Annotated in this window: 51 protein-coding genes and 1 pseudogene (2 of these 52 only partly in view); 29 read left to right on the plus strand and 23 right to left on the minus strand. The window is 64.0% G+C overall.

Annotated elements, in window-relative coordinates:
* On the plus strand, window positions 1-420 hold the 3' end of the coding sequence (gene mmsB, locus OLX02_RS13735; protein ID WP_264423709.1) for a 3-hydroxyisobutyrate dehydrogenase. The gene continues 450 nt to the left of window position 1, outside the view; the window shows 420 of its 870 coding nt (coding positions 451-870); the start codon falls outside the window, past its left edge; it ends in the stop codon at window positions 418-420.
* Window positions 421-424: 4 nt separating this feature from the next.
* Here mmsB and OLX02_RS13740 read toward each other — a convergent pair whose 3' ends face one another.
* Window positions 425-1,261, minus strand: a complete 837-nt coding sequence (locus tag OLX02_RS13740; RefSeq protein WP_413630264.1) for a CHAP domain-containing protein — start codon at window positions 1,259-1,261, stop codon at window positions 425-427.
* A gap of 109 nt (window positions 1,262-1,370) precedes the next feature.
* On the opposite strand from OLX02_RS13740, the gene der reads away from it, so the two are divergent.
* The 3 genes from der to OLX02_RS13755 all read left to right on the plus strand — a co-directional run bounded on the left by der (window position 1,371) and on the right by OLX02_RS13755 (window position 4,652).
* Window positions 1,371-2,759: a ribosome biogenesis GTPase Der gene (gene der, locus OLX02_RS13745; RefSeq protein WP_264423711.1), complete on the plus strand. Its 1,389-nt coding sequence runs from the start codon at window positions 1,371-1,373 to the stop codon at window positions 2,757-2,759.
* A 7-nt stretch (window positions 2,760-2,766) separates the two neighbouring features.
* A complete protein-coding gene (locus tag OLX02_RS13750; RefSeq protein WP_264423713.1) occupies window positions 2,767-3,180 on the plus strand; it encodes a DUF983 domain-containing protein in 414 nt (137 codons plus the stop codon).
* Between the two features lie 170 nt (window positions 3,181-3,350).
* Window positions 3,351-4,652 carry a calcium-binding protein gene (locus OLX02_RS13755; protein ID WP_264423715.1) on the plus strand — a complete coding sequence of 434 codons (1,302 nt, stop codon included), beginning with the start codon at window positions 3,351-3,353 and terminating at the stop codon, window positions 4,650-4,652.
* Between the two features lie 101 nt (window positions 4,653-4,753).
* On the opposite strand, the gene OLX02_RS13760 is transcribed toward OLX02_RS13755, so the two are convergent.
* The 9 genes and pseudogenes from OLX02_RS13760 to OLX02_RS13800 form a co-directional block, all read right to left on the minus strand.
* Window positions 4,754-5,929, minus strand: coding sequence for an acetyl-CoA C-acyltransferase (locus OLX02_RS13760; protein ID WP_264423717.1), 1,176 nt, complete (start codon window positions 5,927-5,929; stop codon window positions 4,754-4,756).
* A 51-nt stretch (window positions 5,930-5,980) separates the two neighbouring features.
* Window positions 5,981-7,555, minus strand: coding sequence for a class I adenylate-forming enzyme family protein (locus OLX02_RS13765; protein WP_264423719.1), 1,575 nt, complete (start codon window positions 7,553-7,555; stop codon window positions 5,981-5,983).
* Window positions 7,556-7,569: 14 nt separating this feature from the next.
* Window positions 7,570-8,805, minus strand: a pseudogene (locus OLX02_RS13770) (3-hydroxyacyl-CoA dehydrogenase NAD-binding domain-containing protein); the annotation flags it as partial.
* A 73-nt stretch (window positions 8,806-8,878) separates the two neighbouring features.
* Window positions 8,879-10,111, minus strand: a complete 1,233-nt coding sequence (locus tag OLX02_RS13775; protein WP_413630307.1) for a serine hydrolase domain-containing protein — start codon at window positions 10,109-10,111, stop codon at window positions 8,879-8,881.
* A 23-nt stretch (window positions 10,112-10,134) separates the two neighbouring features.
* Window positions 10,135-10,926 (minus strand): thioesterase family protein, encoded by a 792-nt coding sequence (locus OLX02_RS13780; protein WP_264423723.1) that lies wholly within the window; start codon window positions 10,924-10,926, stop codon window positions 10,135-10,137.
* A gap of 159 nt (window positions 10,927-11,085) precedes the next feature.
* Window positions 11,086-11,733, minus strand: a complete 648-nt coding sequence (locus OLX02_RS13785; protein WP_264423725.1) for a molybdenum ABC transporter ATP-binding protein — start codon at window positions 11,731-11,733, stop codon at window positions 11,086-11,088.
* Window positions 11,723-12,418 carry a molybdate ABC transporter permease subunit gene (modB, locus tag OLX02_RS13790; protein ID WP_264423726.1) on the minus strand — a complete coding sequence of 232 codons (696 nt, stop codon included), beginning with the start codon at window positions 12,416-12,418 and terminating at the stop codon, window positions 11,723-11,725. The genes OLX02_RS13785 and modB overlap by 11 nt, the downstream gene beginning before the upstream one ends.
* A gap of 5 nt (window positions 12,419-12,423) precedes the next feature.
* Entirely contained in the window at window positions 12,424-13,206 is a 783-nt protein-coding gene (gene modA / locus OLX02_RS13795) for a molybdate ABC transporter substrate-binding protein (RefSeq protein ID WP_413630269.1), read from the minus strand.
* Window positions 13,207-13,332: 126 nt separating this feature from the next.
* Entirely contained in the window at window positions 13,333-13,620 is a 288-nt protein-coding gene (locus tag OLX02_RS13800; protein ID WP_264423728.1) for a DUF1330 domain-containing protein, read from the minus strand.
* 192 nt (window positions 13,621-13,812) lie between these two features.
* On the opposite strand from OLX02_RS13800, the gene OLX02_RS13805 reads away from it, so the two are divergent.
* Window positions 13,813-14,460, plus strand: a complete 648-nt coding sequence (locus OLX02_RS13805) for a carboxymuconolactone decarboxylase family protein (RefSeq protein WP_264423730.1) — start codon at window positions 13,813-13,815, stop codon at window positions 14,458-14,460.
* A 13-nt stretch (window positions 14,461-14,473) separates the two neighbouring features.
* Window positions 14,474-15,061: a VOC family protein gene (locus OLX02_RS13810; protein WP_264423732.1), complete on the plus strand. Its 588-nt coding sequence runs from the start codon at window positions 14,474-14,476 to the stop codon at window positions 15,059-15,061.
* A 23-nt stretch (window positions 15,062-15,084) separates the two neighbouring features.
* Here OLX02_RS13810 and OLX02_RS13815 read toward each other — a convergent pair whose 3' ends face one another.
* Window positions 15,085-16,113 (minus strand): oxidoreductase, encoded by a 1,029-nt coding sequence (locus tag OLX02_RS13815; RefSeq protein ID WP_264423733.1) that lies wholly within the window; start codon window positions 16,111-16,113, stop codon window positions 15,085-15,087.
* A 134-nt stretch (window positions 16,114-16,247) separates the two neighbouring features.
* Here OLX02_RS13815 and OLX02_RS13820 point away from each other — a divergent pair, with 134 nt between their 5' ends.
* From OLX02_RS13820 to OLX02_RS13845, 6 genes are all read left to right on the plus strand, one after another.
* Window positions 16,248-16,988 carry an ABC transporter ATP-binding protein gene (locus OLX02_RS13820; protein WP_264423734.1) on the plus strand — a complete coding sequence of 247 codons (741 nt, stop codon included), beginning with the start codon at window positions 16,248-16,250 and terminating at the stop codon, window positions 16,986-16,988.
* Window positions 16,985-19,348 carry an ABC transporter permease gene (locus tag OLX02_RS13825; protein ID WP_264423736.1) on the plus strand — a complete coding sequence of 788 codons (2,364 nt, stop codon included), beginning with the start codon at window positions 16,985-16,987 and terminating at the stop codon, window positions 19,346-19,348. The genes OLX02_RS13820 and OLX02_RS13825 overlap by 4 nt, the downstream gene beginning before the upstream one ends.
* A complete protein-coding gene (locus OLX02_RS13830; RefSeq protein WP_264423738.1) occupies window positions 19,348-20,502 on the plus strand; it encodes an efflux RND transporter periplasmic adaptor subunit in 1,155 nt (384 codons plus the stop codon). Before OLX02_RS13825 ends, OLX02_RS13830 begins: the two co-directional genes overlap by 1 nt.
* Window positions 20,503-20,543: 41 nt before the next feature.
* Complete coding sequence (locus tag OLX02_RS13835) at window positions 20,544-22,139, plus strand: MBL fold metallo-hydrolase (protein ID WP_264423740.1); 1,596 nt, start codon at window positions 20,544-20,546, stop codon at window positions 22,137-22,139.
* A 134-nt stretch (window positions 22,140-22,273) separates the two neighbouring features.
* Window positions 22,274-23,320, plus strand: a complete 1,047-nt coding sequence (rsgA, locus tag OLX02_RS13840; RefSeq protein ID WP_319641251.1) for a ribosome small subunit-dependent GTPase A — start codon at window positions 22,274-22,276, stop codon at window positions 23,318-23,320.
* 3 nt (window positions 23,321-23,323) lie between these two features.
* On the plus strand, window positions 23,324-23,479 hold the full coding sequence (locus tag OLX02_RS13845; protein WP_264423742.1) for a hypothetical protein: 156 nt from the start codon (window positions 23,324-23,326) through the stop codon (window positions 23,477-23,479).
* A gap of 69 nt (window positions 23,480-23,548) precedes the next feature.
* Here the strand turns inward: OLX02_RS13845 and OLX02_RS13850 are convergent, their stop codons facing one another.
* The 4 genes from OLX02_RS13850 to OLX02_RS13865 all read right to left on the minus strand — a co-directional run bounded on the left by OLX02_RS13850 (window position 23,549) and on the right by OLX02_RS13865 (window position 29,419).
* Window positions 23,549-23,812 (minus strand): hypothetical protein, encoded by a 264-nt coding sequence (locus OLX02_RS13850; protein ID WP_264423744.1) that lies wholly within the window; start codon window positions 23,810-23,812, stop codon window positions 23,549-23,551.
* A gap of 117 nt (window positions 23,813-23,929) precedes the next feature.
* Entirely contained in the window at window positions 23,930-27,178 is a 3,249-nt protein-coding gene (locus OLX02_RS13855; protein WP_264423745.1) for an error-prone DNA polymerase, read from the minus strand.
* Window positions 27,175-28,746: a Y-family DNA polymerase gene (locus OLX02_RS13860; RefSeq protein WP_413630308.1), complete on the minus strand. Its 1,572-nt coding sequence runs from the start codon at window positions 28,744-28,746 to the stop codon at window positions 27,175-27,177. The genes OLX02_RS13855 and OLX02_RS13860 overlap by 4 nt, the downstream gene beginning before the upstream one ends.
* On the minus strand, window positions 28,643-29,419 hold the full coding sequence (locus tag OLX02_RS13865; RefSeq protein WP_264423747.1) for an ImuA family protein: 777 nt from the start codon (window positions 29,417-29,419) through the stop codon (window positions 28,643-28,645). Before OLX02_RS13865 ends, OLX02_RS13860 begins: the two co-directional genes overlap by 104 nt.
* Window positions 29,420-29,662: 243 nt before the next feature.
* On the opposite strand from OLX02_RS13865, the gene OLX02_RS13870 reads away from it, so the two are divergent.
* The 14 genes from OLX02_RS13870 (at window position 29,663) to OLX02_RS20205 (ending at window position 40,336) form a co-directional block, all read left to right on the plus strand.
* The gene (locus OLX02_RS13870) at window positions 29,663-30,298 is read left to right on the plus strand and encodes a Dabb family protein (RefSeq protein ID WP_264420245.1); all 636 of its coding nucleotides are present in this window, start codon (window positions 29,663-29,665) and stop codon (window positions 30,296-30,298) included.
* A gap of 100 nt (window positions 30,299-30,398) precedes the next feature.
* Window positions 30,399-31,604: an aromatic ring-hydroxylating oxygenase subunit alpha gene (locus OLX02_RS13875; protein ID WP_264423749.1), complete on the plus strand. Its 1,206-nt coding sequence runs from the start codon at window positions 30,399-30,401 to the stop codon at window positions 31,602-31,604.
* A gap of 90 nt (window positions 31,605-31,694) precedes the next feature.
* Window positions 31,695-32,756 (plus strand): NADP-dependent oxidoreductase, encoded by a 1,062-nt coding sequence (locus OLX02_RS13880; RefSeq protein WP_264423750.1) that lies wholly within the window; start codon window positions 31,695-31,697, stop codon window positions 32,754-32,756.
* Window positions 32,749-33,246, plus strand: a complete 498-nt coding sequence (locus OLX02_RS13885; RefSeq protein WP_264423752.1) for a nuclear transport factor 2 family protein — start codon at window positions 32,749-32,751, stop codon at window positions 33,244-33,246. The genes OLX02_RS13880 and OLX02_RS13885 overlap by 8 nt, the downstream gene beginning before the upstream one ends.
* Before the next feature lie 43 nt (window positions 33,247-33,289).
* Window positions 33,290-34,942 carry an FAD-dependent oxidoreductase gene (locus OLX02_RS13890; protein ID WP_264423754.1) on the plus strand — a complete coding sequence of 551 codons (1,653 nt, stop codon included), beginning with the start codon at window positions 33,290-33,292 and terminating at the stop codon, window positions 34,940-34,942.
* Between the two features lie 495 nt (window positions 34,943-35,437).
* Entirely contained in the window at window positions 35,438-36,682 is a 1,245-nt protein-coding gene (locus OLX02_RS13895) for a tyrosine-type recombinase/integrase (protein ID WP_264423756.1), read from the plus strand.
* On the plus strand, window positions 36,679-36,990 hold the full coding sequence (locus OLX02_RS13900; protein ID WP_264423757.1) for a hypothetical protein: 312 nt from the start codon (window positions 36,679-36,681) through the stop codon (window positions 36,988-36,990). Before OLX02_RS13895 ends, OLX02_RS13900 begins: the two co-directional genes overlap by 4 nt.
* The gene (locus OLX02_RS13905; protein WP_264423759.1) at window positions 36,987-37,733 is read left to right on the plus strand and encodes a hypothetical protein; all 747 of its coding nucleotides are present in this window, start codon (window positions 36,987-36,989) and stop codon (window positions 37,731-37,733) included. Before OLX02_RS13900 ends, OLX02_RS13905 begins: the two co-directional genes overlap by 4 nt.
* Before the next feature lie 114 nt (window positions 37,734-37,847).
* Window positions 37,848-38,033 carry a helix-turn-helix domain-containing protein gene (locus OLX02_RS13910; RefSeq protein ID WP_264423761.1) on the plus strand — a complete coding sequence of 62 codons (186 nt, stop codon included), beginning with the start codon at window positions 37,848-37,850 and terminating at the stop codon, window positions 38,031-38,033.
* A gap of 187 nt (window positions 38,034-38,220) precedes the next feature.
* Window positions 38,221-38,424 (plus strand): hypothetical protein, encoded by a 204-nt coding sequence (locus OLX02_RS13915; RefSeq protein ID WP_264423762.1) that lies wholly within the window; start codon window positions 38,221-38,223, stop codon window positions 38,422-38,424.
* Window positions 38,421-38,711 (plus strand): hypothetical protein, encoded by a 291-nt coding sequence (locus OLX02_RS13920; protein WP_264423764.1) that lies wholly within the window; start codon window positions 38,421-38,423, stop codon window positions 38,709-38,711. The genes OLX02_RS13915 and OLX02_RS13920 overlap by 4 nt, the downstream gene beginning before the upstream one ends.
* Window positions 38,708-39,535, plus strand: coding sequence for a hypothetical protein (locus OLX02_RS13925; RefSeq protein ID WP_264423765.1), 828 nt, complete (start codon window positions 38,708-38,710; stop codon window positions 39,533-39,535). Before OLX02_RS13920 ends, OLX02_RS13925 begins: the two co-directional genes overlap by 4 nt.
* Before the next feature lie 2 nt (window positions 39,536-39,537).
* On the plus strand, window positions 39,538-40,233 hold the full coding sequence (locus OLX02_RS13930) for a hypothetical protein (protein ID WP_264423767.1): 696 nt from the start codon (window positions 39,538-39,540) through the stop codon (window positions 40,231-40,233).
* Window positions 40,178-40,336: a hypothetical protein gene (locus OLX02_RS20205; protein WP_413630279.1), complete on the plus strand. Its 159-nt coding sequence runs from the start codon at window positions 40,178-40,180 to the stop codon at window positions 40,334-40,336. The genes OLX02_RS13930 and OLX02_RS20205 overlap by 56 nt, the downstream gene beginning before the upstream one ends.
* 500 nt (window positions 40,337-40,836) lie before the next feature.
* Here OLX02_RS20205 and OLX02_RS13935 read toward each other — a convergent pair whose 3' ends face one another.
* Together OLX02_RS13935 and OLX02_RS13940 are read right to left on the minus strand one after the other, a co-directional pair.
* Entirely contained in the window at window positions 40,837-42,147 is a 1,311-nt protein-coding gene (locus tag OLX02_RS13935; RefSeq protein WP_264423769.1) for an RES domain-containing protein, read from the minus strand.
* Between the two features lie 43 nt (window positions 42,148-42,190).
* Complete coding sequence (locus tag OLX02_RS13940; protein ID WP_264423772.1) at window positions 42,191-43,738, minus strand: ATP-binding protein; 1,548 nt, start codon at window positions 43,736-43,738, stop codon at window positions 42,191-42,193.
* A 229-nt stretch (window positions 43,739-43,967) separates the two neighbouring features.
* On the opposite strand from OLX02_RS13940, the gene OLX02_RS13945 reads away from it, so the two are divergent.
* Together OLX02_RS13945 and OLX02_RS13950 are read left to right on the plus strand one after the other, a co-directional pair.
* On the plus strand, window positions 43,968-47,249 hold the full coding sequence (locus OLX02_RS13945; protein ID WP_264423773.1) for a site-specific DNA-methyltransferase: 3,282 nt from the start codon (window positions 43,968-43,970) through the stop codon (window positions 47,247-47,249).
* A gap of 5 nt (window positions 47,250-47,254) precedes the next feature.
* Window positions 47,255-50,038, plus strand: a complete 2,784-nt coding sequence (locus OLX02_RS13950) for a BPTD_3080 family restriction endonuclease (RefSeq protein ID WP_264423775.1) — start codon at window positions 47,255-47,257, stop codon at window positions 50,036-50,038.
* A gap of 156 nt (window positions 50,039-50,194) precedes the next feature.
* Here OLX02_RS13950 and OLX02_RS13955 read toward each other — a convergent pair whose 3' ends face one another.
* The 4 genes from OLX02_RS13955 to OLX02_RS13970 form a co-directional block, all read right to left on the minus strand.
* Complete coding sequence (locus OLX02_RS13955) at window positions 50,195-50,764, minus strand: recombinase family protein (protein WP_264423777.1); 570 nt, start codon at window positions 50,762-50,764, stop codon at window positions 50,195-50,197.
* Window positions 50,765-51,442: 678 nt separating this feature from the next.
* Window positions 51,443-53,077 (minus strand): DUF927 domain-containing protein, encoded by a 1,635-nt coding sequence (locus tag OLX02_RS13960; RefSeq protein ID WP_264423779.1) that lies wholly within the window; start codon window positions 53,075-53,077, stop codon window positions 51,443-51,445.
* Between the two features lie 190 nt (window positions 53,078-53,267).
* Window positions 53,268-54,158 (minus strand): hypothetical protein, encoded by an 891-nt coding sequence (locus OLX02_RS13965; protein WP_264423780.1) that lies wholly within the window; start codon window positions 54,156-54,158, stop codon window positions 53,268-53,270.
* Window positions 54,158-54,289, minus strand: coding sequence for a hypothetical protein (locus OLX02_RS13970; protein WP_264423782.1), 132 nt, complete (start codon window positions 54,287-54,289; stop codon window positions 54,158-54,160). The genes OLX02_RS13965 and OLX02_RS13970 overlap by 1 nt, the downstream gene beginning before the upstream one ends.
* Before the next feature lie 256 nt (window positions 54,290-54,545).
* Between OLX02_RS13970 and OLX02_RS13975 the strand changes: the two genes are divergently transcribed.
* Entirely contained in the window at window positions 54,546-55,187 is a 642-nt protein-coding gene (locus OLX02_RS13975; protein WP_264423784.1) for a hypothetical protein, read from the plus strand.
* Between the two features lie 116 nt (window positions 55,188-55,303).
* Here OLX02_RS13975 and OLX02_RS13980 read toward each other — a convergent pair whose 3' ends face one another.
* Entirely contained in the window at window positions 55,304-55,708 is a 405-nt protein-coding gene (locus OLX02_RS13980; protein WP_264423786.1) for a hypothetical protein, read from the minus strand.
* 35 nt (window positions 55,709-55,743) lie between these two features.
* Window positions 55,744-56,244, minus strand: the 3' portion of a protein-coding gene (locus OLX02_RS13985) for a hypothetical protein (protein ID WP_264423788.1). Its footprint extends 711 nt past the window's final position; the window shows 501 of its 1,212 coding nt (coding positions 712-1,212); the start codon falls outside the window, past its right edge; the stop codon is at window positions 55,744-55,746.

A 56,244-nucleotide genomic window follows, 5' to 3' on the forward strand; every position in this document is an offset into this window, starting at 1 on the left:
ATGGCCAAGGCGGTGATCCACGCGGGCGAGATCGGCGCCGGGCAGGTTGCCAAGATGTGCAACAACATGCTGCTCGCGATCCACATGATCGGCACGTGCGAAGCGCTCGCGCTGGCGGAAAAGGCCGGCCTCGATCCGCAGAAGTTCTACGAGATCTCGTCCAAGTCGACGGGCTACTGCTGGTCGCTCAACGATTACACCCCCGCACCGGGGATCGGCGCCGCCAGCCCGGCCGACAACGGCTATGCGGGCGGCTTCGCCTCGGCACTGATGCTCAAGGATCTGCGCCTCGCCATGGAAGGCGCCGCGACCGCAGGGGCCAAGGTGCCGATGGGCGAGCACGCCAAGGCGATCTACGAAGCCTTCGTCGAAGCCGGCGGCGGCAACAAGGATTTCGGAGCGATCTTCACGACGCTCTGAGGCGTCAGCGCATCCGGCTGGCGATGATTCGCCCGATCGGATCGTCACGAAGCGAGCGCGGCTCTCCCATCCGGGCGGGCGCGCTCGTTTTCGTTTGTGGCGATGCATCGGCCACCAGCATCCGCCGCTGCGGCGCGATCTGCGCGCGTGGCCTCGCGGCAGCGGCTGCGGTTTCCGGCACGATCCCGGCCAGGAAGTCTGCACCGATGCGCGAACGGAACGGCGCGCGCGCCAGCGCCGCCGGCATATCCGCCGAAGCCAGCACCACCGGCCGATCGCTTTTGATCTTTTCGTTGTAGATGAAGCCGTTGACCGGCCAGTGCGTGGTGCCCAGGTCGCCCAGCGGGGCATACCACACGCGCACTTCGCTCCAGTCGTTGGCGGGGGACACGTCCACCGCGCGCACGTCGTTCTCGATCTGCCCGCGCCGTCCATCGATGGGCGACCAGTTGGCATGGCGCAGCAGCACCGTGCGCCGGTCGATCACCCGGCTCACCGCGGCGACATGGCCCAGCCGCATTGCGCCGTGCGGCGCGAAGCTCATCACCGCGCCCGCCCGGGGGCGGGTGCCGCGGGCATAGCGCCCCTCGGCCTGGCCCCACCAGGTCAGTGCGTCGCCATAGATCGCGATGCCGGAAACCTGCCGGGCATAAGGCACGCATTCCAGCCCGCCGTCGTCGGCCTCGTTCCGTCCATAGGCGCCGCGCGCATAGGAACCCTGCATGGAAGCGGAAGTCTGCCCGTCCATGGCCGGCAGCAGGTTGACGGGAGCCGCGAACGCCGCCGGAGCCATCAGGCTCACCAGCGCGGATGCAAGGACAAGGCGGTTCCATCCCTTCATGCCGCCTTGATGGCCGCCAGTTGGTTAAAAAGTGGTTTCGGATGCCATGAAACGGCCCGCAGGCCATCCGAACCTTGCGTTCGGCGCGCATTAGGGCCACGGGAAGGCCATGCGACCCCAGGTGATCATCATCGGCCGACCCAATGTCGGCAAGTCTACGCTGTTCAACCGGTTGGTCGGCAAAAAGCTCGCGCTCGTCGACGACCAGCCCGGTGTCACGCGTGACCGCCGCTTCGGCGACGCCAGCCTGCTCGGCCTTGAATTCACCATCGTCGATACGGCGGGCTGGGAGGACACGGATCCCTCGACTCTGCCCGGCCGGATGCGGCAGCAGACCGAAGCCTCGCTGGTGGGCGCGGACATCGCGCTGTTCGTGGTCGATGCGCGTGCGGGGATCACCCCGCTCGACGAGGAAATCGGCCGCTACCTGCGCACCAGTTCGATCCCGGTGATCCTCCTCGCGAACAAGGCCGAGGGCCGCGCCGGCGATCCCGGCCTCTACGATGCCTTCGCGCTGGGCTTTGGCGAACCGATCGCCTTCTCCGCTGAACACGGGCAGGGCCTTGGCGACCTGTTCGAGGCGCTTCTGCCCCACGTGGGCGAAAGCGAGGACGAGGACGAAGCCGAGGCAGGTGAAGCGGGCGAGGATGAGCCGGCTTACGATCCCAAGGCGATTCTCAAGCTGGCCATCGTTGGCCGCCCCAATGCGGGCAAGTCCACGCTGATCAACAAGCTGCTGGGCGAAAATCGCCTGCTGACCGGGCCGGAAGCCGGGATCACGCGCGATTCGATCGCGATCGACTGGCAGTGGTTCGATCCCACGCAGGAAGAATACCGCCCGGTCCGCCTGATCGACACCGCCGGGATGCGCAAGAAGTCGAACGTCATCGAAAAGCTGGAAAAGCTCTCGGTGGCCGATGCGCGCCGCGCCATCGATTTCGCCGAAGTCGTGGTGCTGCTGCTCGATGCCACGCGCGGGCTGGAACATCAGGATCTCAAGATCGCCTCGATGGTGGTCGAGGAAGGCCGCGCGCTGATCATCGCGATCAACAAGTGGGACATTGCCGAGGACAGCAGCGGGTTGTTCAACGGCATCCGCGCCGCGCTCGACGAAGGCCTGGCGCAGGTGCGCGGCGTGCCGCTGGTCGCCGTCTCCGCGCGCACGGGCAAGGGGCTGGACGCGATGCTGACCGCCGCGTTCGACATCCGCGACGCATGGAGCAAGCGCGTGCCCACCGCCGCGCTCAACCGCTGGTTCGACGATGCGCTGGCGGCCAATCCGCCGCCCGCGCCCGGTGGCCGCCGGATCAAGCTGCGCTACATCACCCAGGCCAAGACCCGCCCGCCGGGCTTCGTCCTGTTCGGCACCCGGCTGGACCAGCTGCCTGAAAGCTATCGCCGTTACCTCGTCAACGGCATCCGCCGTGAACTGGGCTTTGAAGCGGTTCCGATCCGGCTGAACTTGCGCAGCCCGAAGAACCCCTTCGCCAAGACCTGACGGCACGATGCCCGGAACCGCGCTCACCACGCTTCCCCGCAGCCTGCCGCAGGCGCTGGGCCGCGGAATGCGCGGTCAGTGCCCGCGCTGCGGCGGTGCGGCGCTGTTCGCCGGCTTCCTCAAGCCGGTGGAGCGCTGCCCTGCCTGCGCGCAGGACTGGACTCTGCACAGCGCAGACGATTTCCCGCCTTACGTCTCGATCCTGCTGACGGGCCATATCATGGCGCCGGTGATCATCGCGCTCGGCCTCCACACCAGCCTGTCCGCGCCCGCGATGATGGCGCTGGTGGCCCTGATGGCGCTGGTCCTGCTGATCGGGCTGCTGCGTCCGGCCAAGGGCGGAATCATCGCCTTCCAGTGGTGGATGGGAATGCACGGTTTCGCGCCCCGTCCGGGCAAGCGCGAGGCGCTGGGCGACTGAAAGAGGGCACCGGAACGGTGCCCGGCGGGTGAACGCCCGATGAACGTCTCCGTCGCGGTTCTGTCGCCCTGTGTCCCTATGCGGGACAGGAGCCTGCCGGGGGACAGGAACGCGGCGGACCGGCCGATTCGCGCGTCCTCGCAGGCTCCTCCGCAAGGAAGGGGACCGCCATGAAGCAGATCTTGAAATTCGTCACCGACGCCAATCCGATCCAGATGTACGAAGTCGATGGCAGCGCGCTGGAACTCCAGGTGCTCCGCCCGAACCAGCAGCTGGCCTATGACGCGGTGAACACCGTCACGCTGACGACCACCACGCCCAGCTACATCAAGGTCCGCACGTTCGTGCAGACGCCCGATCTCACCGACGATGCCTCGTTCTACAACCGCGGCGACGTGGTGTTCACCACGCTCGACGGCAAGGTCATCAACGATCCCGGCAGCGAGCAGGGTGAAGACGGCGTGCCGGGCGACCAGGATGGCGACGGCTCCAATGACGATGTCGTGCGCGGCGATGCCGGCAAGAACACGCTGCACGGCGGCGCGGGCGACGATCACCTTTCGGGCAATGCCGGTGCGGACACGCTGCACGGCGGCAGCGGCAACGACGACCTGTTCGGCGGCGCGGGCAAGGACGTGCTCGACGGCGGTTCCGGCGATGACGTGCTGGTCGGCGATGGCGGCGACGACGTGCTCGACGGCGGCACCGGCACCGACATTCTCGACGGCAACGACGGCGCGGACAAGCTGTTCGGCGGCGACGGTGCAGACGATCTGGCCGGCGGCGCAGGCGGCGACCTGCTCGATGGCGGCAACGGCAACGATCATCTCGTCGGCGGCGCGGGGGCGGACCGGCTGCTCGGGCAGGCAGGCGACGATACGCTTTCGGGCGGGCTCGACGGCGACGCCCTGCGCGGCGGCCTTGGCAACGACGATCTCTCGGGCGATGCGGGCAACGACAAGCTGTTCGGCGAGGAAGGCGATGACCACCTCGCGGGCGGCGAAGGCGACGACGCGCTCAACGGCGGCGCCGGCACCGACGTGCTGCGCGGCGGCGTGGGTAACGATGTCCTCGCCGGCGGTGACGGCGGCGACGACCTGCTCGGCGGCGAGGGCAACGACAGCCTGACCGGCGGTGCCGGAGCGGACACGCTGACCGGCGGCGCCGGCAGCGACACCTTCGCCTATCTGCTGCCCGGCGATTCGCAGCGCGGCAAGGTCGACACGATCACCGACTTCACCGCCGGCGACCGCATCGACCTGTCCGCGATCGACGCGGTGAAGGGCACCCCCGGCAACGAGGCATTCACGTTCTCCGCCACCGCCCCGGTCGATGGCGTGTCGGGCGGCGTGGTGTGGTTCGACGCGGCGAGCCACACGCTCTACGCCAGCATCAATGCCAGCGCGGCGCCCGAACTGGCGATCGTGCTGGCCGGCGTGACCTCGCTGACCGCCGCCGATCTCGTGCTCTGAACGAAGGACGGCCCGGGGGGCGCTTTTGCGCGCTCCCGGGCCGGTTTCGCGCACCGTCGGGTGCGGTCAGGTGTCGTTAGGTGTCGTTCAGGTCATGCGCCTCACAGCACCTCGAACAGGCCCGCGGCGCCCATGCCGCCGCCCACGCACATCGTCACCACGACGTGCTTCGCGCCGCGGCGCTTGCCTTCGATCAGCGCGTGCGCGGTGCAACGCGCGCCGGTCATTCCATAGGGGTGGCCGATCGAGATCGAGCCGCCGTTGACGTTGAGCAAGTCATTGGGAATGCCCAGCTTGTCGCGGCAATAGAGCACCTGCACGGCGAACGCCTCGTTCAGTTCCCACAGCCCGATGTCGTCCATCTTCAGCCCGAAGCGGCCCAGCAGCTTGGGAATCGCGAAGACCGGGCCGATGCCCATTTCGTCAGGCTCGGTGCCGGCCACCGCCATGCCCAGGTAGCGGCCCAGCGGCGCCAGCCCCTTCTTCGCGGCCAGCCCCGCTTCCATCACCACCGCGGCGGCGGAACCGTCCGAAAGCTGGCTGGCGTTGCCGGCGGTGACGATGCCGCCTTCGACCACCGGCTTCAGGCTTTGCAGCCCCTCCAGCGTGGTTTCGGGCCGGTTGCCTTCGTCCTTGGCGAGCGTGATCTCCTTCATGGAGATTTCGCCGGTCGCCTTGTCCTGAACGCCCATCGTGGTGGTGCAGGAGACGATCTCGTCGTCGAACTTGCCCGCAGCCTGCGCGGCGGCGGTGCGCTGCTGCGATTGCAGCGCGTATTCGTCGCAGGCTTCGCGGCTGATGCCATAGCGTTGCCCCACGATTTCAGCGGTTTGCAGCATCGGCATGTAGATCGCCGGGTGCATCGCCTTCAGCGACGGATCGGGCTGCACGCGCATGTCCTTGGTCTGGACGAGGCTGATCGAATCCTGCCCGCCGGCCGCGACCACGTCCATGCGGTCGATCACCACCTGCTTGCTGGCGGTGGCGATGGACATCAGGCCGGACGAGCACTGGCGGTCCATGCTCATGGCCGAGACGCTGACCGGAAGGCCGGCGCGCAAGGCCACCTGCCGCGCGATATTGGTGCTCTGCGCGCCCTGCTGGAGCGCGGCGCCCCACACCACGTCGTCCACTTCCGCGCCTTCGATCCCGGCGCGCTCGATGGCGGCCTTCAGCGAAAGCGCGCCGAGCGTGGCGCCGGGCGTGGCATTGAAGGCGCCCTTGTAGGCCCGGCCGATGGGGGTGCGGGCGACCGAAACGATGACTGCATCACGCATTGTTGTTCTCCTTCCAGGCTTTCCCGGGGAGGGTGAGGGAAGCGTTGAATCTCAGGGTTTTACATAACCTTGCGGCGCGATCGGGTTGCCGCCGAAGCGGTCGCGCAGTTCGCGCTTGAGCACTTTGCCGATCGGACTGCGGGGCAGTTCGTCGACCACCTTGATGGCCGAAATGCGCTGGGTCTTGCCCAGCTTGCTGTTCGCTTCGACCAGGATGGCGGCGGGATCGGCGGCCTTGTCGGCGAGCACCACCACGGCAAGCGGGGTCTCGCCCCACTTGTCGCTCGGCACGCCCACCACGGCGGCTTCGCGGACCGCCGGCTGGCGGGTCAGCTCGGCTTCGAGATCGGTGGGGAAGATGTTGAATCCGCCCGAAATGATCATGTCCTTGGCGCGGTCCATCAGGATCAGGAAGCCGTCCTCGTCGAACTTGCCGACATCGCCGTGGCGGATGTAGCGGCGGCCCTCGGCGTCGAACCATTCGACCTCGCGGGTCTTGTCGTCCTTGCCGTGGTAGCCGTTCATCATGATCGGCGAATGGCCGACGATCTCGCCCACTTCGCCGGGCGGCAACTCGTTCCCGTCCTCGTCGATGATCTTCATGATGTGGCCCGGGCTGGGCTGGCCCACGGTGTGCAGCTTGTCCGGGTTGGCGTGGGCGATCAGCACCGATGTCGCGCCGCCTTCGGTCATGCCGTAGCCGTCGGTCAGCCCGCCCGGCCAGCGCTTCAGCACATCGGCCTTGAGCCAGGCCGGGAAGGGCGCGGAGGTCGAGGACTTGAGCCGGTAGGAGCTGAGGTCGAAGCTGTCGAAATCGGGCACTTCCATGATCCGGCGATATTGCACCGGCACCAGCATGGCGTGCGTCACCCGTTCGCGCCGCGACAGTTCGAGGAAGCCGCGCGCGTCGAACTTCTTCATCAGCACCACCTTGCCTCCGGCGGTGAGCGTGGGAAGGAAGCTGACCAGCGTGGTGTTGGAATAGAGCGGCGTGGAGCAGATCACGCAGGTGTCGTCATCATACCCGCCGACGATGGTGCGCCGGGCATATTCGTGGCGCATCTTGTGGCTTTGCACGATGCCTTTGGGCGCGCCGGTGGTGCCCGACGAATAGATGATGTTGAACGGGTCGCCCGGTGCGGGCAGGCGCTCTTCCGGCTTGGCTCCCGGCGCTGCCATCCACGCCGAGAACGGCTCGCCCGCGTCGCTGTCGTCGAGCGCGATGCGGCGGACATTGGCGGGAAAGGGCAGTCCTGCGATGCGATCTCCCATTTCCTTGTCGAGCAGCAGCACGCGGCTGCCGCTGTCTGCCAGCATGGCGAGAACGGTGTCCGCCGAAGCGGTGGACGTGAGCGGCGCCGCGACTGCCCCGGCGCGGATCGCGCCGAGGAAGGCGAGGGCCGTCGGCACCGCATTGAGCGCGGCGATGGCGACGGGTTCGTCCTTCGCCACGCCTTCGCGCTGAAGCGCGGCGGCGACCCGGTCGATGAGCGCGTCGAGGTCCGCCCAGCTTACCTGCCGGGTTTCGTCGGCCAGCGCCACCGCCGCGCCCCTGCGCGCGGCGTGCGCGCGCAGGATCGTGGTCAGCGGCATGAACTCGGCTTCGGCGATCTCGTCGATGGTCACCGCTCTTTTCTCCGTCAGTTGAAGGTTTCGCCCGCCGCCGCCTTGCGCGCCAGCAGCGGCGCGACGGGAAGCCCGTGCTTTTCGAGGCCGGCGACCACGGTCTTGAGGCCGATATGGTCGGCCCAGAACATCGGCCCGCCGGTCCATGCGGGCCAGCCATATCCGTTGAGCCACACGGTATCGATGTCGCTCGCGCGCTGGGAAATGCCTTCCTCAAGGATCAGCGCGCCTTCGCTGATCATCGGGTAGAGCAGCCGTTCGCGGATCTCGTCCTTGTCGATGGCGCGCTGCGGCTTGCCTTCCTTCTTCGCGAAATCGGCGATGATCGCTTTCACTTCGTCGGACGGGGTGCGCTGGCGGTTGTCGTCGTAGTCGTAGAAGCCCTTTTTGGTCTTCTGCCCCCAGCGGCCCACGGCGCAGAGCGCGTCGCGCAGGCTTTCGATACGGGTGGGATCGCGGTGCCAGCCGATGTCGACCCCGGCAAGGTCGGCCATCTGCCACGGCCCCATCGGGAAGCCGAATTCGAGCAGCGCCTCGTCCACGTCCCAGTAATTCGCGCCTTCCATGATCAGCGCGTGCGCCTGCGCCTGCCGGGGGCTGAGCATCCGGTTGCCGATGAAGCCGTGGCACACGCCCGAGACGACCGGCACCTTGCCGATCTTCACCGAGAGCGCCATCACGGTCGCCAGCTGGCTGTCGCCGGTCTTGGCGCCGCGCACCACTTCGAGCAGCTTCATCACGTTGGCGGGCGAGAAGAAGTGCATGCCCAGCACCGCTTCGGGGCGGCTGGTAACGGCGGCGATCTCGTTCACGTCGAGATAGCTGGTGTTGCTGGCGAGGATCGCGCCGGGCTTCGCCACCTTGTCCAGCCGGCCGAACACGTCCTTCTTGACGTCCATGCTTTCATAGACCGCCTCGATCACGAGGTCGGCCTCCGTCAGCGCGCCGAAATCGAGCGTGGGGGTCAGGCGCGCCATCGCTGCATCGGCGAGCGCGGCGTCCATCTTGCCGCGCTTGACCGTGTTCTCGTAGTTCTTGCGCATGGTGGCGACGCCGCGATCGAGCGCTTCCTGCGTCATTTCCACGATGGTGACGGGGATGCCGGCGGTGAGGAAGTTCATCGTGATGCCGCCGCCCATCGTGCCCGCGCCGATCACGCCGACGCGATTGACGGGAAGCAGCGCGGTATCGGCCGGAATATCATCGATGCGCGCGGCGGCGATGCGGGCGGCGTCGATGTGGTCCTTGGCGCCGGGGATGGGGTCGGACATGGGGTCTTGGCTCCTGTAGGCTGAGGGATGCTTTCGGAGGGGAGGAGAAAGGTCAGGCGCGGCTGTCGGTCAGCGCGGAATAGATCAGCGTCTTGAGCTGGCGGCGGATCGGGTAGGCCGAGGAGGGGTAGAGCTGGGTCATGAAGACCATGTGCACCTTTTCCACCGGATCGACGAAGAACGCGGTCGAGAAGATGCCGCCCCAGAAGAACTCGCCGACAGAGCCGGGCACCAGCGCGCGCGCGGGGTCGATGGTGACGCCAAAGCCCAGGCCGAAGCCTGTGCCCGCGTTGTTCGCCTCGCTGAACAGCGAACTGGACATCTGGGTAAGGTCGGCGCCGCCGGGCAGGAAGTTGCTGGCCATCAGCGCCAGCGTCTTGGGGCTGACGAGGCGCACGCCGTCGATTCCCCCGCCATTGGCCAGCGCGGCCGCGAAACGGTGATAGTCGGCCAGCGTGGACAGCAGGCCGCCGCCGCCGCTTTCGAAGCGGGGCGCGCGCGCAAGGTTGCTGGTCTCGGCCTTGTCCAGCAGCTCTGGCGCCTTGCCCGGGATGTAGGTCCAGGCGTCGGCCAGCCGGTGCAGCTTGCCGGGCGGGCAGTGGAATCCGGTGTCGCTCATGCCCAGCGGATCGAAAATGCGCGTCTGGAAGAACTCGCCCAGGCTCATGCCCGATAGCCGCGCGACGATCACGCCGAGCACGTCGGTGGAGACGGAATAGTTCCAGCCCGTGGCGGGCGCGAATTCCAGCGGCAGCTTGGCCAGCTCGGCGATGAAGTGATCGTTGCCGGGCAGGCTGGCGTGCCCGTCGAGCCGGCCCTTGCGATAGGCGGCATCGACGTTGGTGCGGTTCTGGATGCCGTAGGTGAGGCCCGACATATGCGTGAGCAGGTCGACCAGCCGCATCGCGTGCGCGGCGCGCGGCGGCATGAACGGCGCTTCGCCGCCGCCCCCGGTATAGACGCCCAGCCCTGCGAATTCCGGGATCACCTTGGTCACCGGGTCTTCCAGCGCGATCAGGCCTTCTTCCACCAGCATCATCACCGCGATCGAGGTGAGCGGCTTGGTCATCGAGGCGATGCGGTAGATCGTGTCGGGCGCGGCGGGAGTGCCATCGGCGCGTGCATGGCCCATCGTGGCGCGGTAAACCGGCTGGCCGTCGCGCGCGACCAGAACGTCTGCACAGGGCAGCTTCCCGCGAGAGACGTAGCGTTCGTGCAGCAGAGTCTCGATCCGGTCGAGGCGACCGGCGTCGAAGCCGAGTGCGGCGGGGTCGGTCAGCGTGATGGTCATGGGCGCCTTGCTCCGTTTCAACCGAAAATCGCGACCGATTGCAGGCCGCGCATCACTTCGACGCCGTCGGTGTTCCACATCCGCAGCGTCTCGCTCGAAAAGCCGTCCGCCGCGTGGTTCGACGAGGTTTCGAGCAGCCACCAGCCGTCGTCGGTCTCGGGCTTGTCGCCCAGCAGCGTCAGCGACCAGTTGATCGAGCTGATCGGCCCCATGCGCTCCATCGTGCGCATTGCGCCGGGCGGCAGGGTATCGCCGATGCCGATGAGTTCGCCGATGGGGTCAAGCCCGCTGCGGTCCTTCAGGCGCACCCAGCGGCGGATCGTGCCGGGCGGGTTCTCGCCGCGCGGGAAGGCGTGGCGCAGTTCCATGCGGTGGATGAAGAACGAGGGATCGGGATGCGGCTTGACGGGGGCGGCCTGGTCATACGGGACAGCGATGTCGAGCCGGTTGGCCGCGACGGTGCCGTTGCTGGGGCGCCCGCTGCCGAACAGCCACAGCGCGCGGTGCGCCAGTTCGCCATTGGCGGTGATCTCGGTCTCGATCTGGCTCACGCTTTTGCCCGCGCGCAGGATGCGGGCGGAAATCTCCACGTCCTCGCCCACGGGGGCGACGAAGCCCACTTGCGCGCCGCGCAGCGGGGGCAGATCGGGGAACGCGGTGCGGGCGGCGGCATAGGCGAGATAGGACGAGGCGCCGCCATACATCGTGCGGCCCTGCAGCCAGCCCGAGGCGCCGTGCAGCACGAAACCTTCGCCGCGGCGCTCAATCGCCGCCGAAAGCCCACCGAGAGTCAGGGGGCCGGAAGTCATGCCGCGGAGCATCCCGCAGCACGGCGGCGGCAAGGCAGGTACATCGTTCTCTCCCGGTTGCGTGGGTGGTTTACCTTCACGTCAACGGCAGGAAAGAGCCAGCGAGGGCCTTCGGTCAACGGAAAAACGCGCCCCGGTGCGCAGTTTTCCGCCCTTCCCCTACGGCAAGGCGGGAGGGCTGCCCTCGCCCATCGGCACCACCTGGTCGGCCAGGCGGTCGATCTCAGCAAGGTCGTGGCTGACGAGCACGACCGGCAGGTGCAGTTCGTCGCGGATGCGCTCGATCACCTGCATGATGCCTTCGCGCCGGGGCGCATCCAGCGAGGACAGCGGCTCGTCCAGCAGCAGTACGCGCGGGGCGGACAGCAGCGCGCGGCCGATGGCGACGCGCTGCGCTTCGCCGCCGGACAGCGTGCGCGGCATCCTTTCGAGCAGGTGGCCGATGCCGAGGAAGGCGCAGGCTTCGTCAAGCTGCATCCAGCGCCGCGCCGGTGGGGCCAGCTTCCAGCCGTAGAGCAGGTTGTCGCGCACGCGGCGGTGGGGAAACAGGCGCAGGTCCTGGAACACCACGCCGCAGCCGCGCCGCTCGGGCGGCAGGTCGATGCCCTGCGCCTTGTCGAACAGCACGGTGCCGCCCAGCACCACGCGGCCAGCGGCAGGGCGGAGCAGGCCGGCGACGGCATCGAGTACGCTGGTCTTGCCTGCGCCCGAGGGGCCGTAAAGCGCGGTGATCCCCGCGCCGGTGACAAAGCGCGCGGCAATCTCGCGCCCGCCGCGCCGCAGGGTCACGGCCACCTCAAGCGACATGGAAGGGGGTTCCCGAAGCAGAGCGGCGGGCCAGCCATTCCGAAGCGAGCAGCGCGCCGAGCGACAGCGCGACCGAGATGAGCGCGAGGCGGACGACATGGACGTCGCCGCCGGGCACTTGCAGCGCGGAATAGATCGCGAGCGGCAGGGTCTGCGTCTCGCCGGGAATGTTCGAGACGAAAGTGATCGTCGCGCCGAACTCGCCCAGCGAGCGGGCGAGGCCCAGCACCGTGGCGGCGAGCACGCCGGGAAGCGAGAGCGGCAGCGTGACCGTGGCGAAAGCGCGCCACGGCCCGGCGCCGAGCGTGCGGGCCGCGCTTTCCAGCCGGGGATCGACCGCTTCCAGCGACAGACGGATCGCGCGCACCATCAGCGGCAGCGCCATCACCGCCGCCGCCAGCGCCGCGCCGGTCCAGCGGAACATGAAGGTCAGCCCCAGTGCATCGGCGAAGAACCGGCCCATCGGACCGTTGGTGCCGAAAGCAAGCAGCAGCAGCCAGCCGATCACCACGGGGGGCAGCACCAGCGGCAAATGGACGATGGCATCCAGCAGGATGCGCCCCGGAAAGCGCGTACGCGCCAGCAGCCAGGCAAGCGCGAAGGCAATGGGCAGGGTAAACAGGATCGCGGCCCCGCTGACTTTCAGCGAGAGCGCCACGATCGCCCATTCCGCCTCGCCCAGCATCGGCCTCAGCGCGCGCCGAAGCCGAAGCGGCGGAAGATCGCTTTCCCCTCGCCCGAGAGCAGGAAGCGGTGAAAGGCTTCGGCATCGCGGCTGGTCGCGCCGGTCAGGCGGGCGAGCGGATAGAGGATCGGCGCGTGGCTCGTCTCCGGAAACACGCCGACGACGCGGACGCGCGGTTCGGCGCGCGCATCGGTGGCATAGACCACGCCGAGCGGCGCCTCGCCCCGCGCGACGAGCGCGAGCGCGGCGCGCACGCTTTCCGCGCGCGCCACACGGCCGGCAACGTGCGGCCAGGCGCCCAGCCGGGTCAGCGCTTCCTTGCCGTAGATTCCGGCGGGCACCGCGTCCGGATCGCCCATCGCCAGCCGGCCGTTGCCCAATGCGCGGGCGAGCGGGAAGCCCGGCCGGATGGCGAGGGAGAGGCGGCTGGCAGCGGGCGCGATCAGCACGAGCTGGTTGGTGAGGAACGGCGCGCGCGAGCCCCGGGCGACAAAACCCGCGGCGGCGACATGGTCCATCCACTGCGTGTCGGCGGATACTAACAGGTCGGCCGGTGCGCCTGCCTCGATCTGGCGGGCAAGCGCGGAGGAGGCGGCGAACGATATCACCGGCGGCTCATGCCCCTTGGCGGTCCAGCGGCCGGCGGCGGCGGTCATCGCTTCCTGCAAGCTGGCAGCGGCCAGCACCAGCGGCCCGCGTGCCTGTGCCATGCCGGGCAGCAGCGCCAGAAGCAGCGCGGCCAGAAGCGAGGCGGTGGCGCGCGGCGGCCGGGTGCGGGGAAGTGCCATATCCCGCCGGATATAGCGGATCGCGCGGGCCGGCAACCACGCAGGCGCCACCCGGATCGGATGCTTGAAGGGAAAACGCCCCGTCCGGCCGCTCCCGTGGGGCGGGCCGGACGGCGCGGCGGCGGATCAGAGACCTTCGGTCAGGATCACGCGGTAGTCGGACGAGGCTTTGCGCACCTTGGCAGCTTCCTGGTAGGCGTCGCTTTCGTACCAGGCCTTGGCTTCGGCCATCGTGTCGAACTTGAGCACGACGAGACCTTCGGCGGGTTCACCCTCGGGGGTTTCGCACGGATTGTAGACGACCAGCGGCTGGACCTTGTGTCCGGCCATGGTGGGGCCGGCCATCTGGCCGTACTTTTCCATGCCAGCGGGATCGGAAGTGCTGTTGCGGATGAAGATCGCGTAGGCGGCCATTTCAGATTCTCTCCCTCTTACCAAACTTGATAAGTAGCGATAGGCAACCGGATGGCCCTTGGCAATGCGCCGCGAATCGGCAGACCAGGGGCAGGGATGATCCACGCGCGCCCACAGAAGGCACCGGGATTCCATGAGGATGCAAAACGGTCACCCCTCGCTGCGGGCGGGCCGGAGGGAAAGGAACAGGATATGCCGGTATTGCGCCAGGTGCCGCGCGCCGAGATCACGGACGAGGTGATTCTTGCCTATTACAAGCACTTGTTCGGAGACCGCGATCCGGTCACCGAGCCTGGCACGGCCACCGGAACGCCCGGCGACTGGTGGAGCGTTTTCGCGCTTTCCCCGGACATCTTCCGCCACGCCGTCTCTGGCTTTTCGCTCTATCGCAGCCCGGACCGGCGCATCGATCCGATCCTGCGCGAACTGGGCCAGACGCGCGCCGGCTGGGTCAAGGGCAGCCAGTTCGTGTTCTCGCAGCACTGCAAGTCGCTCCGCGGCCTGGGATGCAGCGAGGAGAAGATCGCCGCGGTGCCGCACTGGCAGGTGGCGGATTGCTTCAATGACCAGGAACGCGCGGTGCTCGCCTATGCCGATGGCCTTTGCCAGGCGAACGGGCGGGTGCCCACGGCGGTGTTCGACAAGCTCAAGACCTTCTGGGACGACCAGCAGATCTTCGAGTTCACCTACATTACCTGCCTCTACGACATGCACGCGGTGATCACCCGCGCACTGCGCATGGAATTCGATGACCGCGAGGAGCCGATTGTCGAAGTTGCCGCGCCGGAAGATTTCGTGGCCGCCGATTTCCTTGGCGGCACGCGCCAGCAGGCTGAGTGAGAAGGAACGCGCGATGAGCGAGAACAGCAATCAGGTGTTCGACATTCGCGGGGTCAACCACCTCGCGCTCGTCTGCCGGGACATGGCGAAGACGGTGGAATTCTACCGCGACATCCTGGGAATGCCGCTGACCAAGACGATCGACCTGCCCGGCGGCATGGGCCAGCACTTCTTCTTCGATATCGGCAATGGCGACAGCCTGGCCTTCTTCTGGTTTCCCGATGCGCCGCCGGCCGCGCCGGGCGTGGCCGCGCCTTCGGGCCTGCCGGGCATCGGCGACATGAAAAGCGCGCACGGTTCGATGAACCACATCGCGTTCAACGTGCCGCTGGAGAAGTTCGACGAATACGTCGCGCGGCTGCATGAGCGCGGGGTGGAGACGTCGATGGTGCTCAACCACGACGATTCGGACTGGCAGGTCGCTCCCGAAGTCCACGACGGGGTGTTCGTGCGCTCGGTCTATTTCTTCGATCCGGACGGCGTTTGCCTCGAATTCGCGGCGTGGAACGCAGAGCTGGGCGGAGCGCACGTGAAGCACGATCCGATGCGTGCCGATGGCACAAAGGCGGAAGGCATGATCGTGAAGGGCGCTGCCGGCTAGAGAGCGCGGCCAAGCAGCGGCGGCTAGAGGCTGGACGGCGCGACCGCGCGGCCTTCGCGCGCGGAAACGATCGCCGCTTCCAGCACCGCCTGCACGGCGATCAGTTCGTCCGGCTGGTTGGGCGGCGGGCCCTTGCCCAGGCACGCGTCGGCCACCGCGCGGTAGAAGGATTGCTGCGCGCCGCGTTCGGCGGGGATAAGCGTTTCGGCGCCTTCGCCGTCCCAATGGCGCAGCGGATCGGGATCGACGCCCCATTGCGCCGCGCCGGGACGAAGGCCGGCCACCGACTGCGCCTCCTGCGGATCTAGGCATTGCTTCACCAGCGAACCGCCGGTGCCATGGACGATGAAGCGCGGCGATCCGCCCGCCACGCACATCCCGGCGTGGAGGATCACGCGCTTGTCCGGATAGCGCAGCACCACGTGCGCCCAGTCGTCCGCCGTGGCGCCTTCGCGCAAGGGTGCGATGTCCGCGCTCACCGTCTCGGGCAGGCCGAACAGCAGCAGGGCCTGGTCGATCAGGTGCGGGCCAAGGTCCAGCCACACTCCCGCACCCGGCCCGGCGGCCTCGCGCCAGCGATCGCGCACGTGCGGGCGGAAGCGGTCGAAGTGCGATTCGAAATGGACCACGCGGCCAACCAGTCCGCGATCGATGGCGGCGCGCACGGAGAGGAAATCGCTGTCCCACCGCCGGTTGTGGAACGCGGCGATCATACGGCCCTGTTCCTGCGCCAGGGCGGCGAGATCGCGCGCCTCTGCCAGCGAGAGCGCAAAAGGCTTTTCGACCACCACGTGCTTGCCCGCGCGCAGCGCCTGCCGCGCCAGCGCCGCATGGGTGTCGCTGGGCGTGGCGATGACGATGGCGTCCACGGCCGGATCGGCGAGCAGGTCCGCCGCATCCGCGACACGCGCCACGTCCGCCGGCAGCACTGCGTCGGGCCGGCGCGCAACGATGGCCTTCAGCTCCAGATCCGGCACAGCCTCGATATAGGGCACGTGGAAAACCCGCGTGGCCATGCCATTGCCGATGATGCCGATCCCGATGCGCGTCATGGCCGCTGCCTAGCGCCGCGAACCGCGATTGGCCACCTTCGCCGCGCGGACAGGCTTGCAGGCGGCCCCGCAACGGGTAAGCATGGTTCCGGCCATCGGGCGGCCAGACCCGCAGGGGCAGGAACGCGCCGCACATGAGCACGAGCGGAACCGTTGAAATGGACGCAGCGGGGAACGCGGCCTTCACCGCGTCGGCGCTGTGCAAGGTCTATCGCACTGGCGAGACCGAGGTTCACGCCCTGCGCGGCGTCGATCTGGAAATCCCTGCGGGCGAAGTGCTGGTGCTGCTCGGGCCATCGGGCAGCGGCAAGTCGACACTGCTCAATATTCTGGGCGGGCTTGACCGGGCATCATCCGGTTCGCTGCGCTATCGCGGGACCGAACTGACCGACATGGGCGACGCGGAACTGACGCGCTTCCGCCGGGCGAATGTCGGCTTCATTTTCCAGTTCTACAACCTCATCCCCAGCCTGACCGCCGAAGAGAACGTGCGGCTGGTGACGGACATTGCCGAGCATCCGATGGCGGCCGAGGAGGCGCTGGCGCTGGTCGGGCTGGCCGATCGTCGCCATCATTATCCTGCCCAGCTTTCGGGCGGCGAGCAGCAGCGCGTGGCGGTCGCCCGCGCCATTGCCAAGCAGCCGGGCGTGCTGCTGTGCGATGAGCCGACCGGCGCGCTCGACAGCAAGACCGGCGTGCGCGTGCTGGAAACGCTGGCCCAGGCCAATCGCGACCTGGGGACCACCGTGGTCATCATCACGCACAACGCCGGCATCGCGGCCATGGCGCACCGCGTGCTGCATTTCCTCGACGGGCGGATCGCGCGGATGGAAGTCAACGCGCATCCTGTCTCGCCCGCCGGGCTGAGCTGGTGAAGGCGCTCGACCGCAAGCTGCTGCGCGACCTGTGGCGCCTGCGCGGGCAGGTCTTCGCCATCGCGCTGGTGCTGGCGGCGGCGGCGGCCACGTTCGTGATGTCGATGGGCGTGCACCGTTCGCTCACCGAGACGCGCGATGCCTATTACGCGCGCAACCACTTCGCCGATGTGTTCGCCGGCATGACGCGCGCGCCGCGCAGCGTGGTCGCGCGGGTGGCGGCGATTCCGGGCGTGCAGCAGGCCGAAGGCACGATCCAGCAATACGCTACGCTCGATTTTCCCGGCCGCGTGGTGCCGGTGCGCGCGCTGCTCAACGCGGTGGACGAGGAAGGGCGCGACCGGCTGAACCGGCTGACCTTGCGCGCGGGACGGTTGCCGCAGCGCGGCCATCCGGGCGAAGTCGTGGCGGACGAGGCATTCGTCAAGGCGAACGCGCTCGCCATCGGCAGCACCGTCGATGCGCTGATCCACGGTCGCAAGCAGCGGCTGCGGATCGTGGGCGTGGGGCTGGCGCCCAACTTCATCTACGCGCTGGCACCGGGCGACATCATCCCCGACGACAGCCGCTTCGGCGTGTTCTGGATCGGACGCAAGGCGCTGGAGGCGGCGACCGACCGCACCGAGGCGATCAACGCGCTGTCGATCACGTTGACGCGCGGTGCGTCGGAAGCGGACGTGATCCGCGCGGTGGACACCGTGCTGGCGCCCTATGGCGGGACCGGCGCCTATGGCCGCAAGGACCACCTGAGCAACGCCTTCCTCGATAACGAACTGATGCAGCTGAACGCGATGACGCGGGTGATCCCGCCGGTGTTCCTGCTGGTGGCGGTGTTCCTCGTCTACATCGTGCTGGGCCGGATGATCCGCACCGAACGCGCGCAGATCGGGCTGATCAAGGCATTCGGCTATTCCGACTGGGCGATTGGCTGGCACTATCTGAAGTTCGCGCTGGCGGTGGCGCTGTTGGCGACGCTGATGGGCGCGGCGGCGGGGATCTGGATGGGCAGCGCGATGACCCGGCTCTACGCGCAGTACTACCGCTTTCCGTTCCTCGACTACCGCATCTCGCCGCCGGTGATCCTGGGCGCGGCGGCGCTGTCGTTCGCGGCGGCGGGGCTGGGCGCGCTGGGCGGGGTGCGCGCGGCGGTGGCGCTGGCCCCGGCGGAGGCGATGGCGCCCCCGCCGCCGCCGGTCTACCGCGCGGGAACGGTCGAGCGGCTGGGGCGGGCTGCGGGGTTTTCCGCCATCGGCCACATGATCGTGCGCCACATCGCGCGCTGGCCGGGGCGTTCGGCCATCACCGTGCTGGGCGTGGCGCTGTCGGGCGGGCTGCTGTTCGCGACCACGCAGTTCCTCGATTCGAGCCGGACGATGCTCGATTCCTTCTTCTTTCGCGCCCAGCGGCAGGATCTGACCGTTACCTTCATCGAGCCGCGCAACGACGATGCCCTGTTCGCGCTGGCGCAGATTCCGGGCGTGCTGCGCGTGGAGCCGACGCGCGGCGTGGCGGCCAAGATCATCCGCGGCAACCGCAGCGAACGCGCCGCGATCGAAAGCGCCCGCGCGGATGCGCAGCTCAGCGTGCGCATCGACCGCAGCGGCACGGCCATCGCCCTGCCGCCCGGCGGCCTGATGCTCAGCCGCCAGCTGGCGGACAAGCTGGCGGTGCGCGCGGGCGACCGGGTCGAGGTGGAGATGCTGGGCGGCAGGCGGACACGGCTGACGCTGCCGGTCGTGTCCATCGTCGACGAATTTATCGGCGAGCGCGCCTATGCCTCCGAGAAAACGGTGGACGCCATTGCCCGAGATGCCTCGCCGGTGGGCGCGGCGCTGCTGCGCATCGATCCGGCGGCGCGCGCCCGTATTCTGATGCAGCTCAAGGATATGCCGATGGTGCTGGGCGTAACCGAGAAAACTGCCGCGCTGGAGAAGTTCGAGCAGATGATCGACGACAACATGCTGACCATGATCGTGTTCTACATCGGCTTCGCCTCCGCCATCGCGGTGGGGGTGGTCTATAACAGCGCGCGCATTCTCTATTCGGAGCGCGCCCACGAACTGGCGACGCTGCGTGTGCTCGGCTATTTCCGCAGCGAGGTGGGGCTGGTGCTGCTGGGCGAGCTGGCGCTGCTGGTCGTAGCTTCCGTGCCCTTGGGCTGCCTGATCGGCTATGGCATGGCACAACTGATGACCGCGATGTTCAGCTCAGACTTGTTCCGCCTGCCGTTCGCGCCTTCGCGTGCGAGCTATGGCTGGTCGGTGGTGATCGTCCTGCTTGCGGCGATGGGCACGGCGGCCACCGTCGCACGGCGGGTGCAGCAGCTGGACATGGTCCGCGTGCTGAAGGCGCGCGACTGATGCTGGCACGCCTCAAGCGTTGGCGCTGGGCGCTGCTGATCGCCGCGCTGTTGGCGGCAGGCCTGGCCTTTGCATTCTGGCCGCAGCCCAGCCCGGTCGATACCGCCCGGGTCACGAGCGGGAAGATGACGGTGGGCATCACCGACGACGGGGTGACGCGGGCGCGGGAATACTACGTCGTGTCCGCCCCGGTGACGGGGTACCTGTCGCGGATCGAACTGGAAGTGGGCGACAGCGTTGCGCGCGGCGCGCTCATCACCCAGATGACCGGGCGCCCCTCCAGCCCGCTCGATCCGCGCAGCCAGCAGGAATTGCGCGCCGCGCTGGCCGCTGCGCGCGCCAGCGAAAGCGGCGCGGGAGCGTCGCTGGCGCAGGCGCGCCGCGACCTGGCACGCGCCGAGGCACTCGCGCAGCGGGGGTTCCTGCCACGCGCGCAGCTTGAAGCGGCGCGGACGCGCGTTTCCACCGGGCAGGCCGCTTTGGCGCAGGCGCGGGCGGAAATCGCGCGGATCGACGCGCGTCTCGCTGCTCCCACCGGCGCCGTTGCAGGCGGTCCCGTTGCCGTGCGCGCGCCGGCTGCAGGTTCGGTCCTGTCGGTCATCAACGAAAGCGCGGGCGTGATCGCCGAAGGCACGCCGCTCGTCACCATCGGCGATGCGCGCCGGATCGAGGCGGTGGTCGATCTCCTCTCACGCGAAGCGGTGCGGGTGAAGGCCGGCGACCGGGTGGAGATCACCCAATGGGGCGGTGATGCGCCGCTGATCGGTCATGTCGCGCGGATTGAACCGTTCGGCCGGCTCAAGGTGTCCGCGCTGGGCATCGAGGAGCAGCGCGTCAACGTGATCGTGGCGTTCGACGCGGCCAGTGCGCCGGAGGCCGCCCGGCTCGGCCACGGCTATCAGATCGACGCCACCATCGTGCTGTGGAGCCGGGCCGACGCGCTCCGCGTCCCGATTGGCGCTCTGTTCCGCGGCCCGGACGGCGGTTGGCGGGTGTTCGTGGTCGACCATGGCCGTGCCCGCGCTCGACCCGTGAAGCTGGGCCATGTGAACGACGAGTTCGGCGAAGTGCTGGCCGGGCTGGCGGTGAACCAGCAGGTCGTGGTCAATCCCGGCAATGCCCTTGCCGACGGGGCGCGGATCAAGCCGCGCTGATTGCGCTTGCGTACCGCCTGCGCGCTGCGCAGGATCGGCGCATGACGCTTTCCCTCACGATCCACGGCGCCGCGCGAACCGTCACCGGCTCGTGCCATGAATTCGCCTCGGGCGATTCCCGCATCCTTGTCGACTGCGGGATGTTCCAGGGTTCGCGTTCGCTCGAAGCGCTCAATTTCGAAGCGCTCGCCTTCGATCCCAAGACCATCGACGCGATCGTGCTCAGCCACGCGCATATCGATCACAGCGGACTGCTGCCGCGCCTCGTGGCCGAAGGCTTTACCGGGGCGATCTGGTGCACGGTGGAAACGGCGGACCTGCTGGAGTTCATGCTGGCCGATGCCGGGCGCATCCAGGAATACGAGGCCGAGCGCCGCAACCGCCGCCGCGACCGTGCGGGCGACGATGCCTTCGAGCCGATCTATACCGAGCAGGACGCCATCGCCGCCTGGCGGCTGACGCGCACCGTCCCGCTCGACCAATGGTTCGAGCCTGCGCCCGGTTTCCGCGCCCGGCTGTGGAACGCGGGGCACATTCTGGGCTCCGCGTCGGTCGAACTCCAGGCCGAAGGCGTGCGCCTGCTCTATTCGGGCGATGTCGGGCCGGACAACAAGGCCTTCCACGCCGATCCGGATTCGCCCTCCGGCTTCGACTACGTGATTTGTGAAAGCACGTATGGCGACCGCCACCGCGAACACGTCTCGATCGAGGATCGCCGCACGCTGCTCGAAGCCGAAATCCTCGGCGCGAAGGCGCGGGGCGGCAATCTGGTGATCCCCTCCTTCGCGCTGGAGCGCACGCAGGAACTGCTGCTCGACATTGCGATGCTGTCCATCGCGGGGCGCATCGGCAACACCACCGTCTTCGTCGATTCCCCGCTCGCCAACCGCGCCACCACGGTCTTCCGCAAATACGCGGACCAGCTCGAGGACACCGGCGGGCGCGACGTGTTCGGGCACCCCTCGATCCAGTACGTCAACGACGTCGCGGAATCGATGCGGCTGAATTCGGTGTCGGGGGCGATCATCCTCGCCGCTTCGGGCATGTGCGAGGCGGGGCGCATCCGTCACCATCTGTTCTACAACCTGCCGCGCCGCGATTCGACGATCCTGTTCGTGGGATTCCAGGCCGAAGGCTCGCTCGGCCGGGTCATTCTCGACGGCGCGCAGCGCGTGCGCATTTCGGGCCGCGACGTGCGTGTGCGCGCGCAGATCCGCCGCATCGAAAGCTATTCCGCCCACGCCGACCAGACCGAACTGCTGGAATGGATCGCGGAGCGCGGCCCCATCGCGGGTAGCCTGCTGCTCGACCACGGCGAGGCGGGGGCCATCGAGGAACTGCGCAAGCTGGCGCAATCGCAGGATCTGGCCGCCTCGATCATCGTGCCGGAAATTGGCGAAAAGTATGAGCTTTCCCCCGGCAAGCCGGCGCGGCGGACCAAGACCGGCCGGGTCGATCTGCAGGAAGCCATCGGCCGCGACTGGCAGAACAATTACGCCGATCTCGCCACCAGCCTGAAGCGCCGGCTGGCCGGCATCCGCGACCCGCGCGCCCGCCGTCAGGCCATCGAGGAAATGCGCCGCGTGCTCGACAGCTACAGCGAGCGTGAGGCCGCAGGTTCGCAGGAGGAGCGCTGAAACGCGGCGGCCTTGCGCATCACGGGCGTATGCAACTGCCCGGTTGATCTGTATGCGGCCACCATATCGTTGGCCCTGCGCGTGCTTTGGCGCCGAATGCCGCCTTTTCTGTTCCCGACCTTCGGGATCAAGCCATGAAAGTCTCCTGCCGACACCTTATGGAAGCTCCCGATCCCCTTCTCGTCGACCTTGGCTGGACACCGGCTTTCAGCATGGATGTCTCGGCGGAGGAAGCCCAGCGGTGCCGTCCGGTTCGCGTCATGGCGGTGCATCGCGGCATGGTGGCCGTCGCCGGCCCCGGTCTGGAGCGCATGATTTCGTCCGTCCTGCCCGATGCCGGCCAGGAGGACGGGCGCCCGACCGTTGGCGATTGGCTGCTCATCGACCGGGATACCCTGGAACTGGTGCGGATCCTGAAAAGGGCGAGCCTGTTCAAGCGGCGAGCGCCCGGCGATGACCGCAGGGTCCAGCTTGTCGCGGCCAATGTCGATACGCTGTTCATCGTTTCGTCGTGCAACCAGGATTTCAATGTGCCGCGGCTGGAGCGCTATCTCGTGCTCGCGCGGGAGGTCGGCGTGAAACCGGTCGTCGTTCTCACGAAGATCGACCTGACCGATGCGCCCGAGCGGTTTGCCGATGCGGCGCGCGCGCTGCAGGCCGGCCTGCTGGTCGAAACCGTCAACGCCCGCGATCCGGAGAATGTTGCCAGGCTTGCGGCCCTTTGCGGCCGGGGCGAAACGGTCGCGCTGCTGGGATCGTCGGGGGTGGGCAAGTCCACGCTGGTCAATACGCTGCGGGGATCGGACGATATCGCGACGCAAGCGGTGCGCGAACAGGATGGCAAGGGGCGGCACACGACCACGGTTCGCCAGATGCACCGGCTCGATGGCGGCGGGTGGCTGATGGACACGCCGGGCATGCGGGAATTCCAGCTTCTGGACGCAGCTTCCGGGCTTGCCGAAGTGTTCGATGATATCGTGCTGCTCGCGCTCGAATGCCGGTTTACCAACTGCACGCACACGGCCGAGCCTGGCTGCGCCATTCAGGCTGCGCTGGCAAACGGAACGCTGGCGCCCGATCGCTTGCAGCGTTGGGGCAAGCTGACCACTGAAAACGATACCAACACCGGCACTTCGGCCGAGCGGCGCCCCCGCGCCCGCACACCCGGAAAGGGGCGATAGACCATGGCTGATCTTTATCTGAAAGCGCTGGAAGCCGAGCGTAAGAGCTTGTGGGCGGCCTGCCGTCTCAAAGGGTTGGCCAAGGGCACGCCCGAACGGCTCCGGATCGAGGAACTGGACAAGCTCCTGTTCGAGCACAAGTCCCGGAAGGCAGGCTAGGTCCGGACCGCTTCTTCGGACGGGCTTGATCCGCACCCGGCCATGCCGGCCACGCGCTTTATGCCCGGCCTACGCCGACGGGGCGCCCGGTTGAGCACCAGACATCGCGGCGATGTGTTCCTCCGCCGCTTTGGCTTCGGCGATCAGCAGGCGGAGCGCTTTCGCGGTGTCTTCCAGGAGACCGCTGCCAAGGGGGCGCTCCCCGCTGATGAAGCGCCGGATGGCCCGTTCGTCTATGCCGAGGCGCCGCGAGGCCGCAGTGGTGCCGCCCAGCACCTGGACGCAATGGGCAAAGTGGTCGCGCGAATCCTGCATTGTGAATGACGCGGTCATTGTCCCCGTTTCCGTCTCTTTAGGCGATGATGCTGCCTTGCGACTGGGGCAACACGGACGTGCTCGTCAATCCCCGAATGCTGTCGCAGGTCCCGGCAGCGATGGCGCTGCGGCAGGTCAGTGGAAGTCCCGGGATTTCGGCAGGATCCTGACATCGCGGGGATGGCCATGCACACGGGCGCGCTGGGGGTGATGAACCTCGTCGCCGCGCGCGATCTGCGGTGTCATGCGCCGCTCATCGGCGATACGGTCCAGCATTTCGGTGCGATCCATCACGCGGGATGCCATCAGGTGGACCACGCCTTCCTTGCTGTGCTGGATTTCACCGTCGATCAGCATCAGGCGGGCGGCCATGACGGCGCGGCGCTGCTTCTCCATGTCGCGCGCCCACAGCAGTGCGTTGACGATCCCGGTTTCATCCTCGATCGTGATGAACACCGCATTGCCCTTGCCGGGACGCTGACGGGTCAGCACCACGCCGGCGACGCGGACTTTCCGTCCATCGGGCGCGGCATTGGAATCGGCGCAGGTGAGCACGCCTTCACGGGTCAGGTCTGCGCGCAGGAACTGCATGGGATGCCCCTTCAGCGACAAGCGCGCAGTCTGGTAGTCGGTCACCACTTCCTCTGGCAGCGGCATGGCCGGCAGGCGCGGGTCCGGTTCGCTGCCGAGTTCGGGGGCATCGGCAAAGGCGAACAGCGGCAATTGGGTGGGCGGCGTGCGGCGGACCTCCCACAGGGCATCGCGGCGCGATTGCATCAAGGATCCGAAAGCGTCCGCATCGGCCAGCTTGCGCAGCGCGGCCGGCGGCAATGCGGCGCGGCGGGCCAGGTCTTCGGCCGAAATGAAAGCGCCGGCCTGACGGGCGGCAACGATTGCTTCTCCCCAGCCTTTGCGAAAGCCATCGATCCTGGCGAAGCCAAGGCGCAGCGCCAGCGGGCTGCCGGTCGCGCCTTCCAGCGTGCAGTCCCATGCGCTGGCATTCACGTCCACCGCGCGCACCTCGACCCCATGTTCCTGCGCATCGCGGACGAGTTGCGCGGGCGCGTAGAAGCCCATCGGCTGGCTGTTGAGCAAAGCGCACGTGAACACCGCAGGATGGCGGCATTTGAGCCATGACGAGACATAGGCCAGCCATGCGAAGGCCTGCGCGTGGCTTTCGGGAAAGCCGTAGTCGCCAAAGCCCTTGATCTGTTCGTAGCACCGTTCGGCAAAGTCGCGTTCGTAGCCGCGCGCGGTCATGCCTTCGATCAGCAGGTCCTGATAGTTGTGGACGGTGCCGTTATGGCGAAAGGTGGCCATCGCACGCCGCAGGCCGTCGGCCTGTGCGGGGGTGAACCTTGCCGCGACGATGGCCAGTTTCATCGCCTGTTCCTGGAACAGCGGCACGCCCAGCGTCTTGCCCAGAACGTTGCGCAGTTCGTTCCTGTCATGCGGCGGGGCGGGACTGGGAAAGACCACGGTCTCCTCGCCATTGCGTCGTCGCAAATAGGGATGGACCATGCCGCCCTGGATCGGGCCGGGGCGGACGATGGCGACCTGGATGACCAGATCGTACAATTCCCTGGGCTTCATCCGCGGCAGCATGGCGATCTGCGCGCGGCTTTCGACCTGGAAGGTGCCGATGCTGTCGCCGCGCCGAAGCATGGCGTAAGTATCCTTGTCCTCGCGCGGAACCGAAGCCAGCGTCAGGTCGCCCAGCCCATGCGCGCGCAGCAGGTCGAAGCTCTTGCGGATGCAGGTGAGCATTCCCAGCGCCAGCACATCGACCTTCATCAGCCCCAGCGCGTCGATGTCGTCCTTGTCCCACTCGATGAACGTGCGGTCGGGCATGGCGGCATTGTGGATCGGCACCAGTTCGTCGAGCCGCCCCTCGGTCAGGACGAAGCCGCCGACGTGCTGCGACAGGTGACGGGGGAAGGTGAGAAGCTGGTCGACCAGCGCTTTCAGCCGCGCAATCGCGGGGTTGGCAATGTCGAACCCGGCTTCCGCTACGCGCGCTTCGGGCACGTCGTCGCCCCAGTTGCCCCATATGGTGGAGGCGAGCCGGGCGGTCAGGTCCTCGGTCAGGCCCAGCGCCTTGCCCACTTCGCGCAAGGCGCTGCGGGGGCGATAGTGGATGACGGTGCTCGCGATGCCTGCCCGCTCGCGGCCATAGCGGGCATAGATGTACTGCATGATCTCCTCGCGCCGCTCATGTTCGAAATCCACGTCGATGTCGGGCGGCTCGGTGCGCGCTTCGGACAGGAAGCGCGAGAACAGCAGCTTTTCGCGCACCGGATCGATGGGCGTGATGCCGAGGAAATAGCAGACCAGCGAATTGGCGGCGCTGCCCCGGCCCTGGCACAGGATCGGCGGATCGAGGCTGCGCGCGTGGCGCACAATGTCGTGAACCGTGAGGAAGTAGCAGGCGAAGCCATGGTGGCGGATCAGGCCGAATTCCTCGTCCAGCACGGCCTGGTAATCCGGGGGCAACCCATCGGGAAACAAGGCGCGCCCGCCTTCCCGCGCAAGGTGTTCCAGCCAGTCCTGCGGTTGCCAGCCTTCGGGCACCGGCTCGTGCGGGTATTCGTAGCGCAGGTCGTCCAGCGTGAAGGCGATGCGCGAGAGGACATCGGTGGAAGCGGCGATGGCTTCGGGACACGCGCGGAACAGGCGCGCCATTTCGGCGGGCGGCTTCAGGTGGCGTTCGGCATTGGCGAGCAGGCGCCGCCCCGCCGCGGCGAGTGTCGTGCCTTCGCGGATGGAGGTGAGCACGTCGTGCAGGGGGCGCGCATCGGGGTGGTCGTACAGCGCATCGCTGGTGGCGAGCAGCGGCACGCCGCAGGCGGCGCCCAGCGCCTGTGCCCGTGCCAACCGCCGGGCATCGGCCCCGCTGCGCTGCATCGTCGCGGCCAGCCAGACCGCGCCGGGGCGGGCCTCGCCCACCCGTTCGAGCACCGCCTGGTCATGGCCCGTGGCGATCAGCAACAGGTCGTCGGCATGGTCGAGCAGGTCCGGCAGGTGGAGCGTGCAATCACCTTTTTCCGCTCGCCGGTTGCCCAGCGTCAGCAGCCGGGTCAGCCGGCCCCAGCCGTGGCGCGTGGCGGGATAGGCGACGATGTCGGGCGTGCCGTCGGCAAAGACCAGCCGCGCACCCACCGCCAGCCGGAAGCCGCCCGCCAGCCCGCCGGCTTCGCGCGCGATGGTCTTCCGGGCCATGTGCGCGCGCACCACGCCGGCCACGGTGTTGCGATCGGCGATGCCAAGGCCCGCCATGCCCAGGTGATGCGCGCGCGCCACCATTTGCGCGGGGTGCGAGGCGCCGCGCAGGAAGCTGTAGTTGGTGGCGGCGACCAGTTCGGCAAAAGGCGGCGGCGCGCTCATGCGAACAGCCCGTGCATGTACCACTTGGGCCCTTGGCGCGGATCCGGCTTTTCGGTGTAGAGCCCGTGGCGGAAGATCCAGTAACGCCGCCCGCGCGCATCTTCGATCCGGTAATAATCGCGGGTCAGCCCGCCCTTGCCCGGCGCTTCGCCCCCCTTGCGCCGCCACCACTCGGAAGCGATGCGCTCCGGTCCTTCATACAGCCGGACTTCGTGCAGTTTTCGCCGCCAGCGAAAGCGATGCGGCGGCCCGTCGGGCACTTCGGCGATGACTTCGACGGGTTGGGGCGGGTCGAACAGGAACAGCGGCCGCATCGGTGGTTCGCCTTCTGGCGGCGTGGGCCAGCGGATCGGCATGCGTTCGTGGATCGCGGGCAGCGCCAGTTGCGCCTGCTCGGGAATATGGCTGTCCTGCGGGATCAGCCGGCACAGGTTGCCAGGCCCCAGCCGCGTGCTCAGCCGGTCGATCAGGTCGGCCAGCGCGGAGGCATCCTGTTCATTGCCGTCCAGCGTGGGCTGGCTTGCGCCCAGCGGTTCGGTAACCGGCAGGAACAGCGTGATCCTGTCATAGCCGAAGCCGGGATCGAGCGGATCGGCCAGCGCGGCGATGCGTTCGCCGAACAGGCGCAGCACCGGCGCGGGATCGCGGGTCGGCAGGCCGGTTTCGATGGAGAGCCGGTGGCGTGCGCCATCGCTGCGGAACAGGGTCAGCGCAAAACGCCTTCCGCCCAGCCCCCGTTCCTCCAGCGCGCGCGCCGCCTCGCGCAGCAGATCGAGAAAGCAGGCGGCGATGCTGGCCTGAAGCGCGACCGGCTCGGCAAAGCGGCGCTCGAAATGGAGCGGTGCAGGGGATGCCAGCGGATCGATCGGGGCGTGCTCCTCGCCCATCAGGCGGCGCAGCGCGGTCACCGCCTCCGCCCCGAAGCGCGCGGCGATGCTGGCGGCCGGGCGCGAGGCGACATCGCCGATGGTTTTCAGCCCCGCCCGGTGCAGGGCCAGCGCGGCCTCATCGTCCAGCCCCAGCGCCCGCACCGGCAGCGCGCGCAGGGCTTGCCGTTCATCCTCGATGGGCAATGGCGCATGGCGGGCGAGTGCCTGTGCGCCTTGCGCGGTGGAGGCCACTGCCATGCGCACCGCCATCCCGATCGCGGCGAAAGCGTCCTCGGCTTGTGCCGCAAGGCCCGCCTCGCCCCCGAACAGGTGCTCGCTCCCGGCAATGTCCAGCGTGATGCCATCGGGCGGCACGATGGTGACCAGCGGCGACCAGCCGATGCAATGTTCTGCCAGGCGCTTCAGCCAGTGACGATCCGCCGCTTCGTCCATATCGGCCACCAGCAGGCCGGGATGCAGCGCGCGTGCGTCCGCCAGCGTCAGGCCGGGCATGATCCCCAGCGCCTGCGCATGAGCGTTGACGGCACGCAGCCGCAGCGCACCTTTTGCCTTGGCGACAAGCGCCAGCGCGGCGTCATGCGGCGTATCGGTCGTCCGCGACAGCTGGTCCGCTTCCTCCAGCCGCAGCCGGTCTGCGGGAAGGAACGGGAACCATAGCGCCAGATAGCGCCGCTTCACGGAATATGCGTCGGTCACGGTCCCACTCCAGCCGCCAGCCCAGCCCGCAAGGGCCGGATCGCTGGCGCAGCAAGGTCACATCGAAAGCAGACCCGCCCGGCGCATTGCCCGGCAGCGCGAGAGAAGGCGCGGCCGTCACTTGCCAGCGGGTCTGTGCCGCGCTGGGGACAGGCGCTGCATCCATGCGCAGCAGGAAGAGGGGGACGCCGGATTTCTCGGCGGCCAGCGCCAGGCGGCGGCTGGCGGTAAGGTCCAGCTCGCGCATCGTGCCCCAGCTTTCCACGATCACCGCGCCCAATGTCGCGCAGCGCAGGGAATCGACGGCAGCACGCAGCAACGCCATGGCATCGGGCACCATGCCCACCAGCCCATGTCCCGGCGCGCCGCCCAGTTCGGCCCAACCGGCGGCCTGTATCGCGCCGCCGAGCCGCGCAGCACGCTGCATCCGCAGCCACAGCACCGTCCGGCCCGGATCGGTCATGCCGGTCGCCGTGGCCAGGGCGAATCCCGCAGGGGCTGCCACATCCTCGGCCTCTGCCGCATAGATTTCATGGATGCGCCCCCGCGCCAGCCCGCCCCCCAGCGCGGCATCGAGCGAGGCGATGCCGAACGCCCGGCGAGACGCCGCCACCGGCGTCGCTTGTTCGGGCATCTGGGCGGGAGTGATTCTCATATGTTCTTATTATGTTCTCACCACTGGCGAGATCAAGCGATCTTTCCCGCATTTCCCCGGTGGTCATCCAGGCCATGGGAGATGCACCGACCGCGGCGGGGGTCGCCCGGGGCAATGCGGGCGGGGGACCACCTGCTTAATATAACAGGCGTCAGATAAAACGACCTCAACTACTCTCCTTCCCATCAAGGCGGCGCAGCCTTCGGCGACAGACCGGCGCGCACGAGCCAAGGGAGAGAGCCGATGATCCGCCACGTGGTCATGATCAAGTTCAAGCAGGATGCCCCGCAGGAGAAGATCGACACGTTCCTCACGGAAGTGAAGAAGCTGTCGCATCTCAACCGCGAAGTGCGCGACTACAGCCACGGCCTTTGCGTCAAGACGCGCTATCACTCGGGCGATTTCGATTTCGCCAACTGCTGCGACATCGACAGCTACGAGGCGATGGACCGCTACATGTCGCACTGGTCGCACCTGCGCATGACGCCGTATCTGCCCGACATCCTGGAGAACATGATCTCGTTCGACTGGGAAATCGACTATCGCGGCCCGGAATTCGACGAGAAGCTGGCCGCCGAGGAAGCCGAGCGCGAATCCGCGCGCGTGCTGCCGATCCATGCCGATCCCGCCAAGGCCTATGTTCCCGAAGTGCGCGGCCAGACCCGCGAACGGGCCCGCGAAATGTGCGAAACGGTCGGCCTGATCCTGTCCGATGACGAAGAAGAGATCATCGGCTCGGTTTGGGCGCCCAACCGCATCATGTTCGTGACGCCGGACGCCGGGACCGAAGTGGCGAAGGGCAGCGAAGTGAAGATCGGCATCACCGGCAACTGGCTGACCGGCCCGGCCGTGCCCGCCGGCGACGGCCCCGCCTGGTAAGGCCGGCCTGGTAAACGCGCCGGCCGTTTGGCCGCCCTGCTGGCGGTGTCCTCGATTGGCCGGGGGGCGCCATCGGCCCTGACACGATGCGGAGGATACCATGACCGCGATGCGCGAAGCCTATGGGCACGTCGCCGAGAAGCTGCTGGAGTTCGTCGAGCAGCGCACCACCGACCAGACCGGCGCCACGATGCAGGTGCCTGCACGTGCCTATCTCGATCCGGAGCAGTGGCAGCGCGAGATCGACCTGATCTTCAAGCGGCTGCCGCTGATGCTGGCGCTGACCATCGAGTTGCCGAACAAGGGCGACTACAAGGCGATGGAGCCGATGGATATTCCCGTGCTGATTTCGCGCGGGGCCGACGGCAAGGCGCGCGCGTTCCTCAACGTCTGCCGGCATCGTGCGATGAAGCTGCTGGACGAGGGAACGGGCAACTGCGCGCGTTTCTCGTGCCCCTATCACGGCTGGACCTATGCCAGCGACGGGAGACTGGTCGGCGTTGCCGAAGCCAGCACCTTCGGCGAAGTCGACAAGCCGGCGCTGGGTTTGCAGGAACTGCCGTGCGAGGAAATCGCGGGGATGATCTTCGTGATCCTGACACCGGGTCTTGCGATCGACGTCCGCTCCTTTCTGGGCGGCATGCTCGATGACCTGGCCGCATTGCGGCTGGAGACCTGGTACTTCCACAAGACCCGCCGCATGGAGGGCGCGAACTGGAAGGTCGCTTATGACGGCTACCTGGAAGGCTATCACTTCCAGGCCGCGCACCCTGAAACGGTGACCCCGCGAACGCCGTCGAACCGGGCCTATTACGAGGCGTTCGGGCCGCATATCCGGCTGGGCTATCCGCAGCATCGGATCGTGGAACTGCGCGATATCCCGCGTGAGGACTGGGGGCTGCGCGAGAACCTGAACTACGATTTCATCCGTATGCTCTTCCCCAATTTCGCGATGTTCCTGGCACCGGAGATGTGCCAGATCGCGCAACTTTATCCCGGCCGCACGCCCGGCACCAACGTCACGATGATGAGCTACATCTTCCCGCAGGCCCCCGCCGGCGAGGCGGAGCGCAAGACGCTGGACGAGATGAGCGACTTCTTCTTCGACGTGGTCGAGCGCGAGGATTACCACATGGGGCTGCGCGTGCAGCAAGGGCTGGAAGCCGCGCCCGACGCGCAGATCACATTCGGGCGCAACGAACTGGGCAACCAGTATTTCCACAAGTGGGTCGACTACTACCTCGCCGGTGGCGAGCTGCCCGAACCGGCCCTGCGCGACACGCGCCCCGAAGCCGCCCTGCCATGATCTTCTGACGGGCCACTTCAACACGTTCGACGCCCCCAACGAGCGCGGCGTCACCCACTGAACATCGAAAAATACCCGGGAGAGTTCCGCATGGCCTTCACGAACCGTCGCATCGTCCTGCAATCGCGTCCTTCGGGGCTGCCGGTTGCCGAAAACTTCCGCATCGAGGAGGTTGCCGTTCCTGACCTCGAGGAGGGGCAGGTCCTGCTCGAAAACCGGATCTTCGCCATCGATCCGGCGGTGCGCGGCATGCTCGACGACGTGAAGAGCTACCTGCCGCCGGTGCCGATCGGGGGGCTGATCCCGACGATGGTGCTTGGGCGCGTGGTTGCATCGCGCAACCCCGATTTCCGCGAAGGGGACTATGGCCGCGCCTTTATCGGCTGGGAAACCCATTCGGTCATCGCGCCGGGCAGCGTCGGTTTCGAGAACGTGAACGTCGCCAACGATCTGCCGCTGACCGCCTACATGGGGGCATGCGGCTGGTCGGGCATCACCGCCTATGTGGGCCTCAAGCGCTATGGCGAAATGCGGACGGGCGACGAGGTGCTGATGAGCGCGGCCGCCGGCGCGGTCGGCTCGGTCGGCGGGCAGATCGCCAAGCTGTCCGGGTGCCGCGTGGTGGGCACGGTCAGCTCGGACGAAAAGGCGCGCATCGTGACCGACGAACTGGGGATGGACGCGGCGATCAACTATCGCAGCTGCGACAGCCTCGAAGATGAGATCGACCGCCACTTCCCCAACGGGATCGACCTCTATTTCGACAATGTCGGCGGCGCGACGCTGGATGCCGTCCTGCCCCGGATGAAGGCATTCGGCCGTATCCCGGTGTGCGGGATGATCGCCAACTACAACAACCAGACCGATCCCTACCGGCTGCGCAACATCTGGCAGGTGCTGGTCAACCGCATCACGATGCGCGGCTTCCTGGCCTATGAGGCCGCAGATATGCTGCACGAGGCGGAGACGGCGCTTGCAGACTGGGTGCGCACCGGCAAGCTGGTGGCGACCGAGAACGTGGCGACCGGGCTCGACGCGACGCCAGACGCCTTCATTCGCCTGATGACCGGGCAGACCACCGGCAAGACGCTGGTGCGGCTCGACGAGAACGTCTCGACCCTGGCCGACTGGACGGCGGCACGCCATGGCTGACGCTGTGCTGGACCAGATGGTCGCGCGGGCGCGTCTGCAAGACCTTGTCGCGGACTACGCCGGTTCGATGGACTGGATCGACTGGGATTTGCTGGACCGGGTGTTCTGGCCCGAGGCGCAGTTCGACTTTGGCATGTTCAAGGGTGACTATGCCGCTTATCGGAACTTCGCCCGGATGCTGGAGGAGCCGTATTCACGGCGACTGCACATGTTCGGCATTCCCATGATCCGCATTGAAGGGGATCGGGCACGGGTCGATGCGGGCAGCCTCATCACCTGCCGCACCGACGATCCGGCGCCCGGCATCGATGATACGTTCTGGGGGCGCTACGTGTTCGAGGCCGAACAGCGCGGCGGCGAATGGCGCTTTTCGCGCCTGACGTATCTGCTCAACCTTGCCGAGCGGGTGGAGCGCAAGGTCGATGACCGCGCTGGCCCGATGAATTTCAGCGAAGGCCTGTCGCCTCGCCACCCGTTCGCGGGGCGCTGAACAACGCCAAACATACCAGGCCAAGTTACTTGGGAGATGGACAATGACTGAAGACGTCAAGTGGGACCTGGAGGCTGACGTTGTCGTCCTCGGTTCGGGCGGCGCCGCCATGACGGCCGCGATTTCCGCGCACGATTTCGGCGCCAGGGAAGTGGTCATCCTGGAGAAGACCGGGATGGTCGGCGGGACCACCGCCATGTCCGGCGGCATGCTGTGGATCCCCAACAACCATCATCAGCTGGAAGCCGGCATCGCGGATTCCGACGAGGAGGTCGTCACCTATCTCGATTCGCTTGCGCCGGATGGACTGGACCCCGAAACGCTGTGGGCGTTCATGCAGACCGGTCCGGAAATGCTCCGCTATCTGGCGGACAAGACGCCCGTGCGCCTGCGTGCCTTCTCCGATTTTCCCGATTATCAATCCTATTCGCCGGGTGCCAAGCCCGATGGCGGGCGCTCGCTCGACAACGAAGCCTTTCCCTTCGAGACGCTCGGCAAGTGGGCGGCCCGCGTGAACCCCAGCAAGATGGCCTATCCGCTGCGCGGCAGCCTGATGGAGGCGACCCAGGGAACGCTGGATGAAGCCACGCTCGCGCAGCGTGAAGCGGGCGATTACCGGGGCCTGGGTCAGGCGCTGGCCGGTGCGCTGTTCAAGGCGGTGCTCGATCGCAACATTCCCGTCGAGTTCGAAAAGCGCGCGCGCAAGCTGGTCAAGGACGGCGACCGCGTGATCGGCGTGATCGCCGAAGACGCCAATGGCCGCGATTTTCGCGTGCGCGCCCGCCGCGGCGTGGTCATCGCCACCGGCGGCTTCGAGTGGAACGAAACGCTGGTCAAGGCCTTCATCCGCGGCCCGCTGACCGGGCCGGTCAGCGTTCCCGAGAACGAGGGCGACGGCCTGCTGATGGCGATCGACGCCGGCGCCCAACTGGGCAACATGCAGAACGCCTTCTGGCAGCAGAGCGTGCTGGAAATGAAGCCGCAGCACCGCAGCGCCAAGCCCAACTACATGTTGGGTTCGGACGAACGCGCCCGTCCCGGCGCCATCCTCGTCAACCGTGCGGGCAAGCGCTTCGTCAACGAGGCGGCCAATTATCATGCGATGGGCAAGGCGCTCCATGCCTTCGACGCGGGCACGCACGCCTATTCGAACCTGCCGTACTGGCTGATCATCGACCAGCGCTACAAGGACAAGTACCCGACTTTCACCTCCCCGCCGGGATCGCCGATCCCGTCCTACATGATGCAGGCGGACACGCTGGAAGAACTGGCCGAGAAGGCCGGGATCGACGCTGCGGGCCTGAAGGCCACGGTGGAGCGGTTCAACGGCATGGTCCGCAACGGCCATGACGACGATTTCAACCGCGGCGACAACACCTACGACAATTTCTACATGTGGGGCGATACCGACTTCGAGCCGCCGTACCGCACGCTCGGCGTGATCGATCAGGGCCCCTATTATGCGGTCAAGATGGAAGCGGGCGCACTGGGCACGTCCGGTGGTCCGAAGACCAACGCCGACGCGCAGGTGGTCGACTGGAGCGGCAACCCGATCCCCGGCCTCTACGCTGCGGGCAACGCCATGTCGGCGGTGCTGGGCGACGTCTATGGCGGTGCCGGCGGGACGCTCGGGCCGGGCCTGACTTTCGGCTACATCGCCGGACGTCACCTCGGAACGCACATCCCCAACCACTAAGACAGGTCCATGCGTCATGCCGGCAGCGCCAATCGGCCAGCCGGCATGACCATGCCTTCTCATCCCGCGTGGCCCCGATCGCCGCGGTGATGCCATCGAGAAGCGCCGGCAGTTGATGGCCGGCTGGCCAGACTACCTCGGCTGATGTGTCCAGGCGGTGGATGCAACCGGCCGGGTCGGAAAGGACAGGGCCCCTTTCCAATCCGCTCCCACATCCGGTGGTCGAAGCGCACCAAATTAAGAGAACAGCTGCCCTTGGGGGGCAATCAGGGGGATGCGGGTTTCGAAACGGCGCCGGATGCAGCCGGACATGCCGTGGCGGAGACGGAGTCCCCCGAACTAGCGTCCCGATGCATCCGCTAGCATTAAGATAGGCTCGGAAAATAAGCGATAAACTGGCCAATCAAGCTCCGTTCCCGTCCCGTTCTATCCGGTTGCGTTCCCATAAAACCGGCGTATTATCGGGGAACGGATTTGGGAACGGAGAAGCCAGCCATGCCCCGCAAGCTCAGCAACGCCCTAACGCCCTTGGCGGTCAAGAACGCGAAGCCCGGACGCCACGCGGACGGGGGCGGGCTGCACTTGCTGGTGAAAGAAACCGGCGCGCGGTCATGGGTCTATCGCTTCATGCTCAAGGGCAAGTCGCGCGACATTGGATTGGGCGCGGCTGGACAAGGCGGCATTTCCCTTGCCGATGCCCGCACGGCCCGCGATGCCTTGCGGCTTAAGGTGAAGGCGGGGATTGATCCACTGGAGGAACGCCAGCGGGAGGCCACAGAGGCGCTTGCGGCGGCTCAGGCGGCTGCGATTGCCGGGATGACGTTCAAGGCCGTGGCAGAGGCTTATATTGGCGCGAATGAGGCAAGCTGGCGCAATGACAAGCACCGGCAGCAATGGCGCAACACGCTGGCCAGCTACGTCTATCCCGTCATGGGCGAAATGCCGGTTGCCGACATTGCCACAGCGCATGTGCTGAAAATCCTTGAGCCGATCTGGCAGGACAAGCCCGAAACCGCCAGCCGCATCCGTGGACGGATTGAAACCGTGCTCGATGCCGCCAAGGCGCGCGGATACCGGCAGGGTGAAAATCCTGCCCGTTGGCGCGGCCATATCGCGCAAATCCTGCCTGCCCGTTCCCGGCTCACGCGCGGGCACCACAAGGCAATGCCGTATGAGGCAATCCCGGCGTTTATGGGCAAGCTGCGCGAACGTGAAGCAATGGCAGCGCTTGCGCTGGAGTTTGTCATTCTGACCGCCACGCGCACCAGCGAAGTGCTGGGGGCAACTTGGGCCGAAGTCGATTTGGACAAGGCAATCTGGACCGTGCCAGCGTCTCGCATGAAGGCGGGCAAGGAACATCGCATTCCCCTGTCCCCGCGCGCCGTCCAGATTCTGGAGGCCGTTAAACCGCTAGGCAAGGCTACCCTGTTTCCAGCCGACAAGGGCGGCAAGCTGTCCACAATGGCAATGTCGATGCTGCTTCGCCGCATGAAGTTGGAATGCACCGTTCACGGCTTCCGTTCGGGCTTCCGCGATTGGGCAGCCGAATGCACCGGCTATGCGCATGAAGTCTGCGAAATGGCGCTGGCCCATGTGATCGGCAACAAGTCCGAAGCGGCTTACCGGCGTGGCGATCTATTCGACAAGCGGCGGCGGCTCATGGCCGATTGGGCCACCTATTGCGCCAGCGACGGCGCGGCTGGTGCCAAGGTTTCGCCAATCCGGGGGGCAGCGGCATGAACGAGTGCAACGTTGTCCTGCCCTTCGCGCTCAAGGATCGCTGGATTGTTACTGTCGAAAGCGAGCGGCATTTCGTGAAGGTGCGCCATCGCACCCGCTGGTATGCCGTTGCGCGGCGCATAGGCCACGAGGAACGCCGTCACTGGTGTGCCAGTCGCGCTGATGCCCTTGTCGTTGCTGGATGGCAGCGGGAAGCTTTCGAGCGTCTGGCTTGGGCTGAGCAATTCAAGGCTCAGTATGACCGGTTGCCAGCGGTAAGACAGGCAGAGGTTGACGCTTATTTGGCAAACCTACGGGGGCAAGAATGAGCTTTGCCGATGATGCAGAATTTGCCGCATTCCTCGGCAGGGATCACATGCTGCTGGCAGTCACGCCGGAAGCCGTCGCCAGCGCTATGGTGGGCTTCGCTCTTCCACTTTCGCCGGGCAAAGAATTGGATTGGCTGGCAATGGCTGTGCGCAGGGCGCTTGGCATTTCCATTCCTAACGTTAGCGACGGTCCGGAACGACCCTCCAACGCAGAATTTCGCGACGAACTTGTCTCGTTAGCGGAGCGAGCGACCGAGACGTGGATCGCGATATTCCAGCGCTCGCCAGAGGCTGATTCCAGATTGTGGGATGAGGCTTTCAACCAATGGGAGGGGTGTAATGCGCTTGCGGCTGGGGACGACCCAGAATTTGAGTACAACCGCTTTCGCGCTGCTTTGGCAGAGTTGAACTGGCTCTCCAGCTTTCTCGGCAAGGCGGTGAAGGGAACAGAGCAGCAAAAGCCAAACTGGCGCGCCGCTGAGCGAAAGCGTATCAGAGTGCAACGAGGCCTTTACCTTGCACCGATTTTTGAAGCCGCCTTTGGCACGGTAGTTTCGGCAAATAATTGGCCGAGTGGCGTTCACCGTGCACCATCAGCATTCATGGATTTTTATCAGCGCATGGTTGCGCTGGCGTTCGGGGAACAGAGGACACCTGACCTATCGGGTGTATTGAAGGCGGTTTGCCGTATGCATCGGCAGTATCCGACAACATTTGCCGATGGCGTGATACCTGGCCTGTAGTGGGGCGCAAGCTGCTCTGAAACCAACGGTAACGATCCCCACCACAGCTGTGCCGGTTAGCGGCATGTCCCTGCTTGGCCGCATTTGTCGCGGCGGACAGGAAGGGACAATTCCATGAAAAAAGCATACGGCACCTTGCCGGAGGCCGTGCAGTATTCGGGCATGTCGCGTACCTCGATCTATGAGGCGTTGAAGCGCGGCGATCTCATGGCTCGCAAGGCCGGACGGCGCACGTTGATCTCGTTTGCCGACCTCGAAGCCTATCTGGCCAGCCTCCCCACCTATCAGGCGGGAGCATGAGCGATGGCAGCAGATATGCGAAACGCCGGGGTGCAGCCCGGCGTCTCACGCAATCAACTTCGCGGCTGGTTGCATTCGCCCTGTACCGCATCGGAGTGGCAGGCTCAAACGCTTTCCTCCCGTTTCTGCCTGTCGCCTTGGATGGCGCGGGATATGGCGCGGCTCTGCTTTGGGGAGGGCCGTTGCGATGACTGAGCAGCCTTTTCCCGATCACCGGGCAGCGGCACTTGCCCTGCTTAACGTCAATCACCGGCTCAGTCGCAAGGCCGGGCAATTCCTTGGCCAGCTTGCAGTCGATTCCACGCCCATGAGCGAAGCGCAGGCCGATTGGCTGGCCAAGCTACTGGACCGCGCAGGCTTGCCGCCGATGGCAGAGGGAGGCGCAGCATGAGCACCTATCCCGATGCACCGGGGCACCGGAACGTGGAAACCTCGATTGCCGCTGCCGATGCCCTTGCCCCCAAGCTGGGGCGGCTCCAGCGCATGGCAGAGGGCGCAATCCGCGATGCTGGCGCGCATGGCCTTACAGCCGATGAACTGGCGGCACGGCTCGATATGGACCGCTGGTCAATCCAGCCGCGCACGAGCGAATTGAAACGCAAGGGGCTTATCCGTGACAGCGGGCAGCGCAGGCCGAATTGCACCGGCAAACTGGCCATTGTCTGGATCGCCGCATGATCGCAGCCGCCATGTCTAAGACGCCACAGAGCGCCCGGCATGGCGGCGCTTTGAAACTCCACCGGGATTGCGGTTTCGGTGGAGTTTCAATTGCACCGCTCCCGCCGCAATCGCCCGCAAATCCGCCGATTGCCCGAACTGGCACGGCGCTTGCGATTAATTACCTTACCTCTGGTGTGGCAGCCCTTTCCGCTGGAGGCACTGGCAGAGGCGGCGCGCGCAACCGTGCCGACCGGGAAAGCCATGCACTGACAGCCGCTCAGATTGGCAATCTCAAGGCCGCTGAGCGCCATGCCGAAAAAATCGGGCTGCCGTTCACCCGCATGATCTCGATTCACTGGCAGGCGGCTGGAGTGCCATTGGCGGGCATGGCGAAGGCGACCTATCGCTTTACCGACCTCCTGACAAAGGCGCTGGCCCGGCATGGCAGCGGCACGGCATGGCTCTGGACGCATGAAAACGTCCCCGGCAACGGCCATGACAAGGGCGGTCATTGTCACTTGCTCGCCCATGTGCCTGCCGATCTGGTGCCCGTTGTTACGGCGCTGCAACGGGGCTGGCTTCGCCGGATCGCCGGGCAGCCCTACCGGGCGCGCGTGATCCACAGCAAACCGATAGGCGGGCGGCTGGGGCTGGAGGCAGGCAATCCCGATCTCCACGCCGTCAATCTGGAGGCCGCGCTTGCCTATGTCCTGAAAGGGGCAAGCCTTGAGGCCGCGTCACAATTCGGCCTGGAGCGGCTGGAACCGGGCGGGCGCGTGATCGGCAAGCGTTGCGGCACCTCTCAAAACATCGGCGCGAAGGCGCGAAACGCAAAGGACTGACAATGGCGAAAAAGGCGAAGGCCAATCCCGACGATGGACTGGTGGCACCGGGCGAAACCGGCAAGCTCGAAGTGGAAAAGCGGACAGACGAAAAAATCGGGCGGACGCTGGCCCGGATCACGCTGGACCCGCAAACCCGCAATGCCAATTTGGCAATGTCGTTCGGCTCGCAAATGTTTGGCGACCAGCTCAAGCCCGATATTGCCGAAAGCAGCGCCGTGCTGGCGGAGGAAATTCAGCGGGCCATGAAGGGCGACCTATCGCTGGCCAGTCGCATATTCACCTCGCAAGCGATCTCGCTGGACGCGCTCTTTACCGACATGGCCCGGCGCTCAGGCAACAACATGGGCCATTATCCCGACGCGGCGGACAGATACATGCGGCTGGCGCTCAAAGCCCAAGCTGCCTGCCGTTCCACGCTGGAGGCACTGGCAAGGCTCCACCAGCCGCGCGAGCAAACCGTCAAGCATGTGCATGTGAACGAAGGCGGGCAGGCCGTGGTTGCCGATCATTTCCACCAGCACACGGGGGACCGGGAAAATGGAAAATCAGTCAAACAATCCGATGCAACCGGCCCCGCTGGCGCAATCGCCGCGCTGCCTAGCCCGGACCCGTTCGGGAGCGGAGTGCCAGTCTCCGGCGGTGAAGGGCAAGCGCCGTTGCCGGATGCACGGCGGCACGAATCCGGGCGCACCTAGGGGCAACCGCAACGCCCGAAAGCATGGCGGCTATTCTGCCAAGGCAAAGGCAGCGGCCCGATACGTGAAGGAAATTGCGCGGCTGGTGCGCGAAACGCCATGACCTGAATTTGATTGGCTTGCATCCCGCGCTTTTCGGCGCTTTCGGTCAATTGCCCGTTGCCAGTCATTTTTAACGGGAAAGCTACCATTGCCGCGAAGGCGCGGCTTACTAGCATTTCTAGCCGCGATTTGTCGCGTAGGGTGTGTATCGAACTGCACCCGCACCAGCCGGGAGAGTCGCCCGATCTGGCCTAGCCGCCCTGCAATCCCGTTCCGGCAGCATTGTGAGGCTAAGCGCCTAGCGCGGGGCCTATCGGGGAGCGGTTATGGGAACGCCGCCGATTTACTGCGAAAAAAGCAATAAAATCAACGAATGATGGCGGAGACGGAGGGATGCAATTCACATTGATAATAATAGAATTTTTCTTCATTAAGTCCAACTGCCATAATTACCGCCATAACTTCAATTGGCAAACGCCGATGTGCCCTAGCGACCACCAATGAACGGAAAATCGACTGAGGCGGATTCCATTGGCCCCAGAAGAGTGGACAACCCACATCTCAAAAATCTAAACTTTGCAGCTCGTTGTCGGGATCCTCGGTCATCCAGCGGACATCAATTCCAGTGATCCGATGCACGGCGACGCTGCCTTCACGCAGTTTCAGAGCTGGATCAGGCCCCAGCATGTTCTGGAGGCTGGGGCGAACGTATCCCGCCCCATCGTCCCACAAGCCGGAGAGAGCCGCGCGGGATAGCTTATCTTCGGGTTCGTCAGTCCCACCATCTATGAGCGCGGCCTCGCCGAAGAGAGCGATGTTGCGACCGCCGGGCCGCTGCGCCGATCCATAAACTATGCCGTCGATTCGGGAGCCGGTTCCCTTCGCTTCCGCTGCCAGAGCCACATGGATGAACTCCGAGACTGCTTGGGTGGGTACGTAGTCAAGCACCTCATCGTCCGGGAGGATTGGTCTGGTGATCTCTTCTTGGAACACTTGCATGAACCGCCATTGATCAAGCCTTTTCTGGCGAACGGGCGAGAATATCGATCTGTTCGCGACCTCGTTCGTGAAGCGAGTCATATCCAGCACTGTGATGGGGCGAAGCAGATCGAATGCGGCAGTGACGGCCCAGCTACCTACCGGAGGTCTAATTTCCGCCAGACACGTTTCGATATCGAAGGCTCCGTAGAAACAAGCGACTCCTGGGGCATTCAATCGGCCAGCTCGGCGCAGCCGCTCTGGCGGTGGACCTAGTTCTGCCGCTGGCGCGGCGCATGCCTTTGCCCTCTCGGCTTCAGTATCGCGGCGGCGAGCGCGATACATTGTCCAGCCCTTTTCGCTGGGGCTGACAGTGTAGATGGGGGACTGCCCACTGCTGTCTTTTTGGTGCTCGAGATCGGAGAAAATCTCCCTTAACCAACCTTGACCACGCTGGGAGAAGAAGCGTTGCTGATGGACAATGTCGTATTTGAAACGGTCCCACATTTCGTGCAGAGGATTGTAGGTGGTTTCATATTTAACGAAGGTTTGATTGTCGTCATAGAACGGCTCCCCACCCTTGCGCATGTCGTAGTCTTCGGAGTTCTCGAGTTCGGCTTTAACTGCTTGTAGTATGTCCTCGCTCTCAGGTTGTACCAGTCCTTCGATCAATTCAGGTAAGGTAGCTCCCTCGTTCACGTATGGGTTTGAGTCAGCCCAGCCGTAGTTACTCCTGATCGCACCATCGATGCGATCGATAACCACCGCATCGGGGATGCCCTTGCGCGATGGGTGGAAGTCACACTTCACACCATCTGGGTAGCTTGGGCGCGCCTTGATCAACAAAGAACGGAGCGACTTGTCGCCAAAGCATTCCGGGCAGAAATGGGTCATTTCGATCTTTCGGTGGTTGGGCAGTTGAAAAGTCCGGTGGGAGTTAGCCGGTCGGGACCTTCGGCCCGTATTCCACCTCATCTAGTCGAGATGCTGCGCGCCGTATGCATGTGAGAAGCTCTCGGTCGCCATCGCTAGCTTCCCAGAGCTTTAAGCATTCGCCCAACAGCGAGTGGAACTGATCGAAGGTGTCCGCATCGGCTTCAGTCATGCCCGTCAGTGCCAAGCAAATCGCTTTGGCCTGGCTCAAGTCGCTAACTTCAAGGTTGGGTGTGCTCACGATCCGGTTGAAGGTGGTCAAGCGGTTGCCACCAAGCTTTGCATGCAACGTCCGCTTCCCGTTAAGGAGCTTGATCAATTCGGCCCGGCACTTGGGCTTGGCATTCTTGTTCGACCTTAGTGCGCTTGCAGCTTCCTTACGGGTCTTTCCGGCGAGGTGCAGATAGTAGAAAACGGGTGAAATCCATCCAGCCTCGTGACTGACCTGCCGGAAGTACGCAAATGGCTGCTCGACCGCATTGCGGCCTATGAAGTTCCGCAGGATCGCTTCGACGGTGATTTCCTCACGAACTGTTCGGACGGGCAGAACGCTTCCCACGGGTGCGACCTGAGCGTCGCCAACGACCTTCAGGGTTGGCGCACCATCAACCTCGTCGAATGCCCCCTCCTTGATGAACTTGATCTGCTCCAACGACGCGGGATCGATCAGTATTGGCCGCTTGCCACCTTCCAACTGCCCGTCTGCGAGGTTCGCAACGAGTGCGTTCCCCGGTCCCAGTTCAAGCAGGCGCTGGACCATTGGCAATATGGCCTCCCGGCTTCGCAGGTCTCGCTCGTCAAGAATGGCGCGTAGGTCTGCATAGCTGATCGCCTTTGTCTCCCCGGAATAGCGGTAATAGATGGCCCCCTCGATCACGTCGCCTTCGTTTTTGCACGCGATGACGGGCTTCGAGGTATGCGGTTCGACGTGGATTATCCCGACCTTCAATCCATCAAGCTGGATCGTGGCAACTTCGAACCTCGGTGTAGGGGCCAGGGCCGAGCGGATGGTCTGGCTAAACTTGTTCTGGTCCGTTACCGCAAACCGGTCATCGGCCAGCCCGCAGACCTCGAAAGCATGGGGTAGGTCCTTGACGCCGAACAGGAGGTACCCGCCTCTATTGTTAGCGAACCCGGCGATGGTCTTCAGTGGCTTGCTGAAGTTACGGATATTGAAGTTCTCCTTGCACTCGAACTCGTCGCTCTCCCCCTTGGCGAAGAACCACCGCCCATCGGCCTCCCGCCGGAAGAAAGACCTCAAAGTGCTATCATCCATCGGCAGAGCCGGAACAGCCAATGCGCCTTCAATCTCGACCACCGTTGCGGTCGGTTCCGCCGAGGTGAAGTTGGAGAGGAACTCGGTTAGTTCGGCATCGGTGGCCTTAGCAACCTCAGGGCCATACTTTCCCTGCCTGATGCCGGTGATACGACCGGAGTTCACCGGGCGATCCTGCCGGTTGAAGTAGAACTGGATAGAATTGTTCGCCATGCCACGCATGAGCATGGCCTTGATCAGGCCAATCTCGGGATCAGTAATGCTGCGTTTGCCCATTCAGTCGCACGCCCCCGCGCCATTGCACTTCGAACCGGACTTCCCCTTATTGGAGCCAGCACCTTATCGCGCTCAACTTGCTCGGCAACTATACACTTCCGAATCTCCGTCATTTATTCCCCAAGCATTGACGTCATCAACAGCGCGCTTTTCCACAGGACGTGACGGAGGCAGGTTTCGCGGCTAGCATATCCACAAAATCGAATGTGCTCAGGGGGCTTTCCGCACAATGTCGTCGTCGATCCGCGATCTGATCCTTGCCAACGTGCCCGAGGATGGCTCGGCCGTCGGCAATATGGCGCTGTTGGCGCTGCTTCGTGAGACCATGCCGGGGCTGACTGACGAGGAATACGCTGCGGCCAAGGACGACCTGGTGGCGAAAGGTGTGCTTGGCAAAGGCCGGGGGCGCGGAGGCTCTGTCTTTCTGCTCGGGTTCGAGGACGATGAGGACGAGGACGGCGACGATGGCTTCGCGCTGACCGCGCAGGAGCCTGCCACCCCCTCGGCCCCCAAGTCGGCGAGCGGTAAGAAGAAGGCCGCGAAAAAGTCGGACGAGCCGGTGCAGGTGCTGAGTTATCGCCACACCGAAACGCGGGTGAACAATCCCGAAGTGGGCATGGTCCATCCGGACAATGATCCGGACCAGCCCAAGACGGTGTGGAAATACGATCCCCACCTCGACCCGGAACTGATGTTCGACAGCCAGCGCGGAGCGGTCGAGAAGCTGATCGACGATGCGCTTGCGTTAGGTGACGCCGATGCGATGCGCGATGCGCTGGTGGAACTGAAGCGGCTTCAGGAGCCGTACCTCAACTGGGCGGGGAAGGCCGAGGGGGCGAGCTTCGCGGTCGATACCGTGTCGCTGCACGTGCATGAGCGGGTGGACCCAGCGACGATCCTGGCCAATGCGCGCAAGCGGCTGAAGGGCGAGAAAGCTGGCGAAGCATGGCGCCAAGCAGACTTGTTCGCCGCCGCGTTTGAGAACCTGCCGCTCCGTCAGGCGCTCGATTTCTATCATCACGAAAAGGGCTGGTCTAACCGGCTCATCGCGGGCGACAGCCTGCTGGTCATGAACTCTCTGCTCCACAAGGAGTCGATGGCTGGAAAAGTACAGATGATCTACATCGACCCGCCGTATGGCATAAAATACGGATCAAACTTCCAGCCTTTTACTGGGCAGAAGGCAATGGGAAGAACGGATAAGGACGAGGACCTGTCGTCTGAGCCTGAAATGATCAAGGCTTTCCGTGATACATGGGAACTCGGCATTCATTCTTACCTGACTTACCTGCGTGATAGGTTAAACGCCGCCAAGAAGTTGCTTGCTGATACGGGAAGCCTTTTTGTTCAGATATCCGATGACAATCTGCATCTTGTTAGAAATCTGACCGATGAGATTTTTGGACCTAAAAACTACGTCGTGACAATTCTTGTTAAAAAGAAGGGTAGTCAGAAGGGCGGAAAAGTTGATCCGGTTAACGACTACCTTGTCTGGGTTGCAAAAGACAAATCATGCATGACTTATTTCCAGATATATGATGGGAGGGAGACGGATGAAGAGATAACGGCAGATTTTGCAAATGTAGAAATGCCCAACGGTGAGGTCACAACCTTGGCTCGCCTCGAAAAGCAGGCGGGCGTACCAACCGGGCGCTATCGCAATGATCTCGCCTCTTTTTCTAAGGACTTTCCAGGGTGTCGTCTCTTCAAAGCTGATCCTTCCACCGGCGGAAATCCGGGCGCGTCACAGGCGAAAGTCTATGAGCATTGCGGAATGGCATTCGACCCTGGAATTAAAAAGGGGCTGGGTTGGAAAGCCGCTGCAGAAAGTAGCTCTGGCTTTTCTGGTATGAAACGCCTGGCGGTTTCTGGCCGTTTGCACATCGGTGATAAGCAGCTTGCCGTTAAAAGGTATCCGGAAGACTTCGGATTGAAGGCGGTGTCCAATTGGTGGGACGGGATAGGTGGTCCTTCAAATCCCATTTACGTTGTTCAAACTAACGAAAAAATCCTTGAACGGTGCATTTTGATGACTACCGCACCGGGCGACTTGGTGCTCGACCCAACTTGTGGATCAGGCACAACGGCTATCGTCGCCGAGAAATGGGGCCGTCGCTGGATTACCTGTGACACTAGCCGAGTGGCAATTACGCTTGCCAAGAAGCGGTTGATGACTGCTGCCTACGATTACTATACCCTCCGTTACCCGCAAGAAGGTTTAAAAGGTGGCTTCGTTTACAAAACCGCAGAGCACATCATGGCTGCGAGGATAGCCAACAATCCCGATATCGATACGATCTATGAACAAAAGCACCCGGCCATTCTACTCGCGCTGAGCGCACTTAATGACAGCCTGCTGAAAATTCCGCCTATGGCGCTCAAACCTTGGCAAGGCTATCGCAAGGGAAAACAAATCGACTTCACGAAAGGCGACACGCTGCAAGAATGGGAGGTGCCATATGACTTCCCCGAGGGCTGGCCAAAATCGGCCGAACAGTCTTTCGCTGACTTTCATGCGGCCCGCGTTTCAATGCAGGTCGAAATGGATCGAGCCATAGCAGCCAACGCCGAGCCAAAGGCCCTCTATGATAAGCCGGAACCCGACAAGTCGCGGTTGCGTATCACCGGCCCATTCTCTGTCGAGGCAGTACCAGCACCCACTGTGCTCTCACTAGATGAGTCAGCCACACCGGCGGAAGCTGATACAACTGTTGCGCGTTCCGGCGAGACCTCCCGCCAAACTCAATGGCGCGATGAACTGATCCGCTCAGGCATCCGCGCCAAGGGCGGAGCTATGCTGAAGTTTACTGACCTTGAGGCCATCCCCGGCGTCCGGCACCTCCATGCGTCCGGCACTTTGGACAGTGGGGAGCGGGTCGTCGTCAGCTTTGGTCCCGAACACGCAGCGCTTGAACAGAAGCAGGTGGAACGCGCCATCGAAGACGCACAGACCTTGGTGCCAAAGCCCAAGTTCGTGGTGTTCTGCGCTTTCACCTTCGATCCTGAGGCTGCGAAGGATATCGACGAAACCAACTGGCCGGGCGTCACCCTGCTCAAGGCCCAGATGAACACCGACCTGTTGACTGAGGACCTAAAGAAGGCGCGGTCATCTAACCAGTCCTTCTGGCTGATGGGGCAGCCGGATGCAGGCCCGCCAGTTCAACTGGCTGACGGAACTTGGCAGGTGGAGGTTCGGGGTTTCGATTATTTCGACCCCCGCGAAGGCGAACTCATTTCGGGTGGCGCGTCCAAGATCGCCATGTGGTCGCTCGATACAGACTATGACGGGCGCAGCCTGATGCCGCATCAGGTCTTCTTCCCGATGGCTGGTGCCAAGGACGGCTGGAACCGCCTGAAGAAGACGATCCGGGCCGAACTGGACGAGGACCTGTTGCAGCAGTTCCACGGCACGGTTTCCCTTCCCTTCGAGGCAGGAGACCATCGTCGGGTCGCGGTCAAGATCGTCGATGACCGGGGCATTGAGTCGCTCAAAATCATGAACCTGGAGTGACGGCGGTGCCCAAGCCCAAGTCGCTCATCATCAATACGCCGTTCGTATGCCCTCAGCAGCATTGGGTCTCGAAACAGGATGCCACGCTGGAGATCGTTCCAGAGCGTCGTCCCGCTAGTTATGAGATGTTCGATGTTCGCAACAACACGCGGCGGACGGTCGAAATCGAACTCGTCAACGTCATCCGTGGCCGGGTGGATCAGTGGCGAGAGGCTGGCTATCCGGGCGTGACCATCGTCACCCGACGACTGCTGGAGCATTGGCACGACAACACTGCGCGGCAACACCCGTTCTACTTCTGCCAGCTTGAAGCCATCGAGACGCTGATTTGGTGCATCGAAGCGACGGAAGAATACAAGCAGGGTATCTATGTGCCCGGCGACGGCGGGCCGTGGCAGCGTCTGTGCAACAAGATGGCGACCGGCGCGGGCAAGACCACGGTGATGGCGATGATCATCACATGGCAAGTGCTGAACGCCCTGACCTACCCGAAGCGGAACAAGGATTTCAGCCGGGCCATTTTCATCGTCGCGCCCGGCCTGACAGTGAAGGGGCGGCTTCAAGTGCTGATCCCCAGCGCGGGCAGCTATTACGACGAGTTCAACCTGTGCCCTTCCGAGGCACTGCGTCAGAAGCTCAATCAGGCGGAAATCCTGATCGAGAATTGGCATACGCTCATGCCAGCATCGGAGCCGAAGCGTTCGGTGGTCAAGAAGGGTGCGGAGACCGACGAGGCATTTACCCGTCGCGTTCTCGGCAAGCTCGCAGCGTTCAAGGATATTGTCGTCATCAACGACGAAGCCCACCACGCCTATCGCAAGCCCGCTGAGGTCAAGATCAGCAAGAAGCAGGCTGAGGAAGCTGGCATCGACCTCGACGAGGCCACCCGCTGGATCGAGGGATTGGATCGCCTGCACAAGACCCGGCGCATCCAGCGTTGCTTTGATCTGTCGGCCACGCCGTTTGCGCCGACCGGGAAGGCCAGCACCGATACGGCGCTGTTCGAGTGGATTGTTTCCGATTTTGGCCTCAACGACGCGATTGAAGCCGGGCTAGTGAAGACACCCCGTGTCGTGGTGCGGGACGATGCCATGCCCGATGCCAAGACGATGCGGTCCAAGCTCTACCATATCTATCGCGATCCGGCGGTGGCAGAGGACCTGAACCGCAAGGCCGAGCCGCACGAAGCCCTGCCGAAGCTGGTTCAAGACGCCTACACGATCCTCGGGGCTGATTGGCGGGTGACAGCAAAGGATTGGGCTGGTCATCATTCGCCCCCAGTCATGCTGACCGTGTGTAACCGCACCGAGACGGCGGCGCGTATCGAGCACTACTTCAATCAGGGCGATTGCTTTTGGCCGGAGTTAAACGCGCCGGGCAAAACCCTTCGCGTTGACTCTCGCGTCATGGAGAAGGCCGAAGTTGGCGAGGCAGCCAGCGCCGACAAGGGATATGAGGCCCGCCTGGAGCAGGTGATCGATGAGGCAGCAATCCCCGAGACCAAGAAGGAACGTCTCCGGGGAATGAAGAAGGAGGAACTCCTCCGCGAGATCATCGACAACGTAGGCAAGCGGGGCGGTGCCGGTCAGAACCTCCAGAAGGTCATTTCTGTCGCCATGCTTTCCGAAGGGTGGGACGCAAAGAACGTCACGCACATCATGGGACTGCGTGCGTTCACGTCGCAGTTGCTGTGCGAACAGGTCATCGGTCGCGGGCTTCGTAGGGTCGGTTACGACAAGGACGAAAATGGACTCTTTCTCCCCGAGTACGTCAACGTCTTCGGAGTCCCGCTTTCGATCTACGAGCCGGGCGAAGGTGGTGATGCCCCGCCGCCACCAAAACCTAGCACGCAGATTGATGTGATGCCTGACCGTGCTTCGCTTGAACTGAAGTGGCCGAACGTCCTTCGTATCGAAACGGTGGTGAAGCCGGAACTGGCAGTGGAATGGGCGAAGGTCGAGCCGTTGATCCTCGATCCGGTTGCAACTGTCATCAGTGCCGAGATTGCCCCTGCGCTTGGCGGTGCGGCGGACATGAGCAAGGTGACGGCTATCGATCTGTCATTGCTGCCGGAGGAGTTCCGCCTTCAGCGACTGACATTCGTGGCAGCGCGAAAGGCGTTCGCCGAACTCAAAGGCAACTTCAAGGGCAACGAGGAATACCTCGTTTTCCAGCTTATCCGGCTGGTCGAAACCTTCTTGCGCTCAGACAAGATCGATATCCCGTCGCTGTTCCATAGCGACCCGGTACGCCGCCGCATCCTGATCGCGCTAAACATTGATCTGATTGTGCGGCACGTCTTGCGGTTCGTCACGGAGCAAAACACTACCGCCCTGACCCCTGTCTTTGACGAAGAGAACCCGATTGGCAGCACTGGTCAGATGCGGGCTTGGTACACCACCAAGCCGAACATGCCGACCGGCAAATCACACATCAGTCATGTCGTCGGCGACTCCGCTTGGGAGCAATACGCCGCCAACGTGTTTGAGAGCCGGGAGGACGTGATCGCCTATGCCAAGAACGATCACCTGAGCTTCCAGATACACTACCTCTGGCAGGGATCACGCCGCCGCTACATTCCTGACTTCCTCGTCAGGCTGGAGAACGGGAAGACATTGGCGCTGGAGATCAAGGGAACGGACAACCAGCAGAACAAGGCGAAACGTGAAGCTCTGGACGAATGGGTTCGAGCCATCAATTCTGCGGGCGGGTTCGGGCAATGGTCATGGGACGTGGCGTTCGATCCTGCCCGCGTAAATGATATCGTCGCAAGACATGCAAAAGTTTGATGTCAGAAGCGAAGATAGTGCGAGAATTGCGGTGGTCTGGCCGCGCACGTCACTGTCTTTAAGACTCCCGCTGATTCCGCGCGGACAAGGAGAATCGACCAAGTCGCCTGCGCAGCCACTCGCCGTGCATTCGAGGCTGGGGTCAGAAATCCTATCCTAGAGAGTAAGGCGTTGGATCGCCGATCGACTAACGCCAAACTCTTTAGCCAATACGCCCAAAGACACACCTTGTCGTCGCAGGTTCCGGGCATTTTCCCGCTGCTCTTCGGTCAAGCTGCTGGGCCGACCCAGTTTCTTGCCTTGAGCTTTTGCACGAGACAGGCCGGCCTGTGTACGTTCGACCAGAAGGTCCCGCTCAAACTCGGCGACTGCTGCGATTACCGACATCGTCATCTTGCCAGCCGGGCTGGTCAGGTCAACGCCGCCGAGGGCCAAGCAGTGAACGCGGACATTCATCTCGGCCAATCGTTCAACCGTCGCGCGGACGTCCATCGCGTTCCGACCCAGCCTGTCCAGTTTGGTGACAACAAGTACGTCATCCCAGTCCAGTCGGTCCATCAGCTTGCGGAAGCCCGCTCGCTCCATTGCGGTGGTAGAGCCAGAGACGGTCTCCGCGATAACGCGCCGTGGCTCCAGCTGAAATCCAGCCGCCTGGATTTCAAGGATCTGGTTGTCTGGAGTTTGGTCACCAGTGCTGACCCTGCAGTAGGCAAATACTCGTGACATGACACACCTGTATTGAAAACGTGTGTCGAAATTTACACTGTATCGAAAAATGGATCAAGCTATGTTTCGATACAGCGGGTTAAGCTGTATCGGAAATGCTCGATTTTGATACAGCACAACTCTATTTTAGAGGAACTAATTGATCGTTTTCGTTTTCGATCCACCCCTTTACTAGTCGAAGCTCAGTTGCGGGTGAACCATCGCCGTGGGTCATTGTGTAAATATTTCCGACCTTCAATGGTGTGTCGTAAAAAGGCATGTTGCTGTACCGAGATGCCTCAGGATCACCGGGCTCACCGCCATGGTCGACCCGGCCTGCGGGGGCGAACACTACTGGCCAGCACCAGCGGTTCGCGCCTGGATTACCCCGCCAACCCGCATAAGCATACCTTCTGTCGGGTGTTCCATCGGCCTTCACGCGCAGATGAATGATGAGGGTCTCCCCCTCCTCCGCCTTCCTGCCAACTAACTCGATTCTCGCAAACGGCATCGTATCGCCCTTAAAAGGAATGCAGCCCCAACCGAGGTGCCGGCTGGCGATGTGAGGCGATTGTTAAGGCCAAACGGTTCAAATCTGCAAACTGACGCAATCCATTGCGTGCAAGTGATCGATAGTGCGCCTGCTCAGACGGTCAGGGGTGCTCAAATGTTCGCCCCCTCTTCGATGGTTTGGATGGACTATGCGCTGGCGTCGATTGGATCGATCTTGAACGCGTAGAACCAATCAACCTTCGAGTTGGCACGGACTCGACAATGATAGCCCCGGCCTCGACCATTCTTGTCCGCTTTGTTGAGTCTCTGGAAAGCCGGAGTGCCCATCAAGCTACGCCAGTCCGGGAGCATCCTACCCCCAAAACTCGGCGTCATCAAAAGCAGGGTTTCCCCCTTCACGACGCGGATGAAGGCTCCGATCGCCTCTAGCTCCTCATCGCTCAGGGTCGGCAGGGCGGCGCGATCGACTGCGCGGGTTTCCGGCCGTTCTATTATGGCTTTCAACCGATCAGGTAGCGACTGGCGAACTGGAACGGTACCGCGATAGTTGCTGTAGCAATGGCTGGCGGCCGCTAAACAGTCATACTCTTTGGGCAGTACACCCGTGTGCCGGGCATACTCGCCTGCTGCATATACAAGTCCGAAGGCTTCCGCCACGCGCACATCTGAGCCATTGTTTTCGTTCACCCCAACATGCTGCTTGAAGGTAGCAATGCGCCGGTTCAGGGCGCCGACGAACTTGGCTTCATTCTTATGTCGGCTCCGGACTAGGGCCCGAAGAAATTTCGGCATGGCGGTGCCGTATTGAGCAACCATGGCAGTTTCCAGAGCAAGGGTGAATGCCCGATAGCTTTGGTATCCGCTCGGGAGGGGGCCAAAGACGCCAGAATCTTCCTCAGGTATGGAAATGGAAATCAACCTGTCGGATGCAGCGTTTGCTGTGTCACGGTGAGCCCTGCCGAGCAGTTCGTGAAAGGGCTCGTTGGCGGAGGTGACAAAAATGAATCGGTAGCCCTCTTGGTTGACTCTGCCGAACTTTCCCTTCGTGACCCCGCTGCCCATCTGGAAGCTGAAATCGCGCATGGCCCGATCATCCGCTCGGCCACCGGTGCCTAAGCCGAACAGATTGGCTTCATCGATGATGAAGGGCATGTCTGAGTGCGACCGCATAGCCTCGTCGAGGGCGACGTGTGTCATGTTGAAGGTTGTGATGTAACCTTGATTTTTTTCCATCGCAGGCCCCACAACTGAGGCCATGAGGCGCTGGGTCGTGCTTTTGCCCTTGCCGCCTGCACCTGACAGTTCGAAGCCGAAGTTATCGGCACGCCCAACAACTGAGAGCATGGGTGCTGCAAAGCACGCCATGATGGCAAAGACCGGGATGTGGTGTCCGGCCAGTGGCCCGGCAACCAGTTGGAGCCAGGCCGAATGAGTACCCTTCCTCGCGCACTTGATCGGGTTGGTCTCGAAGCCGATCAGGCCCTTTGTGGTCTTGGATGGGGCGTAGACCTTGCCGGAGACAGTGGCGAACTGCCCTTGGTGCCAGCCCGGGCGAGAAAAGATTACGCGAGGTGAGAACTCTTCGAGCTCGCCAACCTGTTCCATGAAGCTGTCTTTGGCCGCCTTTGGAATGATGACCACTCCATGCTGACTCAGAGTGGAAAGGAGCTGCGATCGGCTCTGCACAAATGCTCCATAGGGGAGCAAGGCAGAGGCACCGTTGTATTTGGTGAGCACCCACTTGCTGCCCTTCGGGTCAATGAGACCTGTGACCATCGGAAGGTTCTGGCCGAGCGCGGAATTGATATCTGTCTTCGTCATGGCTTACCTCGACATGCGTAAATTACGCATTTTTCAGCAGGCCCCCTCGTTGGCGGCGCTGTCTCAGGTTGCGGGGAGTATGGGGAAAGCGGAGATACAGTGTTGCACACACATTCACTTCAGATGTGCCTCGGGACGCTTCTACAAGGCTCCATAGCACCGCTTTCCGCATCTCGATCGATGAGTTCGTTCAGCTGACCGGCTTGGTCTGGGTCAGACCACCCTTGGTCACCCTCAACCCCATCATCAGCGTGAGGTCCTCAATCCTGTGAAGGTGCAAATACGCCAGAGCGTAGGAATGGTATGGTTCCTTGATGCGGGTCTTGCGGCGTGCCCGAATGCGCTTGCCATCTTCCGAGATGAGCAGCGCTCGGGCCGGCCAGTAAGACTGAAGTGCATAGGTGACGGCGCGGGGCAGGTCCGTAAGAGGCTTCCGGGTGATGTGAACCCGGCGATAGACTGGATTGAGGGCTCCGTCGCTCTTCCACCGTGAGGCTTTGTAGGTCGAAGTCTGGCGAAGGCGGTCCACAACATCAATCATTTCACCGCAAGCAAACCCATGCACATGAAGCCGGAAGACCCCCGAAACCGGCTCGTGCTCGCCATGGATGAACGCAATGATCCAGCCCTTTGCCTGAGCGGCTCCCAACGAGTCCAGCGTGAAGCGAAGATTCTTGAGCAGAACCTCCCCACGAATATTGTCTGAGTCGAAGATAATGTCCTCAGAATATTCCCAAGCCGGAGGAATGATGGTGAATGCTGCGACCTTGCTTCCTTCGGATTCTTCGATCAAACGCCAGATCGCACCGGAGATATTGATGCGCAGTTCCCGCATGTAGGTTGCAGAGGCAAGGGTTGCCCTAACTTCATCACCTTGAGCTGCACCCCACAAATATGACGACATCGCCTCATCGTATGGCGGATCGCCATCGAAAATGTCTTCCGTTGTCTCGTCCAAGTCCTCACTGCGAAAATCATCCTCCTCCTGGGCGTCCTTCAACGTTTCAAAGTCAGAAAGGTGAATGTCGACCCGATACTGCATAGGCGGCAGACCGAGCTTGCTGATCCCGCGGCCCGACATCACGCGGCCCTCGCAGCGGCGAAGCTCTTGATGCTGTCCATCGGCACGACCGTCTTGCGGCCGATCTTGCAGCGGCGGAGCGAGCCTTCAGCGAGATACCGGAAGAGGAGGGTGCGCCTAATACCCAGCATCTGACACGCCATATGCGTGTCCACGAGAAGAGGTTCAAAATTAAGCATTTTACGTCTCCATCACACCCCAAGCTTGTTTGCTTGGCTGGTGATGAAGCTGTTTTACGGGCTTGAGCGGGCGCCTCCCCAGATTGTCCAGTCCGACAACTTAAGATCATAAGCTTGGCGGTATCGGCAGCAAACGCAGATCTTGGAAAGCCATCGATCAGGAATTTAAGTTGCTCAAGTCAGCACCTTATGTAGTGATATGAGAAGTATGCTGAAGGGCAATTGGAGGCTGGCCGACGTGGCGAAGCAGGCAAAAGTAGCGGGTTCCTTGACGAAGAAACGTCGAACCTCACAGTCCGGGGCTCAGGTCGGAAAACCCAGCCCAAGTGCCAATGTTGCGCGCCGACGCCCGGGCCGCACCGGCTATGAGGAGGAATGGGAAAAATTTGTCGCTAGCGTTGAGGCGGAACTCGCAGCCGCATTCAGGGCAACTGCGGAATTTGGCAAATCACCTTACTATGCCCCCGCCAACGTTGTGAAACGCGCGGTCTACAGGTTCGTGATATCCTCTCATTCCAAAATCAAGCTTAGCCTTATCGAGCGAACCATTGACTTAATCCGAGTGGCCCATGCGGGTGGTAAAGTCTTGCGACCTTTGCGAAAGGACTTTCGTCGGGACGGATTTTTCTGGGTCCTCACCGGACTTCATCTTGACTGTCCTGCTGCAAACCTCCGCAAATCCGATGTCACACGTTTTGCTCAACACTTGAAGTATGCCCGTCGGCACCGGGTTCCGCCTGAATACCTCATCGGCTTCCTCTTGCAGACGGGTAGTCTTGCCGAGGTCTACCGTCGCGCCCAAGATCCAGAAAGGCGGGAACAGTGGTACCTCGACAAGGTCAACTCATGATGCGTTAGTCTAGGGATGAAAGCGCAATGCACCATTTATTGGAGGGCCGAACAAAAATCATGAAAGAGTGCCTCGGCCCCGTGGTTGTGAGTGCATTAGTCTACCATGTGACCGCTTTACATCTTTGTGTATTCTCGGTCCGCGCTGATGCACGGTAGGTTTGGGTTGTGCCCTTCCGGAATGTGCGTCTCGCTAAAGGACATAGCATAGGTGCCTGCCTTGTACTTGCGTGGATTTGCAAGGCAGATCAGCAATCCAGTCTTGGCGTCATAATCGTGGCCGTGTGCGTCCTGACGAGTAACGAACCTATCCGCGATCGATGCATCCTTTTCGGGCTCGGCCGGAGAAGGAGTGGCGGTTGAAGACGGCGAAGGCAAGGAAGATGGGGAGGTTGGAGTTTCCGAACCCGGACGTACTTCAATGCTTTTCTGTATTTGCTTTTTGATCAGACTTCCGAGTCCCGCCTGTGCTTGGGTTGGCGCAAGCACCAACATAGAAGCGAGAACGATTTTCATCCGCATAGCTCTGTCTCCGAATTTATTGATTGGTTGAAGAACTACCGTTCACCCGAGGGATGGTAGCAGCCGAGCGCTCCGGCGTTGCCATATTGGTCGGTCGGGCGCCCCCAGGTGCCGCCGCTGCGTCGACATGGCTCGGCATATTTGCGGGTCTTTTCCGCTTCGGCCTTCTTGATGGCGTCTACGTCGTAGCCCTGCGACCGAAGGTAGTCTTCGGCCTGGGCGTTGGCCTCGGATTGCGCTTGTGCGATCGCCTCTACGGCGTTCTTCGGCCCACCTGCCCCATTGTTGCGCTGCTTGTTCTGTGCCCAAGCCTGTTCGAAGGTCTGACCGTTGACGACCCACGCCCGGTTGAAGGCGTTGTTTCCGTCCTTCTGTTGCTCTTCCGTGGGCCAGTTGTGGACATCAGCGTAGATTTCTGACCCGTCATCATTGCCCCATACCCTGTAAGGCATTCCGATAATCTTCATCGGAATCTGCTTCCCGTCGAACGTGTTGGCGACGTAGGTGACGTCCGCTGAGCAGATGACGCTTTGAAA

The sequence above is a fragment of the Novosphingobium sp. KCTC 2891 genome (assembly GCF_025938155.1).
Taxonomy (GTDB): Bacteria; Pseudomonadota; Alphaproteobacteria; order Sphingomonadales; family Sphingomonadaceae; genus Novosphingobium.

What these genes read in the sequence shown, in the direction of transcription:
- OLX02_RS13930 (WP_264423767.1), top strand. Translation starts at nt 39,538, where the DNA reads ATGGCGAAAAAGGCGAAGGCCAATCCCGACGATGGACTGGTGGCACCG.
- OLX02_RS13910 (WP_264423761.1), top strand. Translation starts at nt 37,848, where the DNA reads ATGAAAAAAGCATACGGCACCTTGCCGGAGGCCGTGCAGTATTCGGGC.
- OLX02_RS13890 (WP_264423754.1), top strand. Translation starts at nt 33,290, where the DNA reads ATGACTGAAGACGTCAAGTGGGACCTGGAGGCTGACGTTGTCGTCCTC.
- OLX02_RS13740 (WP_413630264.1), bottom strand. Translation starts at nt 1,261, where the DNA reads ATGAAGGGATGGAACCGCCTTGTCCTTGCATCCGCGCTGGTGAGCCTG.
- OLX02_RS13935 (WP_264423769.1), bottom strand. Translation starts at nt 42,147, where the DNA reads ATGACCCATTTCTGCCCGGAATGCTTTGGCGACAAGTCGCTCCGTTCT.
- OLX02_RS13835 (WP_264423740.1), top strand. Translation starts at nt 20,544, where the DNA reads ATGACGCTTTCCCTCACGATCCACGGCGCCGCGCGAACCGTCACCGGC.
- OLX02_RS13885 (WP_264423752.1), top strand. Translation starts at nt 32,749, where the DNA reads ATGGCTGACGCTGTGCTGGACCAGATGGTCGCGCGGGCGCGTCTGCAA.
- OLX02_RS13760 (WP_264423717.1), bottom strand. Translation starts at nt 5,929, where the DNA reads ATGCGTGATGCAGTCATCGTTTCGGTCGCCCGCACCCCCATCGGCCGG.
- OLX02_RS13900 (WP_264423757.1), top strand. Translation starts at nt 36,679, where the DNA reads ATGAACGAGTGCAACGTTGTCCTGCCCTTCGCGCTCAAGGATCGCTGG.
- OLX02_RS13850 (WP_264423744.1), bottom strand. Translation starts at nt 23,812, where the DNA reads ATGACCGCGTCATTCACAATGCAGGATTCGCGCGACCACTTTGCCCAT.
- OLX02_RS13780 (WP_264423723.1), bottom strand. Translation starts at nt 10,926, where the DNA reads ATGACTTCCGGCCCCCTGACTCTCGGTGGGCTTTCGGCGGCGATTGAG.
- OLX02_RS13855 (WP_264423745.1), bottom strand. Translation starts at nt 27,178, where the DNA reads ATGAGCGCGCCGCCGCCTTTTGCCGAACTGGTCGCCGCCACCAACTAC.
- modB (WP_264423726.1), bottom strand. Translation starts at nt 12,418, where the DNA reads ATGCTGGGCGAGGCGGAATGGGCGATCGTGGCGCTCTCGCTGAAAGTC.
- OLX02_RS13865 (WP_264423747.1), bottom strand. Translation starts at nt 29,419, where the DNA reads ATGAGAATCACTCCCGCCCAGATGCCCGAACAAGCGACGCCGGTGGCG.
- rsgA (WP_319641251.1), top strand. Translation starts at nt 22,274, where the DNA reads ATGAAAGTCTCCTGCCGACACCTTATGGAAGCTCCCGATCCCCTTCTC.
- OLX02_RS13975 (WP_264423784.1), top strand. Translation starts at nt 54,546, where the DNA reads ATGCTGAAGGGCAATTGGAGGCTGGCCGACGTGGCGAAGCAGGCAAAA.
- OLX02_RS13915 (WP_264423762.1), top strand. Translation starts at nt 38,221, where the DNA reads ATGACTGAGCAGCCTTTTCCCGATCACCGGGCAGCGGCACTTGCCCTG.
- OLX02_RS13755 (WP_264423715.1), top strand. Translation starts at nt 3,351, where the DNA reads ATGAAGCAGATCTTGAAATTCGTCACCGACGCCAATCCGATCCAGATG.
- OLX02_RS13925 (WP_264423765.1), top strand. Translation starts at nt 38,708, where the DNA reads ATGATCGCAGCCGCCATGTCTAAGACGCCACAGAGCGCCCGGCATGGC.
- OLX02_RS13870 (WP_264420245.1), top strand. Translation starts at nt 29,663, where the DNA reads ATGATCCGCCACGTGGTCATGATCAAGTTCAAGCAGGATGCCCCGCAG.
- OLX02_RS13960 (WP_264423779.1), bottom strand. Translation starts at nt 53,077, where the DNA reads ATGACGAAGACAGATATCAATTCCGCGCTCGGCCAGAACCTTCCGATG.
- OLX02_RS13805 (WP_264423730.1), top strand. Translation starts at nt 13,813, where the DNA reads ATGCCGGTATTGCGCCAGGTGCCGCGCGCCGAGATCACGGACGAGGTG.
- OLX02_RS13750 (WP_264423713.1), top strand. Translation starts at nt 2,767, where the DNA reads ATGCCCGGAACCGCGCTCACCACGCTTCCCCGCAGCCTGCCGCAGGCG.
- OLX02_RS13970 (WP_264423782.1), bottom strand. Translation starts at nt 54,289, where the DNA reads ATGCTGGGTATTAGGCGCACCCTCCTCTTCCGGTATCTCGCTGAAGGC.
- OLX02_RS13845 (WP_264423742.1), top strand. Translation starts at nt 23,324, where the DNA reads ATGGCTGATCTTTATCTGAAAGCGCTGGAAGCCGAGCGTAAGAGCTTG.
- OLX02_RS13815 (WP_264423733.1), bottom strand. Translation starts at nt 16,113, where the DNA reads ATGACGCGCATCGGGATCGGCATCATCGGCAATGGCATGGCCACGCGG.
- OLX02_RS13920 (WP_264423764.1), top strand. Translation starts at nt 38,421, where the DNA reads ATGAGCACCTATCCCGATGCACCGGGGCACCGGAACGTGGAAACCTCG.
- OLX02_RS13895 (WP_264423756.1), top strand. Translation starts at nt 35,438, where the DNA reads ATGCCCCGCAAGCTCAGCAACGCCCTAACGCCCTTGGCGGTCAAGAAC.
- OLX02_RS13940 (WP_264423772.1), bottom strand. Translation starts at nt 43,738, where the DNA reads ATGGGCAAACGCAGCATTACTGATCCCGAGATTGGCCTGATCAAGGCC.
- der (WP_264423711.1), top strand. Translation starts at nt 1,371, where the DNA reads ATGCGACCCCAGGTGATCATCATCGGCCGACCCAATGTCGGCAAGTCT.
- OLX02_RS13945 (WP_264423773.1), top strand. Translation starts at nt 43,968, where the DNA reads ATGTCGTCGTCGATCCGCGATCTGATCCTTGCCAACGTGCCCGAGGAT.
- OLX02_RS13800 (WP_264423728.1), bottom strand. Translation starts at nt 13,620, where the DNA reads ATGGCCGCCTACGCGATCTTCATCCGCAACAGCACTTCCGATCCCGCT.
- OLX02_RS13810 (WP_264423732.1), top strand. Translation starts at nt 14,474, where the DNA reads ATGAGCGAGAACAGCAATCAGGTGTTCGACATTCGCGGGGTCAACCAC.
- OLX02_RS13955 (WP_264423777.1), bottom strand. Translation starts at nt 50,764, where the DNA reads ATGTCACGAGTATTTGCCTACTGCAGGGTCAGCACTGGTGACCAAACT.
- OLX02_RS13880 (WP_264423750.1), top strand. Translation starts at nt 31,695, where the DNA reads ATGGCCTTCACGAACCGTCGCATCGTCCTGCAATCGCGTCCTTCGGGG.
- modA (WP_413630269.1), bottom strand. Translation starts at nt 13,206, where the DNA reads ATGGCACTTCCCCGCACCCGGCCGCCGCGCGCCACCGCCTCGCTTCTG.
- OLX02_RS13820 (WP_264423734.1), top strand. Translation starts at nt 16,248, where the DNA reads ATGAGCACGAGCGGAACCGTTGAAATGGACGCAGCGGGGAACGCGGCC.
- OLX02_RS13980 (WP_264423786.1), bottom strand. Translation starts at nt 55,708, where the DNA reads ATGCGGATGAAAATCGTTCTCGCTTCTATGTTGGTGCTTGCGCCAACC.
- OLX02_RS13965 (WP_264423780.1), bottom strand. Translation starts at nt 54,158, where the DNA reads ATGTCGGGCCGCGGGATCAGCAAGCTCGGTCTGCCGCCTATGCAGTAT.
- OLX02_RS13830 (WP_264423738.1), top strand. Translation starts at nt 19,348, where the DNA reads ATGCTGGCACGCCTCAAGCGTTGGCGCTGGGCGCTGCTGATCGCCGCG.
- OLX02_RS13875 (WP_264423749.1), top strand. Translation starts at nt 30,399, where the DNA reads ATGACCGCGATGCGCGAAGCCTATGGGCACGTCGCCGAGAAGCTGCTG.
- OLX02_RS13785 (WP_264423725.1), bottom strand. Translation starts at nt 11,733, where the DNA reads ATGTCGCTTGAGGTGGCCGTGACCCTGCGGCGCGGCGGGCGCGAGATT.
- OLX02_RS13905 (WP_264423759.1), top strand. Translation starts at nt 36,987, where the DNA reads ATGAGCTTTGCCGATGATGCAGAATTTGCCGCATTCCTCGGCAGGGAT.